General features: G+C 72.7%; 44 protein-coding genes and 2 pseudogenes (2 of these 46 cut by a window edge). 26 read left to right on the top strand and 20 right to left on the bottom strand.

Translation table 11 applies throughout. From position 1 onward, the window contains the following. Positions 1-969, bottom strand: the 5' end (the start) of a protein-coding gene (locus WMF20_RS38490) for a carbamoyltransferase family protein (protein ID WP_437606752.1). The gene continues 1005 nt to the left of window position 1, outside the view; the window shows 969 of its 1974 coding nt (coding positions 1-969); its start codon is at positions 967-969; the stop codon falls past the left edge of the window. Positions 970-1013: 44 nt separating this feature from the next. Then, positions 1014-8591 carry an amino acid adenylation domain-containing protein gene (locus tag WMF20_RS38485; protein WP_437606751.1) on the bottom strand — a complete coding sequence of 2526 codons (7578 nt, stop codon included), beginning with the start codon at positions 8589-8591 and terminating at the stop codon, positions 1014-1016. 560 nt (positions 8592-9151) lie between these two features. Between WMF20_RS38485 and WMF20_RS38480 the strand changes: the two genes are divergently transcribed. Both WMF20_RS38480 and WMF20_RS38475 read left to right on the top strand, forming a co-directional pair. Continuing rightward, on the top strand, positions 9152-10603 hold the full coding sequence (locus tag WMF20_RS38480; protein WP_437606749.1) for a formylglycine-generating enzyme family protein: 1452 nt from the start codon (positions 9152-9154) through the stop codon (positions 10601-10603). 20 nt (positions 10604-10623) lie between these two features. Then, complete coding sequence (locus WMF20_RS38475) at positions 10624-13614, top strand: glycosyltransferase (protein ID WP_437606748.1); 2991 nt, start codon at positions 10624-10626, stop codon at positions 13612-13614. A 75-nt stretch (positions 13615-13689) separates the two neighbouring features. On the opposite strand, the gene WMF20_RS38470 is transcribed toward WMF20_RS38475, so the two are convergent. After that, a complete protein-coding gene (locus WMF20_RS38470; protein WP_437606747.1) occupies positions 13690-15342 on the bottom strand; it encodes a hypothetical protein in 1653 nt (550 codons plus the stop codon). Positions 15343-15796: 454 nt separating this feature from the next. Beyond that, the gene (locus tag WMF20_RS38465) at positions 15797-16864 is read right to left on the bottom strand and encodes a phosphotransferase family protein (RefSeq protein WP_437606746.1); all 1068 of its coding nucleotides are present in this window, start codon (positions 16862-16864) and stop codon (positions 15797-15799) included. Between the two features lie 53 nt (positions 16865-16917). On the opposite strand from WMF20_RS38465, the gene WMF20_RS38460 reads away from it, so the two are divergent. The 3 genes from WMF20_RS38460 to WMF20_RS38450 are packed head-to-tail and all read left to right on the top strand — an operon-like array spanning position 16918 to position 19545. Further along, positions 16918-17907: an ABC transporter ATP-binding protein gene (locus WMF20_RS38460; protein WP_129578939.1), complete on the top strand. Its 990-nt coding sequence runs from the start codon at positions 16918-16920 to the stop codon at positions 17905-17907. After that, on the top strand, positions 17904-18716 hold the full coding sequence (locus tag WMF20_RS38455; RefSeq protein WP_437606745.1) for an ABC transporter permease: 813 nt from the start codon (positions 17904-17906) through the stop codon (positions 18714-18716). Before WMF20_RS38460 ends, WMF20_RS38455 begins: the two co-directional genes overlap by 4 nt. Before the next feature lie 22 nt (positions 18717-18738). After that, the gene (locus WMF20_RS38450) at positions 18739-19545 is read left to right on the top strand and encodes an ABC transporter permease (RefSeq protein ID WP_437606744.1); all 807 of its coding nucleotides are present in this window, start codon (positions 18739-18741) and stop codon (positions 19543-19545) included. 142 nt (positions 19546-19687) lie between these two features. On the opposite strand, the gene WMF20_RS38445 is transcribed toward WMF20_RS38450, so the two are convergent. Further along, on the bottom strand, positions 19688-21196 hold the full coding sequence (locus WMF20_RS38445; RefSeq protein WP_437606742.1) for a protein kinase domain-containing protein: 1509 nt from the start codon (positions 21194-21196) through the stop codon (positions 19688-19690). Positions 21197-21461: 265 nt separating this feature from the next. Between WMF20_RS38445 and WMF20_RS38440 the strand changes: the two genes are divergently transcribed. Beyond that, positions 21462-21992 carry a hypothetical protein gene (locus tag WMF20_RS38440; RefSeq protein ID WP_437606741.1) on the top strand — a complete coding sequence of 177 codons (531 nt, stop codon included), beginning with the start codon at positions 21462-21464 and terminating at the stop codon, positions 21990-21992. Positions 21993-22341: 349 nt separating this feature from the next. Then, on the top strand, positions 22342-23283 hold the full coding sequence (locus WMF20_RS38435; RefSeq protein ID WP_437606740.1) for a hypothetical protein: 942 nt from the start codon (positions 22342-22344) through the stop codon (positions 23281-23283). A gap of 22 nt (positions 23284-23305) precedes the next feature. On the opposite strand, the gene WMF20_RS38430 is transcribed toward WMF20_RS38435, so the two are convergent. From WMF20_RS38430 to WMF20_RS38415, 4 genes are all read right to left on the bottom strand, one after another. Then, positions 23306-23656 (bottom strand): 4Fe-4S binding protein, encoded by a 351-nt coding sequence (locus tag WMF20_RS38430; protein ID WP_437606739.1) that lies wholly within the window; start codon positions 23654-23656, stop codon positions 23306-23308. Positions 23657-23704: 48 nt separating this feature from the next. Further along, positions 23705-24295 (bottom strand): hypothetical protein, encoded by a 591-nt coding sequence (locus WMF20_RS38425; RefSeq protein WP_129578931.1) that lies wholly within the window; start codon positions 24293-24295, stop codon positions 23705-23707. Between the two features lie 190 nt (positions 24296-24485). Continuing rightward, the gene (locus tag WMF20_RS38420; protein ID WP_437606738.1) at positions 24486-24980 is read right to left on the bottom strand and encodes a cupin domain-containing protein; all 495 of its coding nucleotides are present in this window, start codon (positions 24978-24980) and stop codon (positions 24486-24488) included. Positions 24981-25158: 178 nt separating this feature from the next. Further along, the gene (locus tag WMF20_RS38415; RefSeq protein WP_437606737.1) at positions 25159-26238 is read right to left on the bottom strand and encodes an STAS domain-containing protein; all 1080 of its coding nucleotides are present in this window, start codon (positions 26236-26238) and stop codon (positions 25159-25161) included. A 561-nt stretch (positions 26239-26799) separates the two neighbouring features. Here WMF20_RS38415 and WMF20_RS38410 point away from each other — a divergent pair. Further along, positions 26800-28383 carry a MopE-related protein gene (locus tag WMF20_RS38410; RefSeq protein WP_437606736.1) on the top strand — a complete coding sequence of 528 codons (1584 nt, stop codon included), beginning with the start codon at positions 26800-26802 and terminating at the stop codon, positions 28381-28383. Beyond that, on the top strand, positions 28380-29195 hold the full coding sequence (locus tag WMF20_RS38405) for a hypothetical protein (protein ID WP_437606735.1): 816 nt from the start codon (positions 28380-28382) through the stop codon (positions 29193-29195). Before WMF20_RS38410 ends, WMF20_RS38405 begins: the two co-directional genes overlap by 4 nt. 302 nt (positions 29196-29497) lie before the next feature. Here the strand turns inward: WMF20_RS38405 and WMF20_RS38400 are convergent, their stop codons facing one another. After that, on the bottom strand, positions 29498-30124 hold the full coding sequence (locus WMF20_RS38400; RefSeq protein ID WP_437606734.1) for a Mut7-C RNAse domain-containing protein: 627 nt from the start codon (positions 30122-30124) through the stop codon (positions 29498-29500). Positions 30125-30245: 121 nt separating this feature from the next. Between WMF20_RS38400 and WMF20_RS38395 the strand changes: the two genes are divergently transcribed. Then, on the top strand, positions 30246-31238 hold the full coding sequence (locus tag WMF20_RS38395) for a matrixin family metalloprotease (protein WP_437606733.1): 993 nt from the start codon (positions 30246-30248) through the stop codon (positions 31236-31238). Positions 31239-31259: 21 nt separating this feature from the next. Here the strand turns inward: WMF20_RS38395 and WMF20_RS38390 are convergent, their stop codons facing one another. Then, a complete protein-coding gene (locus tag WMF20_RS38390; protein WP_437606732.1) occupies positions 31260-32576 on the bottom strand; it encodes a PAS domain-containing protein in 1317 nt (438 codons plus the stop codon). Positions 32577-32591: 15 nt separating this feature from the next. After that, positions 32592-33419 (bottom strand): hypothetical protein, encoded by an 828-nt coding sequence (locus WMF20_RS38385; RefSeq protein WP_437606731.1) that lies wholly within the window; start codon positions 33417-33419, stop codon positions 32592-32594. 298 nt (positions 33420-33717) lie between these two features. On the opposite strand from WMF20_RS38385, the gene WMF20_RS38380 reads away from it, so the two are divergent. Together WMF20_RS38380 and WMF20_RS38375 are read left to right on the top strand one after the other, a co-directional pair. Then, positions 33718-34062 carry a DUF4288 domain-containing protein gene (locus WMF20_RS38380; protein WP_437606730.1) on the top strand — a complete coding sequence of 115 codons (345 nt, stop codon included), beginning with the start codon at positions 33718-33720 and terminating at the stop codon, positions 34060-34062. A 32-nt stretch (positions 34063-34094) separates the two neighbouring features. Continuing rightward, the gene (locus WMF20_RS38375; protein WP_437606729.1) at positions 34095-34382 is read left to right on the top strand and encodes a hypothetical protein; all 288 of its coding nucleotides are present in this window, start codon (positions 34095-34097) and stop codon (positions 34380-34382) included. A 364-nt stretch (positions 34383-34746) separates the two neighbouring features. Here the strand turns inward: WMF20_RS38375 and WMF20_RS38370 are convergent, their stop codons facing one another. Together WMF20_RS38370 and WMF20_RS38365 are read right to left on the bottom strand one after the other, a co-directional pair. Next, positions 34747-36630, bottom strand: coding sequence for a hypothetical protein (locus WMF20_RS38370; RefSeq protein WP_437606728.1), 1884 nt, complete (start codon positions 36628-36630; stop codon positions 34747-34749). Positions 36631-36984: 354 nt separating this feature from the next. Further along, positions 36985-37614, bottom strand: a complete 630-nt coding sequence (locus WMF20_RS38365) for a TVP38/TMEM64 family protein (protein ID WP_437606727.1) — start codon at positions 37612-37614, stop codon at positions 36985-36987. A 281-nt stretch (positions 37615-37895) separates the two neighbouring features. On the opposite strand from WMF20_RS38365, the gene WMF20_RS38360 reads away from it, so the two are divergent. Then, positions 37896-39149: a cytochrome P450 gene (locus WMF20_RS38360; protein WP_437606726.1), complete on the top strand. Its 1254-nt coding sequence runs from the start codon at positions 37896-37898 to the stop codon at positions 39147-39149. Positions 39150-39187: 38 nt separating this feature from the next. Here the strand turns inward: WMF20_RS38360 and WMF20_RS38355 are convergent, their stop codons facing one another. Continuing rightward, a complete protein-coding gene (locus WMF20_RS38355; RefSeq protein ID WP_437606725.1) occupies positions 39188-40261 on the bottom strand; it encodes an NAD-dependent epimerase/dehydratase family protein in 1074 nt (357 codons plus the stop codon). Between the two features lie 158 nt (positions 40262-40419). Continuing rightward, positions 40420-40497, bottom strand: a pseudogene (locus WMF20_RS38350) (hypothetical protein); the annotation flags it as partial. 351 nt (positions 40498-40848) lie between these two features. Here WMF20_RS38350 and WMF20_RS38345 point away from each other — a divergent pair. The 5 genes from WMF20_RS38345 (at position 40849) to WMF20_RS38325 (ending at position 46295) form a co-directional block, all read left to right on the top strand. Continuing rightward, complete coding sequence (locus WMF20_RS38345) at positions 40849-42078, top strand: efflux RND transporter periplasmic adaptor subunit (RefSeq protein ID WP_129578920.1); 1230 nt, start codon at positions 40849-40851, stop codon at positions 42076-42078. Beyond that, positions 42075-42773, top strand: coding sequence for an ABC transporter ATP-binding protein (locus tag WMF20_RS38340; protein WP_129578919.1), 699 nt, complete (start codon positions 42075-42077; stop codon positions 42771-42773). Before WMF20_RS38345 ends, WMF20_RS38340 begins: the two co-directional genes overlap by 4 nt. Next, positions 42770-43936, top strand: coding sequence for an ABC transporter permease (locus WMF20_RS38335; RefSeq protein ID WP_437606724.1), 1167 nt, complete (start codon positions 42770-42772; stop codon positions 43934-43936). Before WMF20_RS38340 ends, WMF20_RS38335 begins: the two co-directional genes overlap by 4 nt. Before the next feature lie 52 nt (positions 43937-43988). Further along, positions 43989-45155, top strand: a complete 1167-nt coding sequence (locus WMF20_RS38330; protein ID WP_437606723.1) for an ABC transporter permease — start codon at positions 43989-43991, stop codon at positions 45153-45155. A 249-nt stretch (positions 45156-45404) separates the two neighbouring features. Further along, the gene (locus WMF20_RS38325) at positions 45405-46295 is read left to right on the top strand and encodes a putative glycoside hydrolase (protein WP_437606722.1); all 891 of its coding nucleotides are present in this window, start codon (positions 45405-45407) and stop codon (positions 46293-46295) included. Positions 46296-46521: 226 nt separating this feature from the next. Here the strand turns inward: WMF20_RS38325 and WMF20_RS38320 are convergent. Next, positions 46522-46611 (bottom strand): annotated as a pseudogene (locus WMF20_RS38320) (hypothetical protein); the annotation flags it as partial. 283 nt (positions 46612-46894) lie between these two features. Between WMF20_RS38320 and WMF20_RS38315 the strand changes: the two are divergent. Beyond that, positions 46895-47338 (top strand): helix-turn-helix transcriptional regulator, encoded by a 444-nt coding sequence (locus WMF20_RS38315; RefSeq protein ID WP_437606721.1) that lies wholly within the window; start codon positions 46895-46897, stop codon positions 47336-47338. 53 nt (positions 47339-47391) lie between these two features. After that, entirely contained in the window at positions 47392-47778 is a 387-nt protein-coding gene (locus tag WMF20_RS38310) for a VOC family protein (protein ID WP_437606720.1), read from the top strand. A gap of 67 nt (positions 47779-47845) precedes the next feature. Here WMF20_RS38310 and WMF20_RS38305 read toward each other — a convergent pair whose 3' ends face one another. After that, the gene (locus WMF20_RS38305; RefSeq protein WP_437606719.1) at positions 47846-48031 is read right to left on the bottom strand and encodes a hypothetical protein; all 186 of its coding nucleotides are present in this window, start codon (positions 48029-48031) and stop codon (positions 47846-47848) included. A 386-nt stretch (positions 48032-48417) separates the two neighbouring features. Here WMF20_RS38305 and WMF20_RS38300 point away from each other — a divergent pair, with 386 nt between their 5' ends. From WMF20_RS38300 to WMF20_RS38285, 4 genes are all read left to right on the top strand, one after another. Beyond that, positions 48418-49338: a transposase gene (locus WMF20_RS38300; RefSeq protein ID WP_437606718.1), complete on the top strand. Its 921-nt coding sequence runs from the start codon at positions 48418-48420 to the stop codon at positions 49336-49338. A gap of 185 nt (positions 49339-49523) precedes the next feature. After that, complete coding sequence (locus WMF20_RS38295; protein ID WP_437606717.1) at positions 49524-50174, top strand: TetR/AcrR family transcriptional regulator; 651 nt, start codon at positions 49524-49526, stop codon at positions 50172-50174. A gap of 467 nt (positions 50175-50641) precedes the next feature. Continuing rightward, complete coding sequence (locus WMF20_RS38290) at positions 50642-51310, top strand: hypothetical protein (RefSeq protein ID WP_437606716.1); 669 nt, start codon at positions 50642-50644, stop codon at positions 51308-51310. Beyond that, entirely contained in the window at positions 51307-52041 is a 735-nt protein-coding gene (locus WMF20_RS38285) for a ferritin-like domain-containing protein (RefSeq protein ID WP_437606715.1), read from the top strand. The genes WMF20_RS38290 and WMF20_RS38285 overlap by 4 nt, the downstream gene beginning before the upstream one ends. Positions 52042-52096: 55 nt before the next feature. Here WMF20_RS38285 and WMF20_RS38280 read toward each other — a convergent pair whose 3' ends face one another. Continuing rightward, positions 52097-52744 carry a TetR/AcrR family transcriptional regulator gene (locus WMF20_RS38280; protein WP_129578908.1) on the bottom strand — a complete coding sequence of 216 codons (648 nt, stop codon included), beginning with the start codon at positions 52742-52744 and terminating at the stop codon, positions 52097-52099. A gap of 162 nt (positions 52745-52906) precedes the next feature. On the opposite strand from WMF20_RS38280, the gene WMF20_RS38275 reads away from it, so the two are divergent. Both WMF20_RS38275 and WMF20_RS38270 read left to right on the top strand, forming a co-directional pair. Then, complete coding sequence (locus WMF20_RS38275; RefSeq protein ID WP_437606714.1) at positions 52907-53941, top strand: DUF6268 family outer membrane beta-barrel protein; 1035 nt, start codon at positions 52907-52909, stop codon at positions 53939-53941. A gap of 94 nt (positions 53942-54035) precedes the next feature. Continuing rightward, positions 54036-56870 carry a serine/threonine-protein kinase gene (locus tag WMF20_RS38270; RefSeq protein ID WP_437606713.1) on the top strand — a complete coding sequence of 945 codons (2835 nt, stop codon included), beginning with the start codon at positions 54036-54038 and terminating at the stop codon, positions 56868-56870. Positions 56871-56874: 4 nt separating this feature from the next. Here the strand turns inward: WMF20_RS38270 and WMF20_RS38265 are convergent, their stop codons facing one another. Next, positions 56875-57671, bottom strand: partial view of a sigma 54-interacting transcriptional regulator gene (locus WMF20_RS38265; protein WP_437606712.1) — the 3' end only. It continues 841 nt past the right edge of the window; the window shows 797 of its 1638 coding nt (coding positions 842-1638); the start codon falls outside the window, past its right edge; it ends in the stop codon at positions 56875-56877.

Raw genomic sequence — 57671 nt, 5'->3', positions numbered from 1 at the left:
GGCCGGCTGGACGAACACCCGCTGGAACAGGCCCGAGCGCTGGATCTTGCCGTTCAGTGTGCAGTTGTGGGCGACGCCGCCCGCGTAGCAGAGGCTCTGCTGCCCTGTCATGCGCTGGTAATGGCGCAGGGCATGAAAGACGATCTCCTCGAGCGACTCCTGGAGCGCGGCGGCGACGTCCTTGTGCAGCTGCGTGACCGGCTCGTACGGCGCGCGGGCCGGGAGCGCGTCGGGGAGCCCGAAGATCCTGTCCTGATCGATGGTCCAGCCGCCCTCCGGGAGCAGCGTGTAGAGCGTCCTGAACAGCTCCCGGAACCGCCTTGGATCGCCGTAGGGAGCGAGCCCCATCACCTTGTATTCGTCGAACGCCCCGTAGCCGAGGAGCCGGATCGTGTTCAGGTAGAAGTGGCCGAGCGAGTCCCGCTCGGGGATCTCTCTCAGCAGCTTGAGCTTGCCGCGGGAGCCGAGCGAGACGGAGCCTGACTCGCCATCTCCGCAGCCGTCCAGCGTGAGCACCAGGCTGTCCTCGTATCCCGAGCCGGCCAGGGCGCTCGCCGCGTGGGCGACGTGGTGCTTGACGAACTGGATCCGCTCGGCGTCGAAATCGGCGCCGAACGCGGCGAAGAGGAGCTGCCTCACGACGTCCCGCGCCGTGCGCGTCTTCGGGCCGAAGGCGGGGAAGGCGCGCTTCACCTCGGCGTCGCACCACGCCTCGCTGGCGTAGTAACAGACGTAGTCGATGTCCTTGAGGCTGAGCCCGCGGCTCTCGAGGCAGAACCGCATGGCGTGCAGCGGGACCTTGTTGGAGTGCTTGATGCGGTTCAGGCGCTCCTGCTCGATGGCCGCGACGACCTCGCCGTCCTCGACGAGGACGGCCGCGCCGTCATGCGCGGTGAGGTTGTTCATCGCCGGGCGCGGGAACCCCTGGTGATCCGCCTCGTATCCGCCGCTGAAACCGAGTGTTCGCATGAGCCTGTCTTTCGTCCTGAGCCCTTGAAGAGCGAGGCGCGCCCTCAGCGGCACGCGCTCGCGACGCCTTGCAGAAAACCGAGGAAATCGTCCGCGACCCGCCGCACGGTGCCGGGCGCGTGCACGTTCGCGCTGCTGCGCCACCGGAAGATCAGGCGCCCGCCGCTCCGGTGGACGTGGAGCTCGAACAGGTTGAACCGCAGGTTCGTCTCCGCCTCGTCGTACCCCGTGCTCTCCTCCGCGAAGCCGAGGAGCGCGCCCGCGCCCGGCGGCTCGACCTGACCCATGTAGTTGAACAGGATCCCCGGCCGCTTCCGGAGCCGGCCGAGAGCGGCGCTCAGCTCGGGATCGCCGCCGAGGTACCTGAGCAGGTTGTAGCCGTGGCCGCCGCGCGGGATCCGCTCGATCTGCCGGGCGATCTCCAGCAGCGCGGCCGCCGGCTCCTCGGCGCGCGGGCGCTCCAGTACGAGCAATCGCTCGGTGCTCAGCCAGCCGACCTCGCGCGAGACGTCGAGATCCGGGCGGTGGGGGAGCAGATCGCGCCCCGAGTGCAGCACCATGATGTCCTGCCATGCGCGGCCGGTCCACCGGCCGACGCTGACGTGGAGCGCGGCGACGAGCGCGCTCTCGGTGCTCACGCCGAGGCGCCCGGGCAGGTCGCGCAGCAGGATCTCGGTCTCCCGCTCGGGCAGCGACGCCGCGTGCTCCCGGATCGACGCGACCGTGTAGAGGTGGGCCGTCGAGGGGTGGTCCGCCGGGAGCAGGGCGATCTCGTCCCAGGGCAGACCGAGCCAGTACGCGCGCTCCTCCGGCGCGAGCTCGCCCTGCACCCACCGCTCGAGCTCGCGCGTCCAGCGGCCCAGGGACGTCCCGCGGGGCGGCAGCTCGGGCTCGGAGGTCGCGCCGAGCTGCTCGTAGAGCGAGTGGAGGTCCCGGCAGAGAATGAGCATCGACACCGCGTCGACGACGAGGTGATGCGCGTTGAGCCAGAGCCGGCCGCGCCCCCGCGCGTCCCAGCGGAAGTACACGATCTGGAATAGGCGCCCGCGCTCGAGCGCGTAGCCGTCCTGCAGGCGGTCGCACCGCCGCTCGAGCGCGTCCCGGCGCTGCTCCTCGGGGATGTCCGACAGGTCGACGGCCGCGAACGGCGCCTCGGCCCACGGCCCGTCGATCACCTGGCGGACCCCGCGCGGCGTCCGCTCGAACCGCGCGCGGAGCGCCTCGTGGTGGTTCGCGAGGAGCAGGGCGGCGCGCCGGAGCCGGTCGAGATCGAGCGGGGCGCTGACCTCGAGCAGGAGGTTCATGTTCCAGCGCGCGGGCCGGCTGCGGCGCTCGGCCTCCTCGAGGTACCACCGCTGGAGCAGCGCGAGGGGCCGCTCGCCGGGCGCGCGGTCGCCGTCCGACGGCGGCGCGACGGCGGGGGCGCACGCGGCGACGAGGCGGGCGACGGTCGGATGCTCGAACAGCTGCCGCGCCGTCACGTGGAACCCCTCGGCGCGCGCTCGCTCGACGAGGGTGATGCCGAGGAGCGAGTCGCCGCCGAGCGCGAAGAAGCTGTCGTCGACGCCCACGCGCTCGACCTTGAGGACCTCGGCCCAGAGGGCCGCCATCCGCTGCTCCGCCCCCGAGGAGGGCGGCCGGCGCCCCGGCGCGGCCGCGCCGCGCGGGCGCGCCCCCGGGTCGCGCAAGGCGCGGGCCTCCCCGCCGCGCCGCTCGCCGGGCGCCGCGCCCGGGAGGGGCAGCGGCTCGCGCGTCGCGAGCGCGACCATGGCGTGCAGCGAGGCCGACGCGCGGGCGAGCGCGTCGACCTCCGCGTCCGCCGGCGCGATCGCCCCGCCGAGGAGGCCGTGGAGGACCTCGTGGCGGTCGTCGAGCCGGAGCGGCGGGCTCACCCGCGCGGCGTCGAGCCCGCCCACCTGGCAGAGACCTAGCGCGTGGTCCGGCGCCGCCGATTCGAGCAGGTGCGCGATGATCCCCGCCTCCAGGAGGCAGAAATCCCGCGACCTATCGCCGTACACCGGCTCGATCGCGCCGAGGTCGGCGACGAGGTAGACGCCGAACGCCGAGCTCTCGAACACCTGCTGGTTCGAGCCGGCGTGCGCCGCGCCGTCGATGCTCGCGCCGGGCTCGATCGGGACGAGGGCGCGCCGCTCGGGGTGGTAGTAATACGTGCCCCCGGGGAGCTGCTCGATCCGGCCCGGCTTCACGTGCAGGTAGACCTGCACCGGATAGAGGCTGCCGGCCGAGGCATAGAGGTGCTTCGGGATCGGATAGCCGGGCAGCTCCACCGGAGAGAGCAGCGACAGCAGGCTCGCCAGCCGCTCGAGCGGGATCGGCTCGCCGCGGAACTGGCGATGGCTGCGCCGCCGCGCGAACGCGCGCAGCCGCTCGTCGGACGGGCCCGCGGGGCCCAGGGGGATCGCTGCGCCGGCGAGATCGCGGCGGAGCGCCGGCTTGCTCAGCTTGAACCGCATTTTCTCGACCGGATCGAGCAGCAGCGGGGCGCCCGGGGCCGCCGCGCTCTCGCCGGCGAGCGCGGCGCCCTCGTCACCGGCCGCGCGCTCCACGGCGAGCCCGCTCACGCGCGCCGGATCGGCGAGCGCGCCGCGGTCGACCTTGCCGTTGCTCGTGAGCGGGAGGCAGGTCAGCTGGAGCAGCGCGCTCGGCACCATGTAGTCGGGCAGCTTCGACGCCACGAACGCCCGCAGCGCGGCCGCGTCGATCGCGCGCCCGGCGGCGGGGACCACGTAGCCGAGGAGCCGCTTGCCGCCGCTCGCCGTGCTCCCGACGGCGACCGCGGCGCTCGTCACCTCTGGGTGCTGGAGGAGCACCGACTCGACCTCCTCGAGCTCGATCCGGTACCCCTGCACCTTGACCTGGAGATCCTCGCGCCCGAGGAACTCGATGTTTCCGTCGGGCAGGAAGCGGCCCAGATCGCCGGTCCAGTAGAGCCGCTCGCCGGTCTCGGGGTGCGTGAGGAAGCGCTCCGCCGTCCTCGCCTCGTCGCGGAAGTACCCGCGCGCGAGCCCGACGCCGCCGATGTGGAGGCGCCCGGGCACCCAGTCGGGGCACGGATCGAGGCGCTCGTCGAGCACGTGAAAGCGCTGGTTCGCGAGCGGCTTGCCGTACGGGATGCTCTTCCAGCGCGGGTCGACGCGCCCGATCGGGTAGGCGATCGACCAGATCGACGCCTCGGTCGCGCCCCCGAGGCTCAGCACCGCCGCGCCCGGGAACGCCTCGCGGATCTGATCGGGCAGGCCGACCGGGATCCAGTCGCCGCTGAGGAGCGCCGCGCGCAGGGGCGGCCGCGGCGTTACGCGGCGGGCGCGGTGCGCGACGAGCATCTGCATGAGCGCCGGCACCGTGTTCCACAGCGTCACGCGGTGCCGCGCCATCATCTCGTCCCAGTGGGCCGGATCGCGCGCGAGCGCCGGATCGGGCAGGACGACCGCGCCGCCCGCCGCCCAGAGGCCGAACAGGTCGTAGACGGAGAGGTCGAACGACAGCGAGGAGAGCGACAGGACGCGGTCCGAGGCGCCCACGCCGAGCCGCTCGTTCACGTCGTCCAGGGTGTTGACCGCGCCCCGGTGGTCGATCGCGACCCCCTTGGGCTTGCCCGTGGAACCCGACGTGAAGATCACGTAGGCGAGGTCGTGGGGCGCCTGCGCGGCGTCGAGCGGCGCGTCGTCCCGGGACGAGGCGGAGGTCGCGTCCAGGGCCACGACGTCGACGCCCTCGGGCCAGCGGATCGCGCCCGCGAGCCGCGCCTGTGCGAGCGCGAGGGGCACGGCCGCCTGCTCCAGGATCCCGCGGATGCGCGCCTCCGGCCACGCGGGATCCAGGGGCAGGTACGCGGCCCCGGACTTCAGGATGCCGAGCGCCCCGAGCGCCTGCTCCCACCCCTTCTCGGCCAGGAGGGCGACCAGCGCGCCCGGGCGCGCGCCGCGCTCGCGCAGGGCTCGGCCGAGGGCGTTGCTCCTCCGATCGAGCTCGCCGTAGGTCACGATCGCGCCCGGCTCGACGACCGCGGGGGCCTCGGGCCGCGCCGCGGCGCTCCTGGAGAAGGCGTCGTGGAGCAGCCGGTTCGACGTCGGCCGCTCGGTCCGGTTCACCTGGGCGCGCGCCGCGCGCTGCGCGGCCGGCAGCGCGACCCGCGCCGCGGTCTGCCACGCCTCGCCGTCGCGCGAAAGGCGCGCGAGCAGCTCCGTATACGCCTCGAACATGGCGTCGACCATCCCCTCGGGGAAGAGCGCGTCCACGGCGTCCCAGGAGAACGCGAGGTCGCCGAGGTCCTCGGCCACCTGGTGATCGAGCCACACCTGCGGCGTCTGGCTGACGCAGAAGACCTCGTCCCCGAGCCACGCGAAGGGCGCCCGCTGCGCCGGCCCGCCCTGGCCGAGCGCGCTCGTGAACACCACCGGGACGCCGTGCCCCGCGCGCTCGCGCAGCGCGCGGAGGGCGCCGACGCGCCGGTGCTCGAGCGCGCGCAGGAGCTCCCCCTGCGCGGCGCGGGCCGCCTCGGCGAAGGCGGACCGCCGGGCCACGCCGGCGCCGAGGCCGACGAGCGCTATCGTGGTGAAATCGCCCACGATCTGGTCGACGTCCTCGTGCAGCGGCGGCCGGTCGAACATCGTCACCGTGAGCGCGAAGTCGCGGCGGGCGCTCCACCGGCCGAGCACCTCCGCGAACGCCGCGAGCAGGGCGGCCGACGGCGTGAGCCCGTGCGACCGCGCGCGCTCCTTCAGCCGCTCCCAGTCGGGCCGGGCGAGGCGCCCGCTCCGCCGGCGGAACCGGGGCGCACCGATGTCCCGAGGGCTCTTCGCGAGCGGCAGCGCGGGCGGGGGCGGGAGCGAGGCGACGCGATCGCGCCAGTGCTCGAGGGAGCGCTCGGCGGCCGGCGTCCGGAGGTGGCGCTCGGCGGCGAGGACGCAGTCCCGGAAGGTCGCCCGCAGCGGGGGGAGCTCGATCTCCGGCTGCGCGTACAGCCGCTCTAGATCGCGCGAGAGGATCCCGAGGCTATGGGCGTCGAGCGCCAGGAGATCGATGTTGAGGTGGATGCGGCGCTCGCCGCCCGGCAACAGCGACACGGCCACGTCGAAGAGCGGCCACTCCCCTGGCGCGAACACGCGGTGCGAGAGCCGGGCGCGGGTGTCCTCGAGCGCCCGCTGGGCCCCGGCGCGCGTCTCCCCGCGGAGATCCCACACCTTCACCCGGAACGGGGGGACCGACGCCTGCACGCGCTGCATGCCGTCCGCCGTGAAGACCGCCCGCAGCATGTCGTGCCGCTCGACGAGGCGGCGCCACGCCCGCTCGAAGCGCTCGAGATCGAGCTCGCCCCGCGCGATCTCGAGGTAGCCGTGACAGCCGACCCCGCCGAGGTCGAACGTGTCGCCCCGCCCGACCAGGTAGGCGCGCTGGACGTCGGTCGGAGGAAACGGCGCGTGCGGGTCGCCGACGCCGGGCGGAGACGGCGCGCGCGGGTCGCCGGCGCCGGGCGCCGCGGCGAGGGCCGAGGCGCCGTCGCCGCTCGGCGGGGCGGGGCGAGCGAGCGCCTCCCGCAGCTCGCCCAGGGTCATGCCCTCGAACAGCCGCGCGAGCGAGATCGGCGCGCCGCCGAGCGCGGCGATGCGGTTCGCGAGCTGGACCGCCTTCACCGACTCCAGGCCGCAATCGACGAGCGGGACATCCCAGCGGAGCCGCTCGGGACCCACGTGGAGGACCTCGCTCGCGAGCTCGACGAGCCGCGAGGTCCAGTCCGGGCCGGGCGCCTGCGCCGCGCGCGGCGCCGGGGCCGCGGCGCGCTCCTCGGCGGGCGCGCCGCCCGGCGCGCGGTCTTCGTGGAACACGCCGAGCGCGTCGAGCTCGCCGCGCAGGAACGCCGCCTTGCACGCCCGCCGCTGGATCTTGCCGCTCGTCGTCTTCGGCAGGCGGCGCGGGCCGAGCAGGACGATCGCGTACACCGGCAGCCCGAACCGCTGCGCCACGGCCCGCCGCGCGGCGCGCGCGAGCTCCTCGAGATCGACGCCGCGCTGCCCGCGCCGGAGCTCCTGGCACACGACGAGCGACTCCGGCGCCTCGACGGGGGGGCTCACCGCGTCGCCCGCGCTCACGGAGAACACGGCGCCGGCGCCTCCGGTGAAGGCCTCGTGGGCCGACGAGACCGCGAGCTCGATGTCCTGAGGATAGTAGTTGCGGCCCCGGACGATGATGAGGTCCTTGAGCCTGCCGGTGACGAACAGCTCTCCGTCGAACAGGAACCCGAGGTCGCCGGTGCGCAGGTAGTTCACGTCGCCGCCGCCGCGCAGCCGCGCGCGGAACGACTCCTGGGTGGCCCGCTCGTCCTGCCAGTAGCCGCGCACGACCGTGTCGCCCGCGAGCCACACCTCGCCCACGCGCGACTCGCCGAGCGGCGCCCCGCTCTCCGGATCGACGATCGCGACGCGCGTGTCGAGCCAGGGCCGGCCGCAGCTCACGAGCTCCTGCCCGTCCGGATCGTCCGGGCGGCACGGGCGCGCCCGGCCGCGCCCGAGCTCCGCGGCGCTCACGCGGAGCACGCGCGGCGCGGGCCGGCGGGGGACGCCGGTCGCGGCCAGGGTCGCCTCCGCGAGGCCGTACCCGGGCCTCATGACGTCGGCCCGGAGGCCGCACGGGGCGAACGCCGCGAGGAAGCGGGCGATGCTCTCGGCGCGGATGGGCTCGGCCCCGTTGACGACCGTCTTCCAGGCGGAGAGGTCGAGCCGCGCGCGCTGCTCCGGCGTCGTCGCCGCGACGCACAGATCGAAGGCGAAGTTGGGCGCCGCGCTGTGCTGGCCGCGGTGCCGCGCGATCGCCTCGGGCCACCGCGCCGGGCGGAGCAGGAACGACGCCGGAGGCATCACGTAGCACCTCCCACCCATGAGCAGCGGCAGCATGACCCCGTGGATCAGCCCCATGTCGTGGAAGTGCGGCAGCCACGTGACGAAGGTGTCCCCCGGCGCGCACTCGAGCGCGGTCGCGAGGATGCGGGCGTTGTGGAGGACGTTGCGGTGGCTGACCATCACCCCCTTGGGGCTGGAGGTCGAGCCCGAGGTGTACTGGAGGTACGCGACCTCGTCGGGGTCTCGCCGCCCGCCGTCGCCGTGACGCGCGGCGTCCTCCGAGGGGATCTCCGAGAGCGCGTGGACGGGCAGCTCGGCGTCGAGCGCCGGGCGGCCCCGCTCGCGCGGGCCGCTGCCGGCGGTGAGCGCGCAGGCCGGCGCGCAGTCCGCGGCGATGGCGTGATAAGGCGACTCCGCCTGGTTCGGCCGCGGCAGCGACGTGGGCACGGCGATCATGTCCGCGAGCAGACAGCCGAAGAACGCCTCGATGAACTCGAGCCCCGGCGGGAACAGGAGGAGGACACGGCTCCTCGGCGGGCAGCGCCGGCGCAGGAAGCCCGCGATCGCCTGCGCGCGCCTCCTCAGCGCGTCGAACGAGAGCGTCGCGGTCTCCGCCTCGCCTTCGAGCAGGTAGGTGAACGCCGGGGAGTCGCCGAGCTCGTCTGCGCGCCGGGCGAGCAGGCCGGGGAGAGACGAGATCTCGCGCTGTTCCAACAGCGATTCGCGGCGCGCGACGGGGCGCGCGTCATGGCCGTGAGACGTCATGCGCAGACCGATCCTTTCAAGGGCGCTCGCGATCCCGCGCGAGGCCCCTCGAGGCGCGTATCCGACAAGGAAAAGACCGCGTCCGGCGGCGCGCGGGCGCGGCGCGACGGCCCGCTGGACACGGGGCGATCGTAGTGAATCCGCGAAAGTGCCGCTCTGGCGGCTCCGCTGGGCCGAGCGTCGCGACGGCGCGCTGCGCTCGGCGAGCGGCCAACTTGATGCCACGCGGAGGAGCGCCTGTCGAGCCTCGAGCATCGACTTCGATGCTCCGTTCGATTCGTCGTCGTAGGCCAGGTTTCGAGGAATGTCTACGCTCGACGTGCCGAGTGAAGAACTGCAAAGATGTTTTGATTAACGTGATTGTGGGCGCTCGATGTGCGGAGTGAAGAACTGCAAAGATGTATTGATGAGCGTGATGTCGTCGGCGCCGCGCGAAGAGGTCAGTCGGCAGCGGCGGAATGTTTGTTGCATCGCCCGACCGAGGAGCGCGCGCCTCTCGGGCCCTCGGCTCACGCGGCTTCGTGGCGCTCGCCCCGGTCGCGCTCTGGTAGCCTGGGCCGGTGCAGCTCCGCTCCCGCTCCCGCGACCTCCCTCCTGCCTTCGCCCTCGCGGCGGCCGTCGCGCTCCTCGCCCCGGCCGCGGCGCAGGCGGCGGATCCGGCGCCCGCCCTCGCGATCGACCTCGGGGGGGCGCAGCTCGACCTCGTGCTGGTGAAGGAGGGCCGCTTCCGCCAGGGCTCGCCGCCCGCGGAGGCGGGCCGCGGCGACGACGAGGCGCTCCGGGAGGTGACCCTGAGCCGCGGCTTCTACCTGGGCAAATTCCCGGTCACGGTCGGGCAGTTCAAGCGCTTCGTCGAGCAGACCGGCTACCGCACCGAGGCCGAGGTCGGCGCCTCCGGCGGGTTCGGCTTCGACGGCAAGGGCCTGTCGCAGCGCAAGGAGTTCACCTGGAGGGCTCCCGGCTTCCCGCAGACCGACCAGCACCCGGTGACGCTGGTGACGTTCAACGACGCGGGCGAGTTCACCCGGTGGCTGACGCAGAGGACCGGCCGCGCCTTCGATCTGCCGACCGAGGCGCAGTGGGAGTACGCCCACCGCGCCGGGACCCAGACGCGGTTCTACGCGGGGAACGACGACGCGGCCGCCGCCGCCATCGGGTGGTTCAAGGGCAACGCCGGGAGCGGCACCCGGCCCGTCGGGCAGAAGCAGCCGAACGCCCTTGGCCTGCACGACATGAGCGGCAATGTCTACGAGTGGTGCCGCGACTGGTACGGTCCCTACGCGCCCGGCCCCGCGGTGGACCCCGAGCAGACCTCGGCGCCGGGCGGCGACAAGCCCCGGCGCGTGCTGCGCGGCGGCTCGTGGCTCAAGGACGCGAGGCACCTGCGCGCCGCGGCGCGGTACCGCAACGACCCCGGCAGCCGCAACGCGGACAACGGCTTCCGCGTGGTCGCCGCGCTGGAGGCGAGCGCCCCCGCGGCGGCCGCGCCGTCGCCGGCCGCGCCGGCGGGGTCCGCGCGCGCGCCGCGCTCGAGCTCGTGGTCGACCGCGGCGACGGTGGCGTTCGTCGGCGGAGGCCTCGTCCTGGCGAGCGCCGTCATCGGCCTCATCGGCGTGCTCGTGCACCGCGCGACCCGCCGCAGGCCCATGCCCGGGGCGCCGCCCGGCGTGACGTTCCAGCCGCAGGGCGACGGCTTCTGGCTGCACGCGCCCCCGCACCTGCACCGGTCGGTGCTCCACTACCGCTGCTTCGTGAAGAGCGCGATGCGGCGCGCGTCGGTCCCGATCGAGCCGAGCCCGCGCGGGCAGTTCGTCTACACGGGCGGCGTCCCGTCGGCGGTGGAGGCGGAGCAGATCGGCGCGGCCGCGTGGGCGGCGGGGCCCTCGGCCGCGCCGCCCGCGGCGCGCGCTGCCGCGCCGCGCGCCGCCCGGGGCGGCCATCGCTCGCGGGAGCGCATCTCCAGCGCGCCGGACGTCGCCACGCCCTTCCGCGGCTACCCCTCGGCCTACTGAGCCGCGCCGCTCGCGCCCGCATGCGCCCTCCGATCTGCGCCGTCTTCGCCGAAGCGCCCGAGCACCGCGCCCGCGCCGGCCGCACGCTGCGCGCGCTCCGGCTAGCCGGGCTCGCGCCGCTCGACCTCACGCCCGCGCCGCCCGCGGCCGCGGCGGACGCGATCGCGGCGGGGCCGGTGTGGCTCGTCCGCGGGGGCGCCTGGCCCGCGCCGTCCGCGGCGCTCGAGCCGGACCCGTTCCCGCCGCCGAGCGCCACCGGGCTGCCGGTCTGCGCGCTCGGCGCCGTGCTCGCGCCGCTCGACCTCGACGCGGCGCCGGCGCCGGCCTGGGCGCCGCCCGCGCGCTCGGCGCTCTCCCGCGCGGCGCCCTCCGCGGCCGCATCGCCGGCGTCCGACGCCGCGGCGTGGGCCGAGCTGCTGCGGGCGACCGGCGGCGAGCTGAGCCGGGCCGCGCGCCGCGCGCCGGGGTTGCCGCGCGCGGCGAGCGTGTACCTCGACGCGGCGCTCGCCGCGGGCGTCGCGGCGCGCCTCCGCGCGGGCGATCCGCTCGACGCCGCGCTCCAGGGCGAGCTCGGGGCGCGGCGGGCGCGCGTGGTGCGGCACGCGCCGCTCGACGTGTGCGACGACGCGGCGCTGCGGGTCGCGCAGGTCGTGACCAGCCTGCAGCAGGGCGGCGCCGAGCGGATCGCGATCGACCTCGCGACCGAGCTGCCGCGCCGCGGCGTGCGCTCGCGCGTCTACGCGGTGTACCGGCCGACGCGCCCCACGTTCGGCGCGCCGCCGGGGACGCTCGACCTGTCCGGGGCGCGCGGCGATCGCGAGGCGCGCTTCGACGCGCTCGCCCGCGGGCTCGCCGCGTGGGGCGCGGATCTCGCGCACGCGCACCTGTTCGACGCCGAGGACCTCGGCCGGCTCTCCGCGCGCGGGTACCGGCCGCTCGTGACGGTGCACAACGTGGCCGCGGGCTGGCCGGCGGGGCTCGACCGCCTCGGTGCGGACGGCGCGGCGCTGCTCGTGGCGTGCGCGCGCGCGGTCGAGGCGGAGCTCGCCGCGCGCGGGCTGCCGGTCCCGCGGCGCACGGTGTGGAACGGGATCGACGTGGGGCCGGCGGAGGCGGCGCGCCGCGCGGGGCCGGCGGAGGCGGCGTGCCGCGTGGGGCCGGCGGAGCCCGGCGGCGGGGCGGAGCCCGGCGGCGCCCGGTCGGCGGCGGCCGCGGCGTGGCGGCGGCGCCTCGAGATCGGGCCGGGCGATCTCGTCCTGCTCGCCGTGGCGAACCCGCGGCCGCAGAAGCGGCTGCACCTCTTGCCCGCGATCCTCGCGGCCGCGCGGCCTGCGCTCGCCGCGGCCGGCGATCCGCGGCCGGCGCGGCTCGTGATCGCCGGGAGCGCCTCGCCCGGCAGCGAGCCGGCGCTCGCCGCGGAGGCGGAGATCCGGCGCGAGGTCGATCGGCTCGGCCTGCGCGCCGAGGTGCGCTTCGCCGGCGCGGTCGCCGACGTGGCCGGCCTGCTCGCGGCGGCGGACGTGCTCGTGTCGCCGAGCGCCCACGAGGGGCTGAGCCTCGCGCACCTCGAGGCGCTCGCCGCGGGCCTCCCGGTCGTCGCGACCGGCGCCGGCGGCACGGCGGAGATCGCGGCCGAGACCCCGGCGCTGGTCCACCTGCCGCTCGACGCCGCGCCGGAGCGGTTCGCCGAGGCGATCGCGGCGGCGGCGCGCGGCGCGCCGCCGGGCGGCCGGGAGGTCGTGGCGCGGCACTTCAGCGTCGCGCGCATGGCCGAGGGCTACGCGCGGCTCTACCCGCGGGCGATCGCCCGGAACCGCGGCCCGCGCCGGGGGGACGGGCTGCTGCTCGTGACGAACAACTTCTCGACCGGCGGCGCCCAGTCGAGCGCGCGGCGGCTGCTGCTCGGCCTCGCCGCGGCGGGCGTGCGCGGCCGGGCGGCCGTGATCGAGGAGCAGCCGGAGTACCCGACGCCGGGCCGGCGGGCGCTCGTCGCCGCGGGCATCCCGGTGATGGCGGTGCCGCCGCCGGCCGACATCGAGCCGGCCGAGGCGGTGGAGCGCCTGCTCCGCGCGATCGAGGAGGACCCGCCCGAGGCCGTGCTGATGTGGAACGTGATCCCGGAGCACAAGGTGCTGCTCGCCGATGGGCTGCTCGACGTGCCGCTCTTCGACGTGAGCCCGGGCGAGATGTACTTCGCCTCGCTGCGCCGCTATTTCGCGTCGCCGCGCCGCGGGCTGCCGTACCGCGCGCCGCGCGACCACGGCGCCCGCCTCGCCGGGGTGATCGTCAAGTACGGGGCCGAGGCGGCGCTGGCCGCCGAGGTGCTCGGGGCGCCGGCGCACGTGGTGCCGAACGGCGTCGCGCTCGGCCCGCGCCCGCCTGCGCCGCCGCGGCGCGCGCCAAGCGGCGGGGGCGCGGCTCGCGACGGGCGCGCGCGGCTCGCGATCGGGACGGCGGCGCGCGTGCACCCGCACAAGAAGCTCGACGAGCTCCTCGCCGCGCTGCGGCTCGCGGCGCCGCGGCTGCCGCCGCACGTGCTGCGCATCGCGGGCGGCGTCGAGCGCGGCGCCGAGGCGCACGCCGAGGCGCTGCGGCGGATGGCGGCGGGGCTGTCGGTCGAGTGGGTGGGCGAGCTCGCCGACACGCGCGCTTTCCTGAGCGATCTCGACATGTTCGCGCTGATCGCCGAGCCCGCGGGGTGCCCGAACGCCTCGCTGGAGGCGATGGCCGAGGGGCTGCCGGTGGTGGCCACGGCGGTCGGCGGCATGGCCGAGCAGGTCGTCGACGGCGTGACGGGCCGGCTGGTGCCGCCGGGCGACGCCGAGGCGCTCGCGGGGGCGCTGGTGGAGCTGGCCGAGGATCCGGCGCGGCGGGCGCGCATGGGGGCGGCGGGGTGGGAGCGCGCGCGGGAGCGGTTCTCGCTGGAGCGGATGGTGGCCGACTACGCGCGCGTGTGCCTGGGCGGGCGGGAGGGGCGGGGAGGCGAGGGGAGCGGGGTGGGAGCCGGGTGAGAGCCGCTGCAGCCGGACGTCTGGCGGTGCGTGGCCAGACGCCTGGCTGGGGGATTCACGCTGCCCGGCGCGCCCTCAGTGGGTCGTCGAGCCGCCGAGCGTGGGGACCTGCTCCGCGCCGTCCAGGAGAGCCTCATCGGCGCTGGCCGCGATCGAAGCGGCGCTGGCGACGTTCGAGGAGCAGGCCGCCGTGCACGCTTTGTCCTCGATGAAGGACTTGAGGACCTGCGCGCGGTGGGGGAGGAACGTCCACTGGAGCGGCGCCGAGATCTCGCCCGCCTCGTTGACGTGCACGAACGTGCCCGGCGCGGTGGTCGGGAAATGCGCCGGCCACACGTGCACGCCGCCGACGTTCTCGTCGTCGCGGCTGCTCAGCTCGTGGCACCCGGCGCACGACTGGGTGGTGGCGCGATCGGCGGCGTTGTCCGCCGTGACCATGCCAGGCGGGAGGCTGCGGCTCACGAGGATCGGCCCGAGCGCCGCGTCGATGTCGGCGGCAAACGCGGTGTTCCCCTGCATGCGCGCCCGATAGTTGTTGTTGTTGGCGGCCCCGTCCGTGGGGTCCATGATGCTCTCGCCCGAGTTGAAGAGGCCCTGGTTCGGCAGCGTGCGCAGCGAGATGTCGTTCTCGTCGCTGCCGGACGGCACGAGCTCGTCGAGGGCGTCGGGGAAGCTGCTCTGGAACGCGGCCCCGCGGGGGTCGCTGGCGAAGCTGGCGTTGAACAGGCCGGGGAACGGGTTCTCCTTCACCGTGACCGGCTTGAAGAAGAGCCTGGGCGAGCTGCCGTTGTCCAGCTCAAGCTTGAACTCGCGGAGCACCCACGGCTGGAATCCTCGGCTCGACGCCATGAACTGGTTCGTGCGGATCTGGCCGGTGCCGGCCATGAAATGGGACGCCTGGATGACCGGCTCGAAGTCGGGCAGCTCGGGCCGGCCGTAGAAATAGAACCCCTCGAGCGCGGCCTGGCGCTGGGTCGCGGTCATGTTCGGGTCCGAGAGGTTCGCCCAGAACTCGGCGACCGGGAGACAGGCCGCGATGCCGCACTCGGGGTGAGGGTTCGGGAGCTGGGCCTCGAAGATGATGAAGTTGCGGTCAGTGGCGCCGGCCGACTTCTTGGCGTAGATGATCCGGTACTCGCCGCAATGCGAGCCGTCCTTCGCCGCGAGGTCGAACCGGTTCACGAGCGCGACCGGCTCCATGAAGTGGTTCCCCGCGGGATTGAACGGGCTGCTCAGGCCGGGATCGGACGGGTTGGTCTGGGCGAGCACGCCCTCGTTCCTGGGGCACGTGTACGGGTACCCGTTGAGCGTTGGATTGCCGTTGCTGTCGGTCTCGTCGTCGCAGTGGATGGCGTCGGCGTCCGTGAAGACGGCGTTGGCGGCATCGTTCTGCGTGTCCCACCAGCGCTTGTAGACCTCCTCGGGATCCTGGCTGGAGCCGACGCTCGCAAGGAGCCGATTGAGGACGAAGCTGAGCGAGAACTCGGTAAAGAGGTCCGGGTGCGTCTCCTTCGTGACGATGAGGGACTTCCGCATGTCGATGACCGGCACGGACGCGGGGCACGTCAGCGCCTCCGCGCCCTCCGCCGTGAGCTCCTGGGCCTCGCCGGCGGCGACGACGGCGTCGTCCACCGGATCGGCGCCGCCGCAGGCGCCCAGGGAGACCGACGCCGCGGCGCCCATGACCGCTGCGATGAGGGGGAACTTGGAGATATAACGAAGATGCATGATCGCTCCTGTGGAGTAAGGCGGACCCGTGTCGCTCCGAAGCGGCTCGCGCTCCTGCGCCAGCTCCGCCTCGCGCCGTACCTGCTCGGCGTGCCTCGCCGGGGAATGCCCCGGCCGCGACGGCCCGGCTGGGAGCGCGCTATCGCAACCGGTATGCCGCCCCGCGACGCGAGGGCCCCTCCGACGAGATCGGGCCGCGCGACGCGCGGAGCGCCGGCGCAGGAGCGGCTGCCGCTTCATCGAGCTCGCCCGCGGGTCCAGCTTGCGCGTGGCAAGCCTTGCCGTCATGGCAAAGATTGCCGTTCATGAACGACACGCGCATGGCAAGGATTGCCATCGCGCCGCGCGCCCATCCGACGGACACACCAATAGCACCTTTTCGACGCTTCGCCGGCGCGGGTGCTCCTTGCTCGAGCCGGCTCGCGACCGATCGTCGCGACGCTTCGCCCCGAGATCAGCGGACCGGGAACGGCCAGATCAGCTGTTCCAGCTCGGAGAGCGAGGAGGCCTGGGACTCCCAGCCTTCGATCCTGATCTGGTAGCCGAGGTTGCTGTACCGGTGCAGGAGCGCGAGCGCCATCAGCTTGCGGCGCAGCGCCGGGGTCAGGTCGGCGTCGGCGATCCGGATTCCGCAGGCGACCAGAAAGGCGCGCTGGAGCTCCGCGCTGCCGGCGGCGAGGAAGAGGCACGGGCCCAGCAGGTCGTATTCGGCCGGCCCGAGGCACGCGTCCGCGAAGTCGATCATGCCGGTGACGCGCCACGCCCCGCCCGTCCGGGTCACGAGGAGGTTTTCGGGCGTGTATTCTCCCGTCAGGAGGACGGGAATCACGGACGTCGGCAGGAGAGGGCGGGCCGAGGCCAGGTACGCCGGGATCTGAGCGACCAGGCGCTCGGGCAAGCGCATTCGCCGGTGGCGGCCCTCGCATCCGGCGATCTGGCGCTCCACGAACGCGTCCCAGCCGAGATCGAGGCTCTCCAGCCCGCCGGTGGGCAGCGCGTGAGCGGCCGTCATGATCTCGCCGATGCGGGCGAGCGCCTCGGCGCGCTCCGCCCCGCCGAGCGCGGGCCAGACCTCTTCCAGGGTGCGCCCCGGGAGGCGCGACATCACGAGATACGGCCACCCGTCGAGCTCCCCTTCCCGGAGGATCTCCGGCGTGGCCACGGGGACGTTCCCGTGGACCCGCCCGAGCGCGAGGCGCTCGGCCTCGAACTGGTGCCTCAGGAACGGCGGAAACAGCTTGATGATCTGGCCCGCGTCGTTCGAAACAACGACGTTGGTCCCGCGCTCCAACGCAGCGAGGCCGCTCGCCGCGAGGCCGTGGCGCTCGCACACCGCGCGGATCGCCGGGAGAAAGGCGCCGAGATCGGCGCGGATCCGGTCGAAGCCGGCGGGGTCGTCGAACGGCGGAAACAGGGCCTGGTCGATCGGATCGGCGGTCATCGGATCGGCGGCCAGGGTAACCCGCGCGGGGCCTGCGGGGGAGAGGAAGGCAGACCTGACGACGCCGGCGGCGCTGGCCATCCGAGCGACGTCCTGTATTCTCCCGCGCCGCCCGTGGGAGCCTCGCCGCCGCCATGCCGCTGATCGTCGTCGAGGACCTGCGCAAGGCATACCGGGTCGCCGAGCGCCGCCCCGGCGCGTGGGGCGCGCTGGCCGGGCTCGTGCGCCCGCGTTATCGCGCCGTCGACGCGCTCGCGGGCGTCTCGTTCGCGATCGAGCGGGGCGAGCTCGTCGGGTACATCGGGCCGAACGGCGCCGGCAAATCCACCACGGTGAAGGTCCTCGCCGGCATCCTCGTGCCGGACTCGGGGCGCTGCGAGGTGGACGGCCGCGTCCCGTGGCGCGAGCGCGTCGCGCACGTGCGGCGGCTCGGCGTCGTGTTCGGCCAGCGCACCCAGCTCCTCTGGGACCTGCCGGTGATCGACTCGTTCGAGCTCCTCCGGGACATCTACCGCGTCGGCGCGGCCGACCACGCCCGCGCGCGCGACGAGCTCGTCGCGATGCTCGATCTCGCGCCGCTGCTCGACACGCCGGTGCGCCAGCTCAGCCTCGGCCAGCGCATGCGCTGCGATCTCGCGGCCGCGCTGCTCCACGCGCCCGACCTGCTCTTCCTCGACGAGCCCACGATCGGCCTCGACGCCGTCTCGAAGCTCGCGGTGCGGCGCTTCGTCCAGCGGCTCAACCGCGAGCGCGGCGTCACCGTGATCCTGACGACGCACGACATGGACGACATCGAGGCCCTGTGCTCGCGCGTCGTCCTCATCGCCGGCGGCCGGGTGCTCTCGGACGGCTCGCTCGAGGCGCTCCGCGCGCAGGTCACCGCCGAGCGCTGGCTCATCGTCGACCTGACCGACCCCGCGGCCGAGATCGCCGAGCCGCACGCCGAGGTGATCCGCCGCGAGGGCGACCGCGTGACGCTGCGCTTCGATCCCGCGGCGATCTCGACCGCGGAGCTCGTCGGGCGCGTCACGGCCCGCTACCCCGTGCGCGATCTCCTGGTGCAGAACCCGCCCATCGACGAGATCGTGGCGCGGCTCTACGGCGAGGCGGGCGGCCGGCCGTGAGCGCTCTCCTCGCCTACTGGGCCGTCTTCCGCGCGCGCTTCCGCGCGCGCTTCCGCGCGCTCTTGCAGTACCGCGCCGCGGCCGCGGCCGGGTTCGGCACGCAGCTGTTCTGGGGGCTCATCAAGGTGATGGTGCTCGAGGCGTTCTACGCGAACGCGCCGGGCGCGCGTCCGCCGATGGCCCTCGGCCAGGCCGTCGCGTACACCTGGCTCGGGCAGGCGTTCTTCCAGCTGATGCCGTTCTCGACGAACCCCGACCCCGAGGTGCGCGAGCTGATCCGCACCGGCGCGGTCGGCTACGAGCTCTCGCGCCCGCTCGATCTCCACACCCTCTGGCTCGCCCGCGCGCTCGCCGCGCGCGTCGCGCCGACGGTCCTGCGCGCGGTCCCGATGTTCGCGGTCGCGGTGCCGCTGCTCGGCATGTCGCTGCCGCCGTCGCTCGCGGCCGCGGGCGCGTGGGCGGCGGCCATGGTCTTCGCGGCGGCGCTCGTCGCCGCGTTCGCGACGGCGGTGACGTCGACGATGCTGTGGACCACGTCCGGCGACGGCATCGCGCGGATCGTGCCCTCGCTCGTCCTCATCGCCTCGGGCATGGTCGTGCCGCTGCCGCTGTTCCCGTCGTGGATGCAGCCCTGGCTCGACGCGCTGCCGTTCCGCGGCATGGTCGACGCCCCGTTCCGGCTCTACCTCGGCCACCTGCCGGCCCGGGCGCTCCCGGGCGTCTTGCTGCACCAGGCGCTGTGGACCGTGGCGCTCGGCCGCGCGATGGTGGCGCGCGGCCTGCGGCGGCTCGTGGTGCAGGGCGGCTGAGGGGGCGAGAGGAGCAGGCGAGATGTGGCGCGACGCGACGACGCTTTACCTCCGGCTCGCCGCCGCGTCGCTGCGGGCGCAGATGCAGTATCGCGCCTCGTTCGCGATGTGGTCGGTGGGCCAGTTCGTCATGGTGGGCATCGAGCTGCTCGGCGTGTGGGCGCTGTTCGACCGGTTCGGCGCGGTCCGGGGCTGGCGCTTCGCGGAGGTGGCGCTCCTGTTCGGGCTGGTCAACGTCTCCTTCGCGCTCGCCGAGTCGTTCGGCCGAGGGTTCGACGCCTTCTCGACGGTGGTGCGGTCCGGCGATTTCGACCGCATGCTCCTGCGCCCGCGCTCGACGGCGTTCCAGGTCGCGACGAGCGAGTTCCAGTTCCTGCGCGCCGGGCGGCTCGCCGTCGGCCTCGTGATGCTCCTGTGGGCCGGCGCCGCGCTCGACGTCGGGTGGACGGCGGCCAAGCTCGGGCTGCTCGCCGGCGCCATGGTCGGCGGCGCCTGCGTGTTTTACGGCCTCCTCGTGCTCCAGGCGACGCTGTGCTTCTGGACGGTCGAGTCGCTCGAGATCATGAACACGTTGACCTACGGCGGCACGGAGGCGGCGCAGTACCCGCTGACCCTGTACCGCGACTGGTTCCGGCGCTTCTTCACGTTCGTCGTGCCGCTGGCCTTCGTGAGCTACATCCCCGCGGGCGCGCTGCTCGAGCGCCCCACCGTCCCGGCGCTGCCCGAGGCCGCGCGCTGGGCGTCGCCGCTCGTCGGCCTCGTGTTCCTGCTCGTGTCGCTGCGCATCTGGCGCTTCGGCGAGCGGCGATACCAGTCCACCGGCTCGTAGGCTGGAGCAGCGCGCGGAAGCGCGGAGATTGAACCTCCAAGGCGCGGAGGACGCCAAGGAGAGAATATATATTATATATATCTTTCGGCGTCTCGGCGGCTTTCTATCCGGGTCCTTGTCCCACGCCCGGCCGAGCACCCCGTCAAAAGGGCGGTATCGGCATCGGGGCGCGATCCGGCTCCGGTGCTGTCGGCTCTGGCACGGGAGGCTTCTGGGCGGGATTGAGGACAGCCGTGGGTGATGCTTTGGGTCTGGCCGTCGGCGACGGCCGCCGTGCTCCCGCGGTCGACGGCGGCGTCGCTGTCCGCGCCGTCGTGCCTCCGGAAGCGCCCGCCCCCGACGTCGCCGGGGCGGAGGGGGGCTCGTCAGGGGCCGTCAGCGCGTCGGGCGATGGCGGCGCTCCGGGGGACACGCTCGGCGGCGGCTCGGGCGATATCGGCGGCTCCGTCGGCGTCCAGGCGGCGTTTTGCTCCGGCGCCCGCGCGGCCGCCGAGGCGACCTCCGCGCCCGTCTCGCCCTCGCCGCGCGGGCTGCCCTCTCTCAGGGCGACCGTGACGCCGACGCCGAGGAGCGCCGTCGCGACGCCGAGCGCCAGCATCGCGCGCGTGGGCTTCTGCGGCCTTGCCTCTTGCGCCGTCGCCCCCGCGCCGGTCAGGGTCCCGGGCGTCGCCGCCCGGGGCGCCGCCGGCGGGACGCGGAGCTCCGCCCGCCGCAGCGGTATCGTCCCGCTCCGCCTCGGTCGAGACGAGATCGGTATGCCGGAGCAGGGCGGTTGCAGATCCGGGATCGACGGCGACGCCATGCCCGCGAGCCGGCGGAGCTCGCCGATCATCTCTCCGATCGACTGGAAGCGCTGCGCCCGTTCGCGGGCCAGCGCCCGCGCGAAGAAGGCATCCATCGCCGGCGGCAGGTCGGGCGCGAGCTTGGAGGCGCTCGGCACGGGCGCGACAAGGATGTTGGCGATCACGGCGCCGAGCTGATCCCCCTGGAACGGCAGCTCGCCCGTGACGGCGCAGAAGAGGATGACCCCGAGCGACCAGAGATCGCTGCGCGGGTCCACGTCCTTTTCGCCCCGGACTTGCTCCGGGCTCATGTAGTGAGGGGAGCCGAGCAGCTCGCCGGTGCGCGTCACCTCCTCCGTGAGATGAACGCCGGTCTCCTTGACGATGCCGAAGTCGAGGACCTTCACGACCTCTTCCTGCTCCTCCTCCGCGCGCGCGAGGAACAGGTTGGCCGGCTTGAGATCGCGGTGAACGAGGCCGGCCTCGTGCGCGCGGCGGATCGCCTTGCCGGCCTGGATGAGGATGAGCGTGGCGTCCGCGAGCGAGAGCCGGCCGACGCGCTCGAGCCGCGTGCCCAGGTCCTCGCCCTGGAGCAGCTCCATCACGAGGTACGGGGTGTCGTCGTCGACGCCGTAGTCCTGGACATAGACCACGTGCGGGCTCTTCAGGCTCGCGGCGATCCTGGCTTCGCGCTCGAAGCGGGCCAGGAACGTGGACGACGTCGCAAACGTCGGTGCCATGAACTTGACCGCGACGGGAGATCCCAAGTTGATGTGACGCGCCGCCCACACCGAGCCCATCCCGCCGGCCGAGAGCGGTCGCTCAAGACGGTACTTCCCACCTACGACGGAATCTGGGGCGTAATGCATGCGATGGCGTCCTCCTGGCTGCCGAGGGAGGTGAGATGAGCCTACAGGATAGGAAAGGTGCCGGCCACGATGGGCCGGGAGATGGCGGAACGATCGTGCTTGCGCGCGCCACGTTCCGGGCGACTCCACGCTTCCCATCACCGTGGGTGGCTGGCGATCGCCGGATGTCCCACCGGGCCGCCCGAGGCGGCCGCCTCGACGGCACGCACCCCCGCGACAGGCCCGGAGCGAGATCTGGCGCGCGTCAGTCCCTAACGGTCCATCCTTGCTGGTGAAATTCAGCAATATCTGGCGCAGCGAACGTGCTCTGTCGAGCGCCGGAGCGCGATTGTCCCGCGAGCGCGGGCTGGCCGCCGCCCGCTTCCTTCGCGGACGTGCGCGCCTCGTCGCGATCCCTGCGCTGGCCCGACGGCCCGAGGCGGCGGCGCAGGCGCAGGCGGCTGTCGCGCAGAGGCCGCGCTGGCGCAGCGCAGCACGGCGGGCGCGCTCCCCGGTGCGCCACCGCCGCGGTGGAGATCACGGCGACCGATCCCGGCGCGCCAGCACGAGGACGCCTGCGATGGTCGTTGCGCTCCCCTGGACGACGTCTAATTCCTGCCGGGAGCGCGGGAAGATCCTTTATGACCTCGAGGACCTCGACGCCCACGTTGGCGGCGAGCGGCACACCGCGGTCGTGGACGGCGTCGAGATCCCGATGCAGCACCCGCATTTCGACGTGGAGGCGTCCGGCAACGCGGAGTACGAGCACACCCACACGACGCAGGACGGCTGCGAGATCAAGGCCATGGCCTTCTGACGCATGATGGCCGAGATCGAGGGGTGCGCGCAGTAGCGCCCGGGCCTCGCGCGCGGGCGCGCGACGCCGGCCGGCCCCGGTGAGCCGCGCTGTCGTGCGCCCCTCGCGCCGGGCCGTCGCGCCGGGCTGCCGAGCCGCCAAGAAGGAGGCGCTCGGCGGCGGCGATCACCTCGCGAGCCTCTGTCTTTCCTGTCGGTGAAGTCCCGGTTTCCGGAGGACGACTCTGCTGGATCGCGTCGCTCGCGCCTTGCGGGCGGCCTCGCGCCCATGCTAATCGCATCTCCCACGGGCACGCATCCCCGCGCCTCCGGCGCAGGGGCGACGCCTGGCAGCCGATCGGAGGCGGGCCATGGACAGCGCGATACCGCTCGGGAAGAAGCAGATCATCGACGGCCAGCTGCGGGTCTACTATTACGGCTACTGGATCAAGGCGTACGAGGCGCCGGCCGATACGCTGCTCGCGAAGAAGCGCCTCATCGAGGCGCTGACGCGGCGCCTGTTCAACCATGTCGAGCACGGCATCAACGTGCCGGGAAAGCGGCTGGACGAGGCGCGGCGCGCCTTCGAGTCCGAGGCCGACCCGCAGCGCAAGCGCGTCAAAGGCGCCATGCTCGCCGGCGCGATCTTCAATCGCGCGGCGGACATCTTCACCAAGCTGGTCGAGATCCAGGAGCTCGGCGTCACCATCGAGCCCGACAACGCCCTCATGCGCGAGTGCGGAGAGCACCTCCTCGAGGCGCTGACGCTCGGAAAGATGGTGCTCCACCGCAGCGGGGAGGAGGGGCTCGACGAGCTGTGGGGCGAGCCGTTCAAGGCGTTCTCCTTCCCGGTCGAGGCGTTCTACAACAGCCGGTACGTGAAGATCGCCCAGAGCATGAAGGCCATCGACGGCATCCGCGACGCGATGATCGACACGTTCGGGGGCCTGCCGATGTTCGCCGGGCTCGACCGCCTGGCCTGCGAGCTCGCGCACGCGGCCAAGGTCAAGTGCGAGACGCTGCGCACCGACGCCGAGATCTTCGAGGTCTGGACGTCGTTCGTCGTGTCGGCGGAGCGGCTCGCCGCCTTCCAGCCGCTGCTCGGCGCGGACGCGTCGCCCGCCGAGCGGGAGCAAGCGGCCCGCGGCGTCGAGCTGATCGTCCGCGGCAAGAACGTGATCTCGTACATCACGCGCGCCCGCGTGCCGATGCCCAAGACCACGAGCGAGCTCCTCGACCGGTACGAGCGCTACCGCGCCGCCTACGGGTACGGCGCCGCGCCCGCGTCCGGGCCCGCGCGCAGCGTCGCCTGAGCCCGCCCGGGGCGCGGACGGCTCAGCCCGCCCCGGCCGCCGGGACGAGCTGGATCGCCTTCTCCGGGCAGGCGACGACGCATAGGCCGCACGCCTGGCATTGCGCCGCGTTCGGCGTGAGCGCGGTCTTCCGGCCGTGGACGAGCGACTTGAGCTTGCCGAGGGGCGAGAGCGCCTCGAAATCGGCGCGCTCGATGCGGGCGATCTCGAAGACCTGGTAGGGGCACACCTCGACGCAATCGCCCTTCGCCTCGCACCGGCTCCGGTTCACCACGGGCCGGAAGGCGCCTGGCTCGGCCCGGCATTGCTCGCCCGGCCGGTCCCGGTGCGAGGCCGCGCGCCGCGCCTTCTCCTTGTTCAACGATCCTGCCATGTTCGTGCCTCGACTCGACTCGACTCGCCTCGCCTCGCCGCGCGGCGCTCAAAAGCAGCTCGATCGGGCCTCGAAGCGCGCGGCGTAGTTCGCTCCGAGGTTGCTGTCCCAGAGGCCGTGGGACTCGGCGGCCACCTCGATGTCCCAGGCGTTCATGCGGCCGTACGGATCGTAGGCCCAGAAGAAGAGGGCCTCCTCGACGGCGGTCGGCTCGTTGCAGACCCAGGTGCCGCTCGACGTGGGCGGGAGCGGCGCGCCGCCGCAGAGGCGCTGGCCCGCGCCGTCGGGCGGCGGCGAGCACCACGCGCAGTCGCGGGGCGCGTTGCTGACGAGGACGTAGGCGTCGCCGTGCGCGCCCGCGCTCGCCGGGAGGAAGGCGTCGCTGCCGTTCAGCCGGACATAGAGGTTGATCTCGTGATCGGGATAATAGGCGCGCAGGTAGCCGCGGTAGGCCACCGTCAGCTTGGCGGCGTCGGTCCGCACCGGATCCTGGATGAGCTCGAACGGGCCGGTGTGCACCGTCGTCGTGGGCCCGCAATAATCGTAGCTCGGCGGGTAGTTCGAGGCGGCGCCCTCGCGGGGGACGGCGGAGAGCGCGAGCGCGAGCGGGAGAGCAGCGGCGAGCGTCTTGCGGAACATGCGTGGACCTCCGAGGGCGTGTCGGCGCCGCGGCGGCGCGCAGCACGGGCGCGCGGCCCCGCCGACGGGGCTACCAGCTCCACCCACGCCGGTCAATTCGCCGCGGCCGGCTGGCCGCCGTCGCCGCCGAGCTCGCCGATGGCGAGAGGCAGGAGTCGACCAGGGACATATCGATTGGAGGGGAGCGCGCTCATCGGCGCGCCGCGTCCCATTCGGGGCTGCTCAGGAAATACGTATCGTAGAGCTCCTGCACGTCGCGCAAGGTCTCGGGCGGCTCCTCGCCATGGGCGATACGCGTGAGCTGGCGGAAGTAGTCGAAGCGCTCGACGCCTGGGGTGATGACGATCAAGAGCTCGGCGCTCTTGCCGCGGGCGGCAGCGAACGCGTGGGCGACCCGGGGCGGGACCACGAGGAGGTCGCCTTTGTCGGCCGTCACGATGTCGCTCCCCGAGAGGACCTGCACGGCGCCGTCGAGCACGTAGAACATCTCGGCCGAGCCGTCGTGGCGGTGGGGCCGCGCGCCGTCCGCGTCCTTCGCGAGCGTCACACGCACGGTGGAGAGGGCTCCGCCCGTCGCGCTGCTGTCCGCGAGGAGCTGGATCCTCGCGGTGGGGGCGCCGACGACCTCGGCGTCGGGGCCACGGACGACGACCGAGCGATCGAAGCCACGCTGGATGATCGACATGCCGCCCAGTGAAGCACCCCGGGAGGGAGCGTTCACCTGGAAAGAAGACGCGCGGAGCGCTCCAGCGGGCTGCGGCGTGGAGGGGGCCCCTGCGACGATCGACGCGGGATGAAGCAGGTCGTTCAGGAGATGGACGGGTCGCGCGGGGGAGCGCCTGTCCCCCGGGACGAGCGGCGCTTCACGGGGCGCTCGGGCCGGGCGCGGGGCCGTTTCCTGCGACCATGCACGCCTTGAGGCCCTCCTGCAGGTTGCGCAGCGTGACGATCCGCTCGAGGTCCATGCCGAGCGACACGACGGTCTGCGCCACCGCGGGGCGGATGCCGGTCACCACCACGCGGGCGCCGAGGAGCTCCACCGCGCGCACGATGCGGATCAGGTGATCGGCGGTGCCCGTATCCACGGCGTCGACCGCGGTCAGGTCCAGGATGACGTGGCGCGTCTGGCTGTCGACGATCGCGCCGAGCAGCCGCTCCATCAGCGCGGACGCGCGCTGGCTGTCGAGACCCCCCATGACGGGCACGGTGAGCACGCCGTCCCACACCTGGATGATCGGCGCGACCATCGTGGAGAGCGCCGTCTCCTGCTGCTCGATGAGCTGCAGCTTCTCGCGCAGCGCGAGCTCGGTCCGCTCCCGCTCGGCGACCTCCTTCTTGAGCGTGGCCAGCGCGACGGCGAGATCCGAGCTCGTGGCCCGATCGGTCTCGAGGAGCGCCGCGAGGCGGGTCTCGACGGTCTGGTCGGTCGGACGGACGACGAACTCGTCGTACTCCGCGCCCTTCGTCACGAACGCGGTCTGCTCGGCCCAGCAAGGGACCCCGAACAGGCGCTCGCTGATGCCGGCCAGCTTGCCGGCCGTCATCGAGCTCCCCCAGACGACCCCGAGGGCGCGCTGGTAGATCGACTCCCAGTTGTTGAAGGTGCGATACCGGGCCTCACGGCGCTCGCGGTCGAGCGCGACGAGCTCCCATCGGCCCCAGCCGGCCGGGCTGCAGATCTCGCTGAGCCGAAAGAAGCCCTCCTCGAACGTCGGTTGCGTGTCGATGATGGACCAGTCGCCATCGACGCTCTGCCGTCCCCCGAGCTGGAGACACAGATTGAAGCGCTCGACCCCCACCATCGCCACCATGCCCGACATCAGGCCGGCCACCGAGCTCGGGATCCACATGCTCAGGGTGGGCATTCCGGCCCACAGGTTGATGCCGTCTTTCAGGTTCCATTCGATGTCGAAGCCGGCGATCGTGATTCGGGGGTTTGTCATAGGCTCGCGGTCAGCGTGATGGGGCGCGGAGCCGAGGCGCCGCGTGCGCTGCGACCCCACCCGCCGGTGCTCCTTGCCTCAAGCGCGCCGGAGCGGCAAGCCCGAGCGCAACCGCGCATCGCGTCGGTTCCGGGGCCGTTCCGAGCGCGCGCAGATGTCCTGCCCGGCGCGGGTGGCGGGACCTCGCGGGACCGCAACCCGGGTCGGGGCGGGGGACCGCAGGCCCAGGGGACCGCAACCCGGGTCGAGGCGGGGGACCGCAACCCGGGTCGAGGCGGGGGACCGCAACCCGGGTTGGGGCGGGGGACCGCAACCCGGGTCGGGCCGAGGAACCGCAACCCGGGTCGGGTCGAGAACCGCAACCCGGGTCGGGCCGAGGAACCGCAACCCGCGCGCGGGTACCCCAACCTGCGCCGAAACGCGCCTCACGCGGAGAGCGCCGACGGCGCGGCGTTGTGCGCAGTCCCCCGACACGTCGTTATCTGCTGTCGTGGAATGTTTCCGTTGACGCTGAGGTGCGCGTCTCTGTATCACAGCACCATGAAGTACGCTTCGATTCTCTTGGCGACTCTCTCTATCGGCCTCTCGCCGCTCTCCGCCAGCGCGCTGATCACGCAGCCGAACGGCACCATCATGCCGCGAGACTCGGAGAATGGCGAGGTCCAGCTCTATACGCTGTTCGAACGCCGGGGCGAGGCGATCGACTACCAGGCTGATGGGAACACCGCGCCGTCCACCTTCTCGCCGCTCTGCGGCTTCACGGCGGAGCTCGTGCTCACCCAGACCGGGGCACGCCTCGGGGTCGGCTGGTACAACGTCGACCCCGCCGCCACGGCGCCGCCGTCGCTCGACGACATCCACCCGATCGTCCCCGCCGGCGCCCCCGTCGGCACCATCGTCACCGCCGCGGACATCCGGAGCGATCCCGCCTATGCGGGCGGCCAGATCGGCTTTGCGCTCATCGGCGCGCAGACGCACTACTCCGAGCAGCGGTGGAATGAGGTGTGCACGGGCTGCACCCCGCCCGGCCCCTGGGTCACGGCCGTCATCTACACCTCGGTGGTCACGCCGAACGCGTTCTACGTCGCCTTCGAGGACGGCAGCGTCGGCCCGGACCCCGACGACTTCAACAACGACGGCGACTACAACGACTACGTCTACTTCTTCAGCGGCCTCACCTGCACCGGCGGCGGCGAGCCGTGCGACACCGGGCTGCCCGGCGTGTGCGCCCCAGGGGTGACCCAGTGCGCGGCGGACGGGCTCACCTGCCAGGGGCTCGTGCCCTCGTCGCAGGAGACCTGCGACGGGCTCGACAACGACTGCAACGGCACCGCCGACGAGGGCGATCTCTGCCCCGCGGATCACGTCTGCGATCGGGGCGTGTGCGTGCAGGCGTGCGGCAGGGGCGAGTTCGTGTGCCCGCCGGAGAAGGAGTGCAACGCCGCGGGGTTCTGCGTCGATCCGGCCTGCGCCGACGTCGTCTGCGACGCGGGGCAGGTGTGCGCCGGCGGGCAGTGCCGCGCGGCCTGCGATGGAGTGCAGTGCCCCTTCCCGACGGTGTGCCGGGTCGGCGTCTGTGTCGACCCGTGCAGCAACGTGACCTGCGAGGAAGGCACGGTCTGCGACGGCGGCGTGTGCAAGCCGAGCTGTCCGTGCACGCCGTGCCCGAGCGGGCGCGCGTGCGAGGAGGAGAGCGGGCTTTGCAGGGAGTCGGCCTGCGTCGGCGTCGCGTGCCCGTCCAGCCAGCGCTGCGACGCCGGGGCGTGCGTGGACGCGTGCGCTGGAGCGGTGTGCCCGAGCGGGCAGATCTGCGCCGGCGGCGCCTGCGTGGACGACGCGAGCGCGACCGCGACCAGCGGGCCCACCGGCTCGACGGGCGCGAGCCTGGACTCCGGCGCGGGCGGCGGGGTCGCGGATCCGGCCGGCAGCGGCGGCACGGGCGGCGCCGGCGGCGCCGGGGGCGCCGGGGGCGCCGGCGGGGCCGGCTCGGATGGCGCCGGCGCGGACGGCGGCTGTGGCTGCCTCGTGGCCGGCGCGCAGGGCTCGCGCGGGGCGCCGCTCGCGGCGATCGCGCTGGTGCTGGCCGGCGCGCTCCGCCGGCGGCGCGGCAACGCCTCCGCGAAGGCCGGGCTCGTCCGCCTGTGAACCGCGCGCTCCCTGGCTCGGCTCTCTTCGGCCTGCTCCTGGCCGCCTGCGGCGACGCGGCGCCGCCCGGGAGCGGCGCCGCGGGCGGCTCGCCCGACGCGGTCGGCACGGGCGGCTCGCCCGACGTGGTCGGCGCGGGCGGCGCGGGCGGCGCGGGCGGCGCGGACGCAAGCTCGACCGGCGGTGGCGGAGGCGGCGCGCCGATCGCCTGCGGAGGGAGCGCGGGCGCGACGTGCGGCGAGACGGAATACTGCGAGACGCCCGACGATGCGTGCCCCGGAGAGGCGCAGGGCGTGTGCGCCCCCCGGCCGAGCCGCTGGGACTGTCCCGAGGAATGCGCGGGGGTCTGCGGGTGCGATCAGCGCGTTTATTGCAATGCGTGCATGGCGCACGCGGCCGGGATGAACGTGTCGGCGGACACGTCCTGCGCCAGCGGGGATTACGAGATCGTCTCGCGCGATCGGGTTTATGTGCACCACGCCGATCTGGCGGCGAACCGGTGCCTGACGCTCTATCTCACCTGGCCGACCCAGAGCGATCCGCGCTATGCCGGGGTCGAGCTCCCGGAGCTCTGGGCCTTGCTGGACGTGGCGCTCACCGGCGATATGCGCGATTGCACGGAGCCGCGCACGCCGGGCGCGGAGGGGCGTTATCCCGTGACCGGCGCCACCGGCATCATGTCGTGGGAGACCGAGCCGAACACCGGCATCCCGTGCGTCATCGACATGGACATCGCCGTCACGCTCGACGGGGAGCCCGCGACCGAGCGCTTCCAGGCGAAAGGCGTGATCGTCGACAACACGTGCCTGTAGCGTGCGCCGGGTCGGGCCGCCGGGCCGCTGGCGGGGAGCGAGGCCGCCGCCGCCTGGCCCGGCGCGGGTGTCGCTACTCCGAGATGTCCTGGCTGATGACGACGACCGGCGAGGGCGCCATCGTGTACTCGTCCCCCTCGGCGCTGATGACCAGATCGAAGCTCGTCCTGGAGACGTAAAATTTTACGGCACAGGAGCAGACCTTGCCAATACCCGCGCGGGCCGCGCAGAGACCCGTCAGCGATGGCGGATCGCGGTGCTCGGGACGCCGACGCTGCCGCTGCCGGCAGGGGCCGCCCCGGTCACGGCGCGGGCTTGCGGCCTCCCGTCGGCGCAGCAGGGGCCTCGGCGCCCGCGCCTGCCTCGGCGCCCGCGCCTATCTCGGCCCCCGCGCCGGCTGCGGCCGTCGCGACGCCGGCGGCGATGCCCTCCCAGTGGCTGCCCTTCCACAGGACCTTGCCGCAGCGCTCGCAGCGCCAGAACTCGTCGTAGCGATCCGCCACCACCCCGGGCACCGCGCCGCGCACCGTGTCCTTCGGCGCGGCCGCGAGCGCGCCGCCGCACGCCATGCACCGCGGATCCCGCACGGGCAGCCCGAGCTCGCGCAGCACGAAGCCCGCCTGCTCCATCGGCCGCAGCCCGCGGGGCACGTAGAGCCCGCGCACGGCCGCGGTGCGCAGGGGGCGCCGCTCGAACACCCCCGCGTCGGAGCTCAGCAGCACCCGGCCGGTCTGCTGCGCCAGCCGCACGAGATCGCCGTCGTCGATTCCGTGCTCGAACGTCGCGTCGTACCCCGCGCCGCGCAGCCAGCGCGACAGGCCGCCGAGCATCGCGTCGCACAGGAAGCTCGGCGCCGGCGCCCCGCCCGGAGCCGGCTCCGCGCCCCCCGGGGCCGCATCCGCCCCGCCGCCCGCCTCACCCACGAGCACGCCCCATGTGCTCAGGATGGCGCCGGGCCCGCGGCCGGCAAGGGCGCCGGCCGCGAAATCCCCACGCCCCCCTCGCGCGCTGGTACCGTCGCGGTACGGTCAAGCGATCGTGGAGGAGTCGATGTCGACGAAGAGTGCGAGGTGGCTCGGCGCGGCTGCCGCGCTCGCCGCGCTGGCCAGCGCGCAGCAGGCCTCGGCCTACTGCCGCTCGAACACCTGCAAGGTCTCGGAGCTCTGCCTGCAGGACGACCTGCCGGTCGGCTATTGCAGGCCGCTCCGCTGGACGAGCAGCTGCATCGGATTCAACGTCCAGAAGGACGCGTCGAGCGAGATCTCCTACCAGCAGATCTCCGACGTGCTCGATGCCGCGTTCAGGACATGGCAGGAGGCGCCCTGCGACGGGGGGAGACCCCCCGGCATCCGCGTGCAGAACCTCGGGCCCGCGAGCTGCGGCGCGGTGGAGCTGAACGCGCGGGACGGCAAGACCAGGGTCGTCGATGGGCTCGTGCCGGGCAACGCCAACGTGGTCGTCTTCCGCGACATGGACTGGCTCGCGACCGCCGGGCACAGGTCCGAGATGCTCGCGCTCACGACGGTGCAGTTCGACAAGAACACCGGTGATCTCTGGGGCGCCGACATGGAGATCAACACAAATCTCTACGACTTCACCGTCGAGGACGACTCCGCGGCGCCGAGGGAGGATCTCCTCGCCATCGTCACGCACGAGGCCGGGCATTTCCTGGGCCTCGACCACACCCTGGCCGGTCCGGAGGCGACCATGCACGAACGGTACGACAGGTCGGATCCGATGAACTTCCGGACGCTGCACGCGGACGACGTCGCGGGCATCTGCCAGATCTACCCCCCTCGGGATCTCTCCACGGCGGAGTGCAACCCCATCCCACCTCACGGGTTCTCGCCGGAGTGCGCGGACGACCAGCTGGTCGCCTGCGGCGTGGCGCCGCCCGGCGCCGGCGGCTCGGGGTGGAGCGTCCCGCTCGCCGCCGCCGCGCTCGGCGCCGCCGCCTGGCTCCGCGCCGGCGCGCGCGGCCGGCGCGGGCGGCCCCGGCGGGGGCGCCGCGCCGGCGAGCGCCGCGCGTCGGCCATCCGCTGACGGGCTCTCGGGCGCGCGGCGCTAACCCGACGCGCCGCCGGGGCTGCGGCGGGAGAGCGCGTAGGCGACGCCCCGCTCCAGCGTCCCCTTCGTGACGATCCCCCCGAGATCCGTCGCGGTGCCGACGAGCGCCTGGGCCACGCTCGGCCGGATCCCGGTGATCACGATCTCGGCGCCGAGGAGCCGCACGCTCCGGGCGGCCCGGACCAGCGCGTCGATCACCTCCGCCCCCGCCTCGGGCATGCCGGTGACGTCGAGGAGCGCGATCCTGGCCTGCTGGGCCGAGATCCCGTGGAGGAGCACCTCGATCACCCGATCGGCCCGCTCGCGGGTCATCGTGCCGACGAGCGGCATGACGAGCACGCCGGCGGCGATGGGCAGGAGCGGCGTGGCGATGGACTGGAGCGTCTCCTCGCGGACGCGGAACATCTGCTCCTGGAGCATCAGGCTCTGCTGCTCGGCCCGCACCCGCTCGGTGATGTCCGCCGAGATGCCGCAGACGCCCGTGGCCTTGCCGTCCTCGTCGCGGAGCGCGAACTTCGTGGTGAGGTACACGCGCATGCCGTCGGGCCGCTCCACCTGGTCCTCGAGGGTCATCGGCGCGCTGGCGACGAGCGCCTCGCGGTCCTGCGCCTCGAACTGGTCGGCGATCTCCCGGGGCACGAGATCGTGCGAGCGGAGCCCCAGGACCCCACCCCGGGGCATGCCGAGCGCCGCCTCGAGCTGGCGGTTCGCGACGATGTAGCGGCCCTCGGTGTCGCGCGCGTAGATGAGCAGGGGGGCGTTGTCGATGACGGCCTCCAGCAGCGCGGCGCTCCGGCGCTGCTGCGCCTCGGCCTCCTTGTGCGCCGTGACGTCGCGGGTCAGCGAAACGACGTACCTGACGCCGGCCTCGTCCCGGAGCGGCAGGTACGTCACCTCGAGCCAGCACCGGCGGCTCGCCCCCCCGTCGCCGCTCTCGCCCATCTCGTAGGGGGTCGCCGCGAGCGTGGTCACCTCGCCGGCGATCGCGCGCCGGAACGGCCCGGTGAACCCCCGCGTGACGGCCTCGGGGTCCTGGAGCAGGTTGAACCTGTCCACCACGTGCTCCCGCTGGACCTTGAACCACGCGCAGCAGGCCTCGTTGATCGCGGCCAGCAGCCCGTCGGTGCGGTAGACGAAGACGGGCATCGGCAGCAGCTCGAAGAGCGCCTCGAACGGCACGCGGGGCCCGCTCGCGGACGCCTGCGCGTCGGGCGGCGGCGCGGCGGCGCCGAGCCGGCGCTCCAACTCCTCGATGCGGGCGCGCAGGCGCGCGTTCTCGGCCCTCATCCCCTCGTCTTTCCCCTCCGTGACCATGGTCGTCTCCTTGCCCTACGCTGCCCTGGGGCGCTCCACGCGGAGCTCGGTCCAGGGGGAAGTCAGCTCGGCCAGGGTGCGGTAGGCGAGCGCGGCGGCGCCGACGAAGAACAGCGCGAGCGCCGCCGGGCCGACGCCGATGCCGCCGGCGGGGTCGATGCCGATGCCGTCGGCGAGGCCGAGGTCGCCGAGGACGCTCGCGTGGAACGCGCGGAAGAGGCCGAGGTGCAGCGCCGCGAGCGACGCGCCGAGCGCGAGCGCCCAGGCGCGGTGGAAGCGCGCGCGCCGCGCGTGGTGGGCGATGACCGTCTCCGAGGAGACGGAGAGGTTGCCGTACGTGGGCGCCCGGAGCACCCAGGCCCGCGCGGCGTCGCGGTACCCCTTGCCGGCGGCGCTCGGGTCGATCTCGCGGCGCATCGAGCCGGCGATGTAGATGGCGTCGCCCGGGCGGACCTCGGACACGTAGACGGGCACGCCGTCGCGGCTCGCCGGGACGAAGGTCGTGTCGAGGTTCAGCCGGCCGCACACCGGCTCGACGCGCACCGCGGCGCCCGAGGGGAGCCGGAGCGAGAACGCGCGCGCCCGGGTGCGCCACGCGCCCGGCGCGATCTCGACCGCGATCACCGCGTCGTTCAGCGCGGCGTCCTCGGCGCCGACCTCGCCGCGGAGCAGCGCGAACCCCTCGCGCATCGCCTCGGGCGGGGCCGAAGGGCTCCGCGCGTACGCGGCGACCTGCGAGCGGCGCTGGTGGTGCAGGCAGCGCCGGATGGCGATCGCGACCGCGGTGCCCAGCGCCACCCCGGCGACGCCGTAGACGATGAGGAGACTGGCGACGAACCCCATCGCGTGAGAGTAGACGCGCCGCCCGAGGGCGTCGAGGTGGGCTGTTCGCTGCGCCGGGCGGGCTGCCGGGGCGGGTTGCCGAGGCGGGCTGCTCGCCCACGGCGCCCCCCGACGGCCGCCGTCTCGCCCCGCGGAGGGGAGCCCGAGCTCGCCAGCGTCGAATCGTACCGACCCCAAAGCGGCGGGCCGTGCATCCTTCTGACGAGGCAGCCACAAGTAGAACCGGTCCGTCCAGGCGCTACACCCTTCGGACGAAGCACGGACAGGAACGAAGCTGCTCATGGAAACGAGGTTAATCATGGAATCCGACGCAAACGGCGAACTCTACATCGCCATCATACTCTACGAGTCATGGTCGTCCGATCCATCCTTCAAACCCATGTTTGAAGAGTGTTTTGTGCTCATACGCGCCGACAGCGATGAGCAGGCCCTCGCACGCGCTGAGCAGCACGGCAAAGACAAAGAAACGTGCTACGACAACGTCGCAGGGCAGGATGTTCGCTGGAAGCTGAAGCGAATTGTGGACGTGAGCCGCGTTCTGTCGGATACGATAGGCGACGGCGCGGAGCTATACGCGCGGCACTTCACGAACTACGACGCGTATCATGCGTTTGAGCCGTTGCTCGGCGGTGCTCTCGACTGACCAATAGTTGGCGTCTGGGGGGAGGAAGGAAGATGCGCGCGGTCGTCATTGTCGGCATCGTGATCTCAAGCTTGTTTGGGATACTGACGCCGGTTGCGCCCTTCGCTGGTCCGCCGCTCGCGCTGGCTCAAAGCTGCAACGCGCGGAGAAATCCTCAAGAAACGGCCATGTCGTTCATTGGTCGATGTTGTAAAGGATCGATCCTTCGTGTGTTTCCCTCGCATTTGTTGAGCACGAGGCTCGAGGATATCCGAAAAGGGAAAACGTATGACTACAAGAAAGCTTGGAAGCTGCTGAACGACAACCGTTTCAAGAAGTAGCTTGAACCGACCGCGGGAGGGGTTCGCCAGCCAGCTGGCTGGCGAACAGTCCCCGTGCTGAAAACCCGCAGCGCCGCGCTCGAGGTTTTCAATGTCGCGCGACGCGCGCCTCGGCCCCTCAGGCCGCAGCGGTGCAGGCTTGCTCCGTCCCACTGGACTCGACGGTGTGCTGTTGCCGGGCGCGGGCGGCGTGGCGGGGACGAGTCGGGCTTGTTTTACTCACGCGCCAAATCGTCGATTTTTCGCGGCGACGCTCAGCCGCCGCTCGCTCGCTCCTGTAGAGTAGGGCGGGCCGGGGTCGTTTCGAGGCGGAGCGGCTCGCGGCGGCTCCGCGCCGCGTCGGGGCGCGGAGCCGCCGCCAGCGTCACGGCACGCGGTAGCCGTGGCGCAGGACGGGGAAGAAGCCGAGGTAGAGGTCCGAGCTCCCCGAGACCGCCCCGATGGCCGGCCACTGGATGTCGGTCCGCATGCCGCCGAGCTCGGCGACCTGGCCGCGCAGGAGGTGGCGATAGAAGTGCACGTAATTCACCTCGCCGTTGGAGCCGTCGTAATAGCCGTGCTGATGGCCGCCGTGCAGGCCGTCGATGCCGTTGTAGAAGTGCAGCGCGTTTTCGTTGTAATCCTCGTAGTTGTGCATCACCTCGTGAAGGAACTCGGCGTTCAGGAGGTCCGGCTTCCCCGTGGTGTAGCTGGTCGAAAACCCGACGTTCGTGCCGTCGAACGCCCACACGATGTTGCACACGTCATCGACCCAGGAGCCGTCGGCCCGGTGCTGCGAGAAGAAATACACGATCATGTCGTACTGGCTGGCCAGGTGCGCGGTCCCGGCCTCCGCCAGAAAGCGCGTGGTGTCCCACCCGTCGTGTGTCTGCTCGTAGATCGGCACGTCCTCGATGGTGGGCAGGACCTCGAACTCCCAGGTCGCGAGCCCGTAGGACAGCGGCCGGAACCATCGATCGTTGGTCTCCTCGGCCTGCGCCACGAGCTCATCGACGTCCTCGTCGAAGAGCACGCCCGTGTTCGACGCGTCCGGCCCGCCCAGCGAGGAGACGTAGTTGATGCTGTTCCGGATGGGCAGGATCGCGATGCGCGTCACCTCCTGGATCCCGAGCGGCGCGCTCGCCGTGGCGTTGACGTTCACGGGCGAGGAGCCGACGGTCACGTCCTGCTCGTAGAACGAGCCGGTGTAGTCGGCCGGCGGCAGCTCGCTGCCAATCCCGACGCCGATCGTGTAATCGCCCGGCGGGAGCGAGAGGGTGGTGGGCGTGGTCCGACCGGTGAAGACGTCGTTCACGTACACCTCGCCGGGCGTCGCGCCTTGAGCCGTCACGGTGACGGGCTGGAACGCGGGCCGGTTCGGGGTGCTCACGGAGAACGTCCGATCCCACACGATCCCCTGCCACACGTCCGACCCGTTGCACAGCGTCGCCGGGCACGACTCGCTCACGACGAGCGCGTCGTCCACCCAGAGCTCGACGCCGGCGCTCGCCGGGCCTCCGGTGTTGAGCAGCTGAACGCGGAGATCGTTGGCGCCGCTCCCGAACCAGTCGCTCACGTCGATGCGCTGGCCAAGGTCCGACTCGCCGAAGTGGAACATCCTCCGCTGGATGCCGCCGACCGAGACGGCGATCCGATCGTCGGCGCCCGAGACGCGCAGCTCCACCTTCGAGGGACCGCCAGACGTGCCGCCCACGAAGCGCAGGTTGTCAATCAGGTAGTCGACGGTCGTGTGCGGGACGTTCAGGGCGATCTTGAACGTCAGATCGCTGTAGGTCTGTTGCAGGGCGGTGACGACGTTCGCCGGTACGCTGAACGAGAGCGGTGCGTACGTGCCCGCGGCGAGCCCGGCGAGGCTCACCTGGCCCAGGTAGGCGCTGTGGACGCCGCGGGACGGGATATCGATATAGAGCTGCGCGGTGCCGAAGGCGGGCGAGACCGGCGGCTTCAGGTCGAAGGCGAGGGTCGATGTCACGCCCGACACGGTCGAGAGCGGCGCGGACCGGAGCTCCGCGAAGTTGAAGCTCCGCAGCGCGAGCGCGGAGGCGCCCTGCGAGCTGTCGGCGCTCGCGCTCTTCGTGGCGCCGATCACCGTCCAGTCGGCGGGGCTCTCGAACCCGAGCACCGACGCCGGGGTCGTGAGGGCCTGCCCCACCTGATCGATAAGCTGCTCGTCCGCGTCGGGCGCCTGCGCGCAGGCGCCGAGCACGAGGGCGCATGAGGTCGTTATCATGAAGCTTACACGTCGCATGAAATGATCTCCTTCGTGGGATTGACGGACCGCCGCTCGCCTCCCCCATCTCTGGAGACGGCGAGCCGGACAGCCCCTCGCTGACTCGCCGGCGATGCGTGGATACGTCGCGGGAGCGCGTGCGATGCTTGGCGCGGGAGCCAAGCCGCGCGGCGCGCCCGCCGCGGCGAGCCGGGTGGCAGCGATCGTTACTCCAACGCGCCACGTAGACCGGAGCGGCCGCGGGCGGCCGCATGGCGTCCGCCTCGGCCAGCGATGGTCCGTGGCGCGTCGTTCGATGCTGCTACGCGGTGCGCGCGGGACGGTTTCGCGACCCTCTCACGCGGCTGCGCGATCGTGGCCACGTGGGCCACGCTACCCGGACGCGCCGCGCCTCTGCGCCGCCCTCTGCCGCCACTCCGGCAAGCGGACGACCAAGAGCGCGATCCCCGGGAGCAGCACGATCCCCGCGAAGAGCAGCAGCACCGACGTGAACCGCGCGGCGGACGCCCCCATCGCCGCGTAGGTGGCCGAGATGCCCAGGTTGGCCAGGGCCGTCACCGTGAAGAACGCGCGGAGCGGCATGCGGCCCGCGCCCGCGAAGACGACCGACGCCTCCGAGAGCACCGGTACGCCGCGGAACAGGAGCAGGAACCAGGGCCCGTGCCGCTCGGCGGCGCGCGTGAGCCGCGCGAGCTCCGACGCCCCCACCATCCGCTGCAAGGCCGGCGCCCCCGCCCGCGCGCCGAGCACGTAGCCGAGCCCCGCGCCCGCCATCATGCCCGCCCACGACACGGCCGTTCCGCGCCAGAACCCGAGCAGGCCGCCCGCCGCCGTGCTCACGAAGCTGGATGGCACCGGCAAGACCACATCGCTCGCCAAGAGCCCCCCGAGCACCAGCGCCGCGGCGACGCCGGAGGGCGGCGACGCGAGGAGCGCTCGCGCCGCCGCCTCGATGCGGTCCGCGAAGAAGAAGAAGGGCACGAGGATGGCCAGGAGGAGCACGCAGGAAAAACCGGCCCACCCCAGCCAGGAGCGCCGCGAGCGCGCCGGAGCGCCGGGGAGGTGGGTGCCCCCGGGAGGCGGGGTCGATGCAGGGGAAGGTGGCATGCGGGCTCGGATCCGGTGAGAGATCGGCGCGCCGCGAGGGGCTGGCCGGCCTGCGGCCGAGTATAGGCCTCCGGACCCGAGCGGCATAAGCTCCATGACGCCCGCGGACCGGGGCTCCCCGGCGCCGGGCGATCGCGCTGTTTCGCGCGATCTCGACAGAGCAGGAGAAACTTAGCATGACCGCCCCTGACGACCTGCGCGCCGCCGTCGGCGCCCATGACCTCTACCACCCAAGCCACGCGGCCGATCCGTACCCGTTCTATGCGCAGGCCCGGCGCGGCGCCCCCGTCTTCTTCAATGCGTCGGCGAACAGCTGGTTCGTCACGCGCCCCGAGGACGTCCTGACGGCGCTCCGCGATACGGAGCGCTTCTCGTCGGAGCACATGATGAAGCCGAGGACCCCGCTGGCGCCCGAAGTGGTCGCCCTGCTCGGGGACCCGAACGCCCGGCTGCCGACGATGCTCACCACCGATCCGCCCGATCATACGCGGCTGCGGGGCCTCGTCAGCAAGGGGTTCACGCCTCAGCGGGTCGCCGCGATGGAGCCGCAGCTCCGCGCCATCGCCGACGAGCTGATCGGCGGGTTCGCCGCCGAGGGCCGGGCGGATCTGATCCAGCGGTTCGCGTTCCCGTTCACCGCGTTCGTGATCGGCGACATGCTCGGCATGCCGCGCGCCGACATCGCCCGGCTCAAGCGCTGGTCCGACGACTGGATCCGGCTGGTCTGGAACGCGGAGCCGACGGAGCGGATGGTCGAGGCGGCGAAGGGGCTGCTCGCGTTCCAGCGCTATTTCGCCGAGGTGATCGCGGAGCGCCGGCGGAGCCCGGGCGACGATCTGCTCTCGGCGGTGATCCGGGCGCACCTCGACGACGGCGCGCAGCTCAGCGAGGAGGAGCTGATCGCCCTGCCCATGCAGCTGATCATGGCCGGGCACGAGACGACGCTCCACCTCATCGGCAACGTGCTGGTGCTGCTGCTGGAGCGCCCAGCGCACCTCGCCGCCGTGCGCGAGGATCCGGCGCGGATCGGCGATGTCATCGAGGAGACGCTGCGGCTCGACGGGCCGCTCCTCTGGGTCGGGCGGCACACGACGACGGAGGTCGAGCTGGGCGGGGTGAAGCTGCCGGCGGGCGCGAGCGTCCAGCTCGCGGTCTGCTCGGCCAACCACGACGAGGGCCTCTTCAGCGAGCCGACGGACTTCAACCCCTGCCGGGCGAACGCCGATCGGCACTTCAGCTTCGGCCGGGGCGCCCACTTCTGCCTGGGCGCGCCGCTCGCGCGGCTGGAGGGCCGCGTCGCGATCGAGCAGCTGCTCGCGCGGCTGCCGAACCTGCGCCTCGATCCGGATCACCCGCCGGTGCGGGCCGCGGCGATCGGGTTCCGGGGCTTCGATCACCTGGCCGCGCGCTGGGACGCAACGCCCGTCTGAGAGCCGTTTTCCGTCTCGACGGCGGTGACGCGGTGACCTCAGCCGCTCGGCCGGTCGGCGCTCCGGAGGAGCCGGTACCAGGCGAGCATCCGGGGGAGGCCCTGCTCGAGCGAGGTCGTCGGCGCGTACCCGAGCTCCCTCGACGCCTTGGTGATGTCCGGGCAGCGGCGGTTCGGGTCGCCCACCGGATACCCCTCCGGATAGCCCGCGAGCGCGATGTCGAGCGGCTCGCCGACGGCCTGCTCGACCTTCTTCGCCAGATCGCGCATGGTGATCTCCTCGGCGTCGGAGCCGATGTTGTAGACCTCGCCGGGGCGGCCGAGCAGCAGCACCCGCAGGAAGCCGTTCACCGCGTCGGTCGCATAGCAGAACGTGCGCGTCTGCGCCCCGCCGCGGTGGATCTCGATGGGCCGCCGGTCGAGCGCGGCGTTCAGGAAGCTCGGCAGCACGCGGGAGTCGTCGCGCCGCATCCCCGGGCCGTAGACGTTGAAGGGGCGAACGACCGTGACCGGGACGCCGAACTGGCGGTGATAGACCATCGCGAGGGTCTCGCCGAGGCGCTTCGACTCGTCGTAGCAGGCGCGGAGCCCCGTGGGCGAGACGCGCCCGGGGTAGTCCTCCGGCGTGGGGATGAACGCGGGATCCGGATCGCCGTAGATCTCGCTCGAGCTGAAATACAGCACCGCCTCGGGGCGCGCGCGGCGCGCGAGATCGAGGACGTTGCGGATGCCGTCGACCGCCACCGTAATGGTCTCGAGCGGGTACCGGGCGTAGTACACCGGAGACGCGATGCCGGCGCCGTGAAGGATGAAGTCGGGCCTGATGTCGCGCAGGTACGGCTTCGTCACGTCGTGCGTCTCGAAGACGAGGTTCGGGTCGCCGAGGTCGAAGAAGCCGCTCTCCTTCGTCCCGGTGATGAGGTTGTCGAGCGCGACGATCTGCGCGGGCCGGCGGAACCGGCTGCGGTTGAGCTCCTGGAGGACGCCGACGATGTAGCTCCCGATGAACCCGGCCGCCCCGGTGATGAGCACCGTCTTCCCCTCGAACCGGAGCGCGATGTCGCCGAGCATGCCCGAGAGGCTCCGCAGCTCGTCCTCGATGAGCCGATCCATGTCGCTCGCTCCCTTACCCGATGACGGTCGGAGTTGGAACCGGGACGATGAGCTCGCCGCCGCTTTCCGCGAACGCGCGCTGGCTCTCCATCACGGGCCGCGCGAAGCTCCAGCTGCACGAACCCGCAGCCGGCGCAGCGCGCCACCGAGAGCGGAGAGCGGCGCTCGGCGGCGAACGCCTCCTCGCGGAGGAACGCGTCCGCCGGCGGCTGCTCGCCGAGATCGAGGAACGGCACCAGGTGAGCGCCCTTGCAGAGGCGACAGCCGTGCTTTCCGTCAACATGAGCCCTTCATGGTGCCACGGTCGATAGTTAGGTAGTCACACTAACCAGCGTTGCGGCGCCCCGGCGCGCACGGCGTCCGGCGGCGACTTGACGTACCTCGCGCCCCCCTCGCGTCGGGCGCCGCGCGAGGCATTGTAGTCGGGACGTGCAGATTGCCACGGCGCAGGGCGCCGGCCCGCGAGGAAAGTGCCGACCCGGCCGAGGCGTGGCGCCGCGGGCGCGTGTCGGGCGTGTCCGGCGCCGCGTCTCAGGAATTAACGTTAGAATATAAACGCCACGCCCGAAGCGTGATAAGGAGGCGCCGTGTCCGACCAGCTCAGCTCGGATCTCGCATCGCTCCGGATCCAGCGGGACGTCGATCCCGATCGGCGGAGCCCGCTCCGCACCGCCCTCGTCGCCGTGCTCGCGCTCGCGGCGGTCGCCGGCGCCGCCGTGTTCGTCGCGCCGAGGGCGCAGAGCGCGATCTTCAAGACCGAGGTCGCCACCACCGAGGTCGCGCTGGTCTCGCCGGCGCAGGCCTCGATCTCGGTGACGTCGACCGGGTATGTGGTCCCGCAGGTCGTCTCCCGGGTCGGGGTCAGGATCCCGGGCCGCATCGCCCGGGTGTTTGTGAAGGAAGGCGACGTGGTGAAGGCGGGCGATCCGCTCGTGGAGCTCGAGGACGCCGACCAGCGGAGCCTCGTCGCCGCGGCCCAGGCCAAGGTCGCCGCGGCGCGGGCGCGCGCCGCCGCCTCCCGGGCGAGCATCGCCGAGGTGGAGCAGCAGGTCGCTCGAGAGCGGGCGCTGGTCGAGCGCCAGGTGACCGGCCGCGCCTCGATGGAGGACCTGACCGCGCGCATGAACGCCCTCGCGCAGTCGGCGGCGGCGGCCGACGCCGAGGTCAAGGCCGCCGCCGCCGACGTCGAGAGCCTCCGGGTCACGCTCGCCGAGCGGAAGATCGTCGCGCCGATCAGCGGCACGATCATGACGAAGCCGCCGGAGGTCGGGGAGGTCGTCGGCCTGGAGCTGCCGCGCCTCGTCGAGATCGCCGATTTCACGTCGCTCGTCGTCGAGACCGACGTCCCGGAGACGCGCCTTTACCTCATCGAGCCCGGCAAGCCGTGCGAGGTGGTCCTCGACGCTTATCCGTCGAAGCGCCACCGCTGCACCACGCTGGAGATCGGCAAGCGGGTGAACCGCGCCAAGGCGACCATCCCGGTCAAGGTGAAGTTCGTCGGGGAGGCGAAGGAGGCGCTGCCGGAGATGAGCGCGCGGGTGAGCTTCCTCGCGGAGGCGCTGTCCGAAGAGGCGATGAAGGAGCCGCCGAAGCGGGTCGTCCCGGAGGCCGCGGTGGTCGAGCGGGCCGGCGCCAAGGTGGTGTTCGTGGTCGACCAGGGCCAGACGCGGATGGTGCCGATCCAGGTGGGTGGGCCGGCGCCGGGGGGGCTGGAGCTGCTCGACGGCCCGGCCCCGGGGGCGCGCCTCGTGGTCAGGCCGCCCGCCGACCTCGCGGACGGCCAGAAGATCAAGGAGAAGGGAAAGGGGAGCGAATGACCGAGGGGTATCGCGACGGGAAGCCGAAGCCCATTGTCGAGCTGCAAGGGGTCGGCAAGACCTATTTCCGCGACAAGGAGCCGATCGTGGTGCTCGACGACATCACGCTCGATATCCCGGAGGGGTCGTACGAGGCGCTGATGGGTCCCTCGGGCTCGGGCAAGTCGACGCTCCTGAACCTCATCGCCGGGCTCGATCGCCCGACGCGCGGCACGGCGCGCGTGGCGGGGCAGGAGCTCACGCGGATGAGCGACGGCGAGCTGGCGCGCTTCCGGTCGAGGACGATGGGGTTCATCTTCCAGGCGTACAACCTGATGCCGGTCCTCACCGCGGCCGAGAACGTCGAGCTGCCGCTCCTGCTCACGGGCCTGTCGGCGTCCGAGCGGCGGAAGCGCGCGCAGACGGCGCTGCGCGTGGTCGGGCTGGAGGAGCGGATGGGCCATTATCCGCGGCAGCTCTCCGGCGGCCAGGAGCAGCGGGTGGCGATCGCGCGGGCGATCGTGAACGACCCGACGATCATCGTGGCGGACGAGCCGACCGGCGATCTCGATCGGAAGAGCGCCGACGAGATCCTGACGCTCCTGGAGAAGCTCAACAAGGAGTTCAAGAAGACCATCCTGATGGTCACGCACGATCCGCAGGCCGCCGAGCGCGCCACGGTGACGCGCCGGCTCGACAAGGGGAACCTGTCATGAACCTCGTCTCCGTCGCCGCCAGGAACGTCCTCCGGAACAAGTTCAGGACGCTGCTGACCGTGATCGGCGCGGCGGTGGCGGTGCTCGCGTTCGTGCTCCTCCGGACGGTGCTGACGGCGTGGAACGTCGCCGCCGACTACGCCGCGAAGGACCGGATCGCGACGCGGCACAAGATCTCGTTCATCCTCCCGCTGCCGAAGCGCTACATGACCACGCTCCGCGAGGTCCCCGGCGTGACGGAGGGGACGTTCATGAACTGGTTCGGCGGCAAGGATCCGCGCGACGCGAGCAATTTCTTCGGCTCGATGGCGGTCGAGTCGGCGACCTTCTTCAAGGTCTACGACGAGATGGCGGTCTCGCCCGCGGACATGGAGCGGTGGCAGGGCGATCGCAAGGGCGCCATCGTGGGCGACGTCCTCGCGACGCGGCTCGGCGTGAAGGTGGGCGACACGGTGACGCTGGAGGGGACGATCTACCCCGGGCCGTGGCAGTTCAACATCTCGGGGGTCTACACGACGTCGCGCAGGTCGATGGACCGGTCGCAGTTCATCTTCCATTACGATTATCTGAACGAGTCGATCCCCGAGCGGGATCGCGACCAGATCGGCTGGATGGCCGCGCGGATCGACGATCCGTCGCGGAGCGCGGAGATCAGCGCGGCGATCGACAAGGTCTTCGATGAGAAGGACATCCAGACGGCGACGATGAGCGAGCGGGCGATGAACCTGTCGTTCATGGCGATGATGTCGGCCGTGCTGACGGCGCTGAACGTGGTGTCCGTCATCATCCTCCTCATCATGATGATGATCCTCGGCAACACGATCGCGATGGGCGTCCGGGAGCGGACGCGGGAGTACGGCGTGCTGCGCGCGCTCGGGTTCGAGCCGAAGCACGTGCGGGTCTTCATCGTCGGGGAGGCGGCGACCATCGGGCTGCTGGCGGGGCTCGTGGGGCTCGCGATCGCCTATCCGCTCATCGAGCTCGGGATGGGCCGGTGGCTGGAGGAGAACATGGGCGGCATGTTCCCTTATTTCCGGATCGATCCTCTGACGATGGTGATGGCGGTGCTGCTCTCGATGGGGCTGTCGCTGGTCGCGTCGCTCCTGCCGGCGCACCAAGCCTCGAAGCTCTCGGTCACCGACGCGCTCCGGCGCGTGGCGTGAGCGAGCGACGTCGGAGCCTGTCCAGGACACCTGAAAGCGGGAGAGAGCGCTGATGATCCCCGTCGCTTACAACGTTCGGAATCTGGTGGTGCGCAAGACGACGACCGTCGCGACGGCGGCGGGGCTCGGCCTCGTTGTGTTCGTGTTCGCCTCGGTGCTCATGCTCGCGAACAGCGTGGAGCGCACGCTCGGGCGCACGGCGCGGAGCGACGTCGCGATCGTGATCCGGAAGGGATCGGACGTCGAGATGGCGAGCAGCGTCGAGGAGCAGCAGATCGGCTTGATCCTGGCGAGCGCCGAGGTGGCGAAGCGGCAGGACGGCAAGCCGGACGGGGCGGCGGAGGTCGTGGCGGTGATCCTCCTCGACAAGCTCGGCACGGACGGCGTCTCGAACGTCCAGGTGCGCGGCGTGCCCGATGACGTGCTCGCGTTCCGCTCGCAGGTGAAGATCGTCGAGGGCCGGCCGGCGCAGCCGGGCACGGACGAGGTGATCGTGGGGCAGGCGATCTACCGCCGCTTCAAGGGCCTGTCGATCGGCGAGTCGTTCGACCTCCGCAAGAACCGGCCGGTGAAGGTGGTGGGGGTGTTCTCGGACGGCGGCTCCTCGTCGGAGTCCGAGGTCTGGGCCGATCTGCACACGGCGCGAGCGGCGTTCGGCCGGGAGGGGAGCGTGTCGTCGGTGCGCGCGCGGCTCGCCTCGGAGAGCAAGTTCGACGCGTTCGAGGCGTCGATCGAGCAGAACCGGAGCCTCGGGCTCGAGGTGATGCGCGAGAGCGAGTATTACGAGAAGCAGTCCGAGGGGACGAGCATGTTCATCAAGGGGATGGGCGTGCTCATCGCGGTGTTCTTCTCGATCGGCGCGATGATCGGCGCGATGATCACGATGCACGCGTCGATCGCCAACCGGCAGCGCGAGATAGGCACGCTGCGGGCGCTCGGCTTCTCCCGGCTGAGCATCCTCACGTCGTTCCTGATCGAGTCGGTCCTCCTCGCGCTGATCGGCGGGGCGCTCGGCGTGCTCGCCGCGCTCGGGATGAGGTTCGTGCGGTTCTCGACGATCAATTTCGCGAGCTTCTCGGAGATCGTGTTCACGTTCGAGCCGACGCCGGGGATCCTGATCGCGTCGGTGCTGCTCGCCGTGATGATGGGCGTGCTCGGCGGCTTCTTCCCGGCGCTGCGCGCGGCGCGGATCAGCCCGATCCAGGCGATGCGGGGGTAGCTCGGGCGCGACCCGGGCGGCGGGGCGGCCGGGATTCCAGGCCGCGAGACGATCCTGGGGTACATGCAGGAGCACCCTTTCCTGGCGACCTGAGCGCGGGCGCGTTGCGAGGAGGGGAGAGGGGAGAGCGGGAGAGGGCCGAAGGGGGCGGCAAGGGCGATGTGTGTCGGCCGGGAACGGTGTCCTGGCCGAGGGGGCTCGTGCGCGGGTGGCCGGCGGCGTGCTCTACGTTCGCCCGGGGGGAACGGCATGCCCACGGTCACCAAGGCGATTTACGTGAACTTCGCGGCGGGGAGGAGCGCGGACCGGATGAATCGGCTTTCCTCCCTGGTTCAGCGGACGGAGCTGAACTCCCTGGTCATCGATGTCCGGTCGGATGGAGGAGCGCTCCTCCTGGATCGCGACGAGGCCACCAGGGCGAGGCTGGGAGCGCTTCGCGACGCCGGGATCTACCTCATCGCCCGGCTCGTCGCGTTCAAGGGAGGCCCGCGGGGCTGGTACGATCCAGGGTCGGAGGAGCGATGGCGAGAGATCGCGGAGATCTCGCTCCGTGCGTTCGAGGTCGGTTTCGACGAGGTGAATTACGATTACGTGCGCTATGGCGCGGCGCGCGAGCCGCGGTCGCGGACGCCGATCGAGGAGAGGGCGCCGACGATCCGCGCCTTCTTCGAGTTCCTTCGCGCGGAGGTCGGCGACGCGGCGTCGCGGCCGATCTCGGCGGATCTGTTCGGGATCACGCTCCTCGGGCCGCAGGACGTCGTGGGCCAGCGGCTGGAGGATGCGGTGGAGCTCTTCGATTACGTGATGCCGATGCCGTACCCGTCGCACTGGGGGCCCGGCAGCTTCGGGCTCGCGAACCCTGCCCATCACCCGTACGAGACCGTCCACGCGTCGCTGTCGGCCGGCTGGCGCAGGGTGGCAGATCTGCCGGGGCGGATCGCGCTGCTGCGCAGCTGGGTGCAGGCGTTCGACCTGGACAGCTCGCGTCCGATGCGGCGGTACAAATATACGCCATGGCATGTTCGGGAGCAGATCCGGGCGATCGAGGACGCCGGCTGCGCTGGCTATGCGGCGTGGAATCCCCGCAGCGCGTACGAGGAGAGGGCGTTCCTGCCAGGGGGGCAGCCCGACCCGGGTTGAGGCGAGGCGGGGGCAGAGCGCGTTCCTGCCAGGGGCGCAGCCCGACCCGGGTTGAGGCGAGGCGGGGGCAGAGCGCGTTCCTGCCAGGGGCGCAGCCCGACCCGGGTTGAGGCGAGGCGGGGGCAGCCCGACCCGGGTTGAGGCGAGGAGCGACCCGACCCGGGTTGAGGTAGCCGAGCGACCCGACCCGGGTTGAGGTAGCCGGAGCGACCCGACCCGGGTTGAGGTAGCCCGGGTTGAGGTAGCCCGGGTTGAGGTAGCCCGGGTTGAGGTAGCCCGGGTTGAGGTAGCCCGGGTTGAGGTAGCCCGGGTTGAGGTAGCCCGGGTTGAGGTAGCCCGAGGTAGCCGCGGCCGCGCATCAAATTGGCAAGCATGCTCCGCTGAAGTAATCAAGATAACAACCACAACAGCGGACGCGGCGGACACCTGGCGGTCGCCACCCCCCGCCACCCCCGCCACCTACAGAGCGTGCGAAGTTGTGGTGTGACGACCCCATTCAGCTTGCACAGGCCGACCCAGGGGGGCTCTCGCTGCGGCAGCCCGGGTCGGGTTGCACGGCTTGTGCCCGCCGCCGCCGCAGCCTATCGTGGACGCCGGCGATGCTGCTGGGACAGGACGCACTGAGGAATCTCTGTCGGGCACGCGACCTGCTTTCCGAGGTGCACGACGCGAAGCTGTCGATCGAAGACGTGGCCCGCGAGGTGGCGATCTCTCCCTATCACTTCATCCGGCAGTTCGAGGCCGTGTTCGGCGTGACCCCGCACCAGTATCGCATCCGGCAGCGCCTCGACCTGGCCAAGCAGCTCCTGGCCGCTGGGCGGCACTCCGTGACCGACGTGTGCATGGAGGTAGGATTCTCCAGCCTCGGCAGCTTCAGCGCTCTGTTCGCGCAACGCATCGGCATGCCGCCGTCGGCGTACCAGCGGCGGCTGCGCGCGATGGTCCAGGTGCCGGGGAAGCTCCCGTGGGAGCTCATCCCGGGGTGCCTCAGCCTGATGGGTCGCCTGCCGCCGGAGGCGTTTCGCAGTTTTCGAGAAGCCTGAGCCGGCCGGCCCTGGCAGAGTGGCCCAGAACCGTCAGCTCAGCGAGGCGAACGATGAAGATCAAGCTCAACAGCATCATGGTCGAGGACCAGGACCGAGCGCTGAAGTTCTACACGGAGGTGCTCGGCTTCAAGAAGAAGAACGACTTCCCCGTCGGGGAGTATCGATGGATCACCGTGGTCTCGCCGGACGGCCCCGACGACGTCGAGCTCGTGCTGGAGCCGAACGCCAACCCGGCGGCGAAGACGTTTCAGCAGGCGATGTTCGCCCAGGGCATCCCGCTCACCGCGTTCGAGGTGACCGACCTCCGTGCCGAGTTCGCGCGCCTCAAGGAGCGCCAGGTCGCGTTCACGCAGGAGCCCACGCCGATGGGCCCAGTCATGGTGGCGGTGTTCTCGGACACTTGCGGGAACCTGATCCAGCTCTATCAGCCGCTCTAGCTAACGCCGCTCTCCGGGCGTTCCAGCAGCAGAGCTCGCGGTCCGCCGCCGTTGCCTGGAGCGCGGTTCACGAGGCTCCGTATCCCTGCGTGGGGTTGCGCAGCGCGCCGCAGATCCCTCCGAGCGCCTCTCCCACCCGCGGTGTCCACCCGATGCGGCGCAGCTTGGCCGCATCGAGGGCGGCGTTCATGGCCAGGAAGCCCGCCATGAGCCCGTGCGCGGCCCGGGCCTCGGCGAGGCTCCACGAGCGCACGGGCACCCTGGCGACGTCTCCGATCGCCGAGATGAGGGTCGCCGTCGCCGTAGACCATGGGCACCAACCCACCAACCCGACCCAGGTTGGACCTGGCCCGGGTTGGACCCGACCCGGGTTGAGGTAGCTGGGCACCAACCCGACCCAGGTTGGACCCGACCCGGGTTGAGGTAGCACCAGCACCAGCACGACCCGGGTTGAGGTAGCAGAAGCAGAAGCAGACGGTAGCAAAGCGACGTAACAACAGCAGAGATAGCCGCAGCCAGGATAAATAAGGATGGCGGACACGGATAGCACCATGGCGCCGCCACCCACGGGGCCGAGATAACTCCTTGCAATCACTCGCGGCAAGTGTTGGCACGGCGTTTGTTAGTGCGCCTTCAACCATGAGCCAGCCCCGCGAGGTCACTCCCGGCGCCACGTACATGATCACTCGTCGCGTCCTGCGTCGACATCTGCTCTTCCGCCCCGACGCGGCGATCACTCAGCTCCTGAACTACGCCCTCGCGGTCTCCGCGCGGCGCTATGGCCTCCAGGTCCACGCGCTCTGCGCGATGTCGACGCATCTGCACTTGATCGTGACCGACGTGGCGGGCGTTTTGCCGCGCTTCCTGCAGTTCTTCCATCGCATCGTCGCGCTCGGCACGAAGGTGCTCCGCGCATGGGAAGGACCGGTGTGGGACCATGAGGCCCCGAGCGTGGTACGGCTGCTGACGCGCGCGGCCGTGGTGGAGAAGATCGCGTATATACTCGCGAATCCCGTGGCTGCTGGCCTCGTCCGACATGCGCGTGAGTGGCCGGGCGCCAAGGTGGATATGGATGCGCTCGGCCGCGGCGAGCTGCGCGCCGCGCGCCCCTCTGCGTATCTCGACCCGGACAACCCTCAGTGGCCCGAGGAAATTACGCTCCCGCTCTCGCTGCCGCCGGTCCTTGAACAGGACACCGCGGAGGCCTTCCGCCAAGAGGTCGCCGCCGAGCTCGGGCGACAGGAAGCACAGGCTCATGCGGATCTGCTGCGGCAGGGGCGCCGCTGCCTGGGCGCCGAGCGAGTCAGTAACGTCTCCCCCTACGCGCGTGCTACGAGCTTCGAGGCGCTGCGCGAATGCAATCCTACGTTCGCGGTCGGCCGCGAGCAGGGTGACGCTCGGCGCACCGCTGGTGCTGCTGTGCGGGCGTTTCGCGCGTCGTACCGCGCTGCGCTCGAACGCTGGCGCGCCGGTGTGCGCAGCGTCGTATTCCCGGCCGGGACGTGGTGGATGCGCGTGTTCCACGGTGTCATCGTGCCGGACGTCGTGCTCTCGGCATAGACGCGGTGCACGTGCGCGCGCGGGGAGCGGCCGCATCCTGGATTGGGCCGCCCAGCATCGTCGTCTGGCGACGCGGGTCGTCGCCGTGTCGCGGCGCAGCTGGCAGCCCGGCTCGGGCGACCGGCCACAGGTCGCCCCCTGCACCAGTCCACCGCCGCGATCCGCCTTCTGGTATGCTGGTGATCATGGCCAGCTCGAGGGTCAGGCAAGCGCACGGGAACGAGACCCGCGAGCTCATCGTCTCCACCGCGGAGCGGCTCTTCGCCGAGCAGGGAGTAGCGGCGGTCTCGAATCGTCAGGTGAGCGAGGCCGCAGGGCAGGCGAACAACTTCGCGGTCGGCTATCACTTCGGCACCAAGGCCGACCTCGTGCTCGCCATCGTCCGCCGCCATGCCTCGGCCATCGAGCGACGGCGCGCGGAGATGCTGGCGTCGATCAAGGGCTCGTCCGATCTGCGCGATTGGATCGGATGCCTGGTGCGGCCGCTCACCGAGCACCTCGCCTCGCTGGGCAGCCCGAGCTGGTATGCGCGCTTCATCGCCCAGGCGACGACCGACCCTGCCTTCCGCCGCATCGTGATCGACGAGACGGTCGCCTCGACGTCGATGCAGGAGACCATCGAAGGGCTGATCCGGCTCATGCCGGTCCTCCCGGAGGAGGTGCGCGCGGAGCGCGGCGACATGAGCCGGCAGCTCATCGTGCACATGTGCGCCGAGCGCGAGCGGGCCCTGCAAGCGGGCACCGCCACGCCGCGAGCGACGTGGGAGGCCGCCGCGGTCGGGCTGGTGGACGCCCTCGTCGGGCTGTGGCGTGCCCCGTTCACCCCCACGACGTGATCCACGGAGCTGGCACGACAGCCCAGGAAAGCGAGGGCTCGATACGCGCGCATCGTGCACCTCGCCGCGCACCGCAGAGCAGGCCAGCACCCCCAGCTCGCGCCGAACGTGCTTACCGGCGGCGCGACGGCAACGTGGCCCTGCTCCACGAGGCGCCCCCGGAGGAGCTCCACGCCGCCATCCCGGCGCCGCGATGAGGCTCGAAGCGCGCAAGAACACCCCTCGGCGCGTCAGCGGCCGTCGCCTCCCCGCCGGCGGCCGCGCGGCGCCGCCCGCACCTCCCCGAGCGCCGCGCCGGCAGAGACCGCGGCGCCATTGTTCGGATCTTTGATTCAATGCTGTGAGGAAGATGCAGATTCTCTTGGTTGTCCTACGCGCATACGCTGAACCACGCGGGCCGCGCGAGCGGCTTGTACCGCGGCGGAGGCACTCCGCAGCGCGTACCACCTTTCGTGGAGGCGGACTGTATGCGTGAGGAGACGAGACGGGCAGCATTGCGTGCGGCGGCGAGGGTCGCGCTGGGAGCGCTGGCCTATGGCACCTCGGTCGGCTGCGGCGGGCATATCACCACCGGCGGGCAGTCATCGGATCTGGATCCCGACGAGCATCTCGCGCCGGACGCGCCGGGATCGCCGGAAGCGCCGGACGACGCGGCTCCGGCCGGAGAGGACGCCGGCGACGGCGGGGCAGCGCCGACACCCGAGGAGCCCGCGCCCGGCTGCACGCCCGCGGAAGGCGATCCCGACTGCTCCGAGGCCGTCCAACCGGAGCCGCCCGAGCTCGCGTGCGCCGAGCCGGCGAGCCTCGACGACGCGGAGGCCCGCCCTCGCGCGGAGCTCGAGTGCTGTCTCGGCTACACGGCAGAGCGCGCGCCCGACCCCGGGGCGGGCCTCTCCGAGCAGGACCTGGCCGCCCTCGCGGAAGACGCCTCCTTCGTGAACTGCTGCACGGCGTTGATCGTGGGCGTGGGCGCCCGCGCCATCTCGTACCGAGAGGCCGAGCCGGTCCGCAGCGTCTGCTGCTTCAGCGGCGTGGTCGCGCCCGAGCAGGAGCTCTATACCCAGACGTTCTGCACGCCGTGGGGCCCCCCGGTCCCGCCGGCGCTCGACGCCGACGCCGCGCCGGAGGTCGCATGAACGCCTCGCTGCTCGACGTCCGCGGCGAGGCGCGCGCCCGGGCCTTCGACGTGAGCGGGTATCCGGCGGCGCTGTTCCCCTCGGCGATCCGCACCTGGCGCGCGCGGATGGTGAACGAGCACGCGTCGTCGGCGGTGTTCGAGGCGCTCGCGCGTCAGCTCGCCGAGGCGGGCTTCCCGCCGGAGCTCGCCGACGCGTGCCGGGGCTTCGCCGCCGAGGAGCGCCGGCACGGGATCCTCTGCGGCGCCGTGGTGGAGGCCCTCGGCGGGACCGCGACCGCGAGCGTCCCGGAGCGACCGGAGTTCCCCCTGCACCGCGACGCGCCCCCCCGCGCCGCCGTGCTCCGCAACGTGATCCACATCTGCTGCATGAGCGAGACCGTGGCCGTGGCCTTGATCGGCGCCGAGCGGCTGGAGATGCCGCCCGGGCCGCTGCTCGAGCTGCTGACGCGCATCTACGCCGACGAGGTCGGGCACGCCCGCTTCGGCTGGCGCCTGCTCGAGCAGGTCGCGCCCGAGCTCTCCGCGGCGGAGCGGACGGCGGTCGAGCGATACCTCCCCGTCGCGTTCCGGCACCTCGTGCAGCACGAGCACGCGCACTTGCCGCCTCACGACGCTCCGCCGCAAGGCGAGCAGCTCGGGCTGTGCAGCGGCCTGAATGCGCGCGTGTTGCTCGACGAGACCATCGAGGAGGTCATCCGCCCCGGGCTCCGGCGCTACTTCGATTGCTGACCGCCCCCGGAAACCCCTCCTCATCGCAGGGATCCCCCCGGGTGACCCTCGCCGATCACCCGCGCTTCGGCCGCTTGCCGCGGGCCGCGGGCGCCTCGGTCTCCGCGGGCGCCAGGGTCTGCCGCGCCAGCTCGCGCGCGTAGGTGAGGCGGTCGGCCGGCGAGCCGAGCGCGCTCAGCCCCTCGTAGAGCCCCGCGAAGAACGCCGGGAAGAAGACCGCCGAGAGCGCGGCCACCACGCGGCGCGCCGCCGCCCGCTCCTCCAGCCCAGGCACCGCCGCCCGGACGAGATCGCGCAGGCGCGCCACCACCGGCGCGAAGAGCCTCGGGAAAGGACCGCTGTAGTCGTCGGCGTGAAACGCGTCGTGCAGGTGGGCCCGGCTCAGGTTCGGGTAGCGCAGGCAGCCCTCGAGGAGGTAGCCGAGCAGCCCGCTGAGCGCGTCCATCGGATCGTCGGGCATCCGGGCGAGGAACTCCTCGGTGTCCTCGAGCATGTGGCGAATCGACCCCTCGAGCGCCGCCGCGAGCAGCGCCTCCTTGGACCGGAAGTAGTAGTTCACCGCGGCGATGTTCACCTCCGCCGCGGCCGCGATCCTCCGCACCGTCGCCTGCCCGATGCCGTGCTTCTCGATCTGATCGATCGCGGCGACCACGAGCCGCTGGCGTGGATCGTCCGCGTGGGCAGGGCGGTCTCGGTCGCTCATACGCTTGTTTGAAACGCACCTTGACAACACTCCGCGCCGATGTCAATCACGTTAAACGTGTGTTTGAGTCGATTGATTTTTTTTCAGGCGCCGGAGATGCATCGATGATCGATCGACGGAGGTTCCTCACCCATACAGCGGTCGCGGGCAGCGGGTGATGCGATGAGGCCGGCCGATCGTGCCGCCGCGCGCTCCGCGGAGCAGCTTCGAGGAGGCACCTGCCGCCGGATCGCGCGGATCTCGCGGCTCTTCGCCCTCGCGGCGCTCCTGTGGGCCCTCGCGCCGGGCGCTGCCTGGGCCCAGCTCCCCGACCTCGCGGACCTGAGCGCGCAGTACATGCCGGGCGCCGCGCTCGAGGACCCACGCCCGACGCGGGCGCAGGTCACGTCGTACGAGGTGGGCGTCAACGTGCCCCTCCCTCTCGGAGAGAAGACGTTCCTGATCCCGGGGGCGGTGTACCACGTCGAAGCGGTCTCCTACGCCGACGCCTTGCCCGGCTTCGACCAGCTCCGGGCCTTTCACTCCGTCGATGTCCCCGTGCTGTTCGTCCAGCTGCTCCCCCGCGACTGGTCGCTCTCGCTGCGCGTCGCGCCGGGGCTCGCGGGCGACTTCGAGGGCCTCGACGGCGGGCTCGCCCGCATCAGCGCGCTCGGGCTCGTGACCCACGCGCTCTCGGAGCGGCTCGTGCTCGGGGGTGGAGCGCTCGCGTCGTTCAGCTTTGGCACGCTCCTCCCGCTGCCAGCCGCCTATGTCGACTGGACACCGACTCCGTACTTCCGCCTCGAGGCCTTCCTTCCTGGCTTCGCGGCGGCGAAGCTCCTGTTCTCGGATCGCGTCGAGATCGGCCTGCGCGCGGACCTGGCGGGGAACGCCTACGCGGTGCGCGACGCGCGCGTCGCGGGCGCCTGGCCCTGCGCCGCCCAGCCGGCCGACGACCCGGCGACCGAGCCGGACGAGCGGGTGGCGCGGCCCGATCGGTGCGTCGATCACATCGCCTATTCGGTCGCCACCGCGGGCGTGACGCTCGGCGTGCGCGCCTTCGGGACGGTGTGGCTGACCGCCCACGCGGGCCACAGCCTGTTCCGTCGCTTCGAGCCGATGAACGCCGACGACGACGGCATCCCCGGAGAGGGGCAGAGCATGCCGAACGTGCTCTTCTTCCGCGCCGGCGCGACGTGGCGTATCCCGAGGAGCTGAGGCGCGACGCCGCGGCGTGGGGGCGACGCGCACACCAGGCGCCCCCGGCGCCGGACCGTTGATGGCGGCTCGACCCCGGTGCATCCTCCGCCTCATGCGCCCGGGAGAGGTCATCGACAGCCGCTTCGAGATCGAGCGCGTCGCGGCCTCCGGCGGGATGGGGACGATCTACCGCGCCCTCGACCGGACCACCGGGGCGCCGGTCGCGCTGAAGCTCCTCGGCCAGCCCGACCGGAGCGCCTCCCACCGCTTCGAGCACGAGGCCCGCATCCTCGCCGAGCTCGATCACCCGAGGATCGTCCGCCACGTGGCCCACGGCGTCACCCCCGACGAGGTGCCGTACCTCGCCATGGAGTGGCTCGAAGGCGAGAGCCTCGCGCAGCGCCTCGCCCGGCAGAAGCTCGACCTCGAGGAGAGCGTCGCGGTGCTCCGCGCGACCGCCGAGGCGCTCGGGGCGGCGCACGCGCGGGGCATCGTCCACCGCGACATCAAGCCGGGCAACCTCCTGCTCGTCGGCGGCGAGGTCGCCGGCCTCAAGGTGCTCGACTTCGGCATCGCCCGGACGAAGCGCACCCTCGGCGCGCTGACGCGCACCGGCTCGGTGATGGGAACGCCGGGCTACATGGCCCCCGAGCAGGCCACCGGCGACCGCGACCGCCTCGACGCGCGGGCCGACATCTTCTCGCTCGGCGCCGTGGTCTTCGAGTGCCTCACGGGCAGGCCGGCGTTCCAGGGCCAGCACGTGATGGCCCTCCTCGCCAAGCTCCTCATGGAAGACCCGCCGCGCGTGCGGCACCTCCGCCCCGAGCTGCCGCAGGAGCTCGACGACTTCGTCGCCCGCATGCTCGCGAAGGACCCGGAGCAGCGGCCGCGCGACGGCTCGGCCGTGCTCGAGGCGCTCGACGCCCTCGAGCGCGACCCGAGCAGCGGCCTGGCCGCGCCGCCCGTGCTGTACGAGGCGATCACCACGGGCGAGCTCCGGCTGCTCTCGATGGTGGCCGCGAAGGAGCTGCACCCCGCCTCGTCCGACGGCTCGGCCAGCACCCTCGTCGCCGCCATGCCAGGAGACCTCACGCGCAAGCTCCACACGAGCGCGCAGCCGTTCGGCGCGCGCGTGGACGCGCTCGCCGACGGGACCATCGTGCTCTCGATCGCCGGCGTGGGCGACGCGGTCGAGCAGGCCGCGCGCGCGGCGCGGTGCGCCCTGAAGCTCGGACAGATCTTGCCCGACGCCTCGGTCGTGCTCGCGACCGGCCGCGCCGAGCACACCGGCAGCCTCCCGGTCGGGCCCGTCATGGACCGCGCGGCCTCGCTCCTCGCCCTCGCCGAGCTCGAGGCGCGGGCGCGTCCGGAACGGAAGCCCGATCCCGTGCGGATCGACGACGTCACCCGGGCGTTGCTCGACGCGCGCTTCGAGATCGAGGCGGCGCGGTCCGGCACGTTCTTCCTGCTGCACGAGCGGGAAGTCGGCCGGTCGGCGCGGACGCTCCTCGGCAAGCCGAGCCCCTACGTCGGCCGCGACCGGGAGCTCCGGAACCTGCGCGAGCTCCTGGAGGACAGCTTCAGCGGGCCCGAGCCCCGCGCCATCCTGATCACCGGGCCGCCGGGGATCGGCAAGTCCCGCCTGCGCCACGAGCTCATCGAGGTCCTGCGGGAGCGGCACCCCGAGATCACCGTCGCGGTCGGCCGCGGCGACTCGCTGAGCGCGGGGTCGCCGTTCTCGCTGCTCGGCTCCGCGCTCCGGGGCGCGGCCGGGATCACCGGGGGCGAGCCCGCGCCGGCGCAGCGCGAGCGGCTCCTCTCGCTGGTCGCGCGCGCCCCGGCGCTCGGGCCGGGCGACAGGACGCGGATCGCCGCCTTCCTCGGCGAGATCGTGGGCACGCCGTTCCCGAGCGAGGCCGACCCGAGGTTCCAGGAGGCGCGGCAGAGCCCGGCCCTGATGGCCGACCAGATCCCGCTCGCCTACCTCGACTTCATGGAGGCGGCGTGCGCGGCGGGGCCGTACCTGCTCGTGCTCGAGGACATCCAGTGGGGCGACGCGGCGTCGCTCAAGCTGATCGCGCGCGTCCTCCGGGAGCTCCGCGACCGGCCGTTCGCGGTGCTCTACGTGGCGCGCGTCGAGGTGCGCAAGGTCTTCCCCATCCTCTGGGAGGGCAGCGAGGTCCACGAGATGACGCTCGGCGCGCTCCCGCGCCGCGCCGCCGAGGAGCTCGTGCGGCAGATGCTCGGCGACGGCCTCCCGCCCGCGGAGGTCGCGCGCCTCGTCGAGCGCGCGAGCGGCAACGCCTTCTACCTCGAGGAGCTCATCCGGGCGGTCGCGGAGGGGCGCGCGGACCGGCTGCCGGAGACGATCCTGGGCATGGTGGAGGCGCGGCTCGAGGCGATCCCCCCGGAGGCGAGGCGGCTGCTCCGGGCGGCGAGCGTCTTCGGCGAGACGTTCTGGAAGCAGGGGGCGCTCGCCCTCCTGGGCGACGCCGGCGGCTCGACCCTCGCGGTGGACTGGTTGCCCTGGATGCTCCAGCGCGAGCTCCTCGAGCGGCGCGAGCAGAGCCGCTTCTCGGACCAGGAGGAGTACGCGTTCCGGCACGCGCTCATCCGCGACGGCTGCTACGCGATGCTCCCGGACCACGATCGCGCGCTCGGCCACAGGCTCGCGGCCGAGTGGCTCCTCCAGGCGGGGGAGCACGACGCCAAGGTGCTCGCCGAGCACTTCGAGCGGGGCGGCGAGCCGCGGCTGGCCGTGGAGTTCTACCTGCACGCGGCCGAGCAGGCGCTCGCCGGGAGCGACTCGGCCGCGGCGCGCGCGCTGGCGGAGCGGGGGCTCGCCCTGGGCGCGGAGCGGGACGTCGAGGCGGCGCTCCGCGGCATCCGCGAGGGGGCGACCAGCACGCTCCGCAAGGGCGGCGCCGCCCTCTCGTCCAGCTCGTGAGCGCTCAGGGCGACCGCTTCCGCGGCCGCGGGATTCCGTACGCGTCGATGCGGTTGATCAGCGTGCGCAGCGAGATGCCGAGGAGCTTCGCGGCGCGCGTCTGGTTGCCGGCGGACTGCTCGAGCGCCTCCAGGACGCGCTGGCGATCGACGGCCCTCATCTCGAGCCGCAGCCTCTCCATCTCCTCGGAGTGCGGCGTCGGCGTGGGGGGCTCCGCGGGGGATCCGGCGCCCTCGGCGCCCTCGCCCGGCGGCCCCCCGCGCGCCCGGGCGGCATCCCCGGCCGACGGCGGAGGAGCCGGCGGCGGCGTGGAGCCCCTCGGCGGCGGCGTGGAGCCCCGCGACGGCGGCGCGGGGCCGGCCGGCGGCGGTGGGGGAGCCGGCGGCGGCGTGGAGCCCCTCGACGGCGGCGCGGCGCTGCTCAGCGGCGCCGGTCCGCTCAGCGGCGGCGCGGAGCCGCTGCGCGGGCCCGCGCCCCCGCTCGCCAGGTGCGGCGGCAGATCGGCGGGCTCGACCGAATCCCCCGCGCACAGGACCGCCGCGCGCTCGATCACGTTGCGCAGCTCGCGCACGTTCCCCGGCCAGGCGTACGCCTCGAGGACGGCGAGCGCCTCCGGCGAGAGGCGGGGCGCGCTGCGCTGCTCCAGCTGCCGGCACGCCTCCTCGAGGAACCTGTCGGCGAGCGGGCCGATCTCGGCGACCCGCTCGCGCAGCGGCGGGACGACCAGCGAGATGCCGTTCAGCCGGAAGTAGAGGTCCTGCCGGAAGGCGCCGCGCGCGACCTCCGCCTCGAGATCGCGGT

This window comes from Sorangium sp. So ce834 (assembly GCF_051521425.1).
Lineage (GTDB): Bacteria > Myxococcota_A > Polyangia > Polyangiales > Polyangiaceae > Sorangium > Sorangium cellulosum_D.
This window is presented reverse-complemented; position numbering and strand designations above follow the sequence as displayed.

Excerpts from the sequence above, each read along its gene's own strand:
- WMF20_RS38445 (WP_437606742.1), bottom strand. The coding sequence starts at position 21,196 with ATGCATTACGCCCCAGATTCCGTCGTAGGTGGGAAGTACCGTCTTGAG.
- WMF20_RS38475 (WP_437606748.1), top strand. The coding sequence starts at position 10,624 with ATGCGCCCTCCGATCTGCGCCGTCTTCGCCGAAGCGCCCGAGCACCGC.
- WMF20_RS38375 (WP_437606729.1), top strand. The coding sequence starts at position 34,095 with ATGCGCGCGGTCGTCATTGTCGGCATCGTGATCTCAAGCTTGTTTGGG.
- WMF20_RS38460 (WP_129578939.1), top strand. The coding sequence starts at position 16,918 with ATGCCGCTGATCGTCGTCGAGGACCTGCGCAAGGCATACCGGGTCGCC.
- WMF20_RS38435 (WP_437606740.1), top strand. The coding sequence starts at position 22,342 with ATGGACAGCGCGATACCGCTCGGGAAGAAGCAGATCATCGACGGCCAG.
- WMF20_RS38340 (WP_129578919.1), top strand. The coding sequence starts at position 42,075 with ATGACCGAGGGGTATCGCGACGGGAAGCCGAAGCCCATTGTCGAGCTG.
- WMF20_RS38280 (WP_129578908.1), bottom strand. The coding sequence starts at position 52,744 with ATGAGCGACCGAGACCGCCCTGCCCACGCGGACGATCCACGCCAGCGG.
- WMF20_RS38395 (WP_437606733.1), top strand. The coding sequence starts at position 30,246 with ATGTCGACGAAGAGTGCGAGGTGGCTCGGCGCGGCTGCCGCGCTCGCC.
- WMF20_RS38360 (WP_437606726.1), top strand. The coding sequence starts at position 37,896 with ATGACCGCCCCTGACGACCTGCGCGCCGCCGTCGGCGCCCATGACCTC.
- WMF20_RS38355 (WP_437606725.1), bottom strand. The coding sequence starts at position 40,261 with ATGGATCGGCTCATCGAGGACGAGCTGCGGAGCCTCTCGGGCATGCTC.
- WMF20_RS38290 (WP_437606716.1), top strand. The coding sequence starts at position 50,642 with ATGCGTGAGGAGACGAGACGGGCAGCATTGCGTGCGGCGGCGAGGGTC.
- WMF20_RS38300 (WP_437606718.1), top strand. The coding sequence starts at position 48,418 with ATGAGCCAGCCCCGCGAGGTCACTCCCGGCGCCACGTACATGATCACT.
- WMF20_RS38370 (WP_437606728.1), bottom strand. The coding sequence starts at position 36,630 with ATGCGACGTGTAAGCTTCATGATAACGACCTCATGCGCCCTCGTGCTC.
- WMF20_RS38335 (WP_437606724.1), top strand. The coding sequence starts at position 42,770 with ATGAACCTCGTCTCCGTCGCCGCCAGGAACGTCCTCCGGAACAAGTTC.
- WMF20_RS38275 (WP_437606714.1), top strand. The coding sequence starts at position 52,907 with ATGAGGCCGGCCGATCGTGCCGCCGCGCGCTCCGCGGAGCAGCTTCGA.
- WMF20_RS38485 (WP_437606751.1), bottom strand. The coding sequence starts at position 8,591 with ATGACGTCTCACGGCCATGACGCGCGCCCCGTCGCGCGCCGCGAATCG.
- WMF20_RS38325 (WP_437606722.1), top strand. The coding sequence starts at position 45,405 with ATGCCCACGGTCACCAAGGCGATTTACGTGAACTTCGCGGCGGGGAGG.
- WMF20_RS38470 (WP_437606747.1), bottom strand. The coding sequence starts at position 15,342 with ATGCATCTTCGTTATATCTCCAAGTTCCCCCTCATCGCAGCGGTCATG.
- WMF20_RS38415 (WP_437606737.1), bottom strand. The coding sequence starts at position 26,238 with ATGACAAACCCCCGAATCACGATCGCCGGCTTCGACATCGAATGGAAC.
- WMF20_RS38310 (WP_437606720.1), top strand. The coding sequence starts at position 47,392 with ATGAAGATCAAGCTCAACAGCATCATGGTCGAGGACCAGGACCGAGCG.
- WMF20_RS38450 (WP_437606744.1), top strand. The coding sequence starts at position 18,739 with ATGTGGCGCGACGCGACGACGCTTTACCTCCGGCTCGCCGCCGCGTCG.
- WMF20_RS38315 (WP_437606721.1), top strand. The coding sequence starts at position 46,895 with ATGCTGCTGGGACAGGACGCACTGAGGAATCTCTGTCGGGCACGCGAC.
- WMF20_RS38285 (WP_437606715.1), top strand. The coding sequence starts at position 51,307 with ATGAACGCCTCGCTGCTCGACGTCCGCGGCGAGGCGCGCGCCCGGGCC.
- WMF20_RS38420 (WP_437606738.1), bottom strand. The coding sequence starts at position 24,980 with ATGTCGATCATCCAGCGTGGCTTCGATCGCTCGGTCGTCGTCCGTGGC.
- WMF20_RS38425 (WP_129578931.1), bottom strand. The coding sequence starts at position 24,295 with ATGTTCCGCAAGACGCTCGCCGCTGCTCTCCCGCTCGCGCTCGCGCTC.
- WMF20_RS38380 (WP_437606730.1), top strand. The coding sequence starts at position 33,718 with ATGGAATCCGACGCAAACGGCGAACTCTACATCGCCATCATACTCTAC.
- WMF20_RS38295 (WP_437606717.1), top strand. The coding sequence starts at position 49,524 with ATGGCCAGCTCGAGGGTCAGGCAAGCGCACGGGAACGAGACCCGCGAG.
- WMF20_RS38330 (WP_437606723.1), top strand. The coding sequence starts at position 43,989 with ATGATCCCCGTCGCTTACAACGTTCGGAATCTGGTGGTGCGCAAGACG.
- WMF20_RS38465 (WP_437606746.1), bottom strand. The coding sequence starts at position 16,864 with ATGGCCAGCGCCGCCGGCGTCGTCAGGTCTGCCTTCCTCTCCCCCGCA.
- WMF20_RS38385 (WP_437606731.1), bottom strand. The coding sequence starts at position 33,419 with ATGGGGTTCGTCGCCAGTCTCCTCATCGTCTACGGCGTCGCCGGGGTG.
- WMF20_RS38390 (WP_437606732.1), bottom strand. The coding sequence starts at position 32,576 with ATGGTCACGGAGGGGAAAGACGAGGGGATGAGGGCCGAGAACGCGCGC.
- WMF20_RS38430 (WP_437606739.1), bottom strand. The coding sequence starts at position 23,656 with ATGGCAGGATCGTTGAACAAGGAGAAGGCGCGGCGCGCGGCCTCGCAC.
- WMF20_RS38270 (WP_437606713.1), top strand. The coding sequence starts at position 54,036 with ATGCGCCCGGGAGAGGTCATCGACAGCCGCTTCGAGATCGAGCGCGTC.